49 protein-coding genes (1 of these 49 only partly in view) are annotated in these 57671 nt (G+C 42.8%); 29 read left to right on the forward strand and 20 right to left on the reverse strand.

All coding sequences use genetic code 11. The annotated features are described in order from the left end of the window. Together F6K64_RS11085 and F6K64_RS11090 are read left to right on the forward strand one after the other, a co-directional pair. Nucleotides 1-231, forward strand: the 3' portion of a protein-coding gene (locus F6K64_RS11085) for a roadblock/LC7 domain-containing protein (protein WP_009149020.1). 141 nt of this gene lie to the left of the window's left edge; the window shows 231 of its 372 coding nt (coding positions 142-372); its start codon lies beyond the left edge, outside the window; it ends in the stop codon at nt 229-231. 392 nt (nt 232-623) lie between these two features. Continuing rightward, entirely contained in the window at nt 624-1259 is a 636-nt protein-coding gene (locus tag F6K64_RS11090; protein ID WP_009149018.1) for a GTP-binding protein, read from the forward strand. Between the two features lie 310 nt (nt 1260-1569). Here the strand turns inward: F6K64_RS11090 and F6K64_RS11095 are convergent, their stop codons facing one another. Beyond that, entirely contained in the window at nt 1570-2823 is a 1254-nt protein-coding gene (locus tag F6K64_RS11095; protein WP_287265422.1) for a hypothetical protein, read from the reverse strand. A 33-nt stretch (nt 2824-2856) separates the two neighbouring features. Beyond that, nucleotides 2857-3915: a polysaccharide pyruvyl transferase family protein gene (locus F6K64_RS11100; protein ID WP_287265424.1), complete on the reverse strand. Its 1059-nt coding sequence runs from the start codon at nt 3913-3915 to the stop codon at nt 2857-2859. A gap of 534 nt (nt 3916-4449) precedes the next feature. Between F6K64_RS11100 and F6K64_RS11105 the strand changes: the two genes are divergently transcribed. Beyond that, the gene (locus F6K64_RS11105) at nt 4450-4953 is read left to right on the forward strand and encodes an HAD-IIIA family hydrolase (protein ID WP_287265426.1); all 504 of its coding nucleotides are present in this window, start codon (nt 4450-4452) and stop codon (nt 4951-4953) included. 73 nt (nt 4954-5026) lie between these two features. On the opposite strand, the gene F6K64_RS11110 is transcribed toward F6K64_RS11105, so the two are convergent. Both F6K64_RS11110 and F6K64_RS11115 read right to left on the reverse strand, forming a co-directional pair. After that, on the reverse strand, nt 5027-5452 hold the full coding sequence (locus tag F6K64_RS11110) for a PIN domain-containing protein (RefSeq protein ID WP_287265474.1): 426 nt from the start codon (nt 5450-5452) through the stop codon (nt 5027-5029). Nucleotides 5453-5508: 56 nt separating this feature from the next. After that, on the reverse strand, nt 5509-5754 hold the full coding sequence (locus F6K64_RS11115) for a UPF0175 family protein (RefSeq protein ID WP_287265428.1): 246 nt from the start codon (nt 5752-5754) through the stop codon (nt 5509-5511). A gap of 265 nt (nt 5755-6019) precedes the next feature. On the opposite strand from F6K64_RS11115, the gene F6K64_RS11120 reads away from it, so the two are divergent. Then, on the forward strand, nt 6020-7210 hold the full coding sequence (locus F6K64_RS11120; protein ID WP_287265429.1) for a succinylglutamate desuccinylase/aspartoacylase family protein: 1191 nt from the start codon (nt 6020-6022) through the stop codon (nt 7208-7210). A 271-nt stretch (nt 7211-7481) separates the two neighbouring features. Here the strand turns inward: F6K64_RS11120 and F6K64_RS11125 are convergent, their stop codons facing one another. Beyond that, entirely contained in the window at nt 7482-9086 is a 1605-nt protein-coding gene (locus F6K64_RS11125; protein ID WP_009148984.1) for a helicase C-terminal domain-containing protein, read from the reverse strand. Nucleotides 9087-9566: 480 nt separating this feature from the next. Here F6K64_RS11125 and aroF point away from each other — a divergent pair, with 480 nt between their 5' ends. Further along, nucleotides 9567-10520: a 3-deoxy-7-phosphoheptulonate synthase gene (gene aroF, locus F6K64_RS11130; RefSeq protein WP_071986924.1), complete on the forward strand. Its 954-nt coding sequence runs from the start codon at nt 9567-9569 to the stop codon at nt 10518-10520. Between the two features lie 192 nt (nt 10521-10712). Here the strand turns inward: aroF and F6K64_RS11135 are convergent, their stop codons facing one another. Together F6K64_RS11135 and F6K64_RS11140 are read right to left on the reverse strand one after the other, a co-directional pair. Continuing rightward, nucleotides 10713-12743: an ABC transporter ATP-binding protein gene (locus F6K64_RS11135; protein ID WP_287265431.1), complete on the reverse strand. Its 2031-nt coding sequence runs from the start codon at nt 12741-12743 to the stop codon at nt 10713-10715. A 107-nt stretch (nt 12744-12850) separates the two neighbouring features. Next, nucleotides 12851-13111 (reverse strand): hypothetical protein, encoded by a 261-nt coding sequence (locus F6K64_RS11140; protein ID WP_071105323.1) that lies wholly within the window; start codon nt 13109-13111, stop codon nt 12851-12853. 222 nt (nt 13112-13333) lie between these two features. Between F6K64_RS11140 and F6K64_RS11145 the strand changes: the two genes are divergently transcribed. The 4 genes from F6K64_RS11145 to rffA all read left to right on the forward strand — a co-directional run bounded on the left by F6K64_RS11145 (nt 13334) and on the right by rffA (nt 18900). Then, on the forward strand, nt 13334-14773 hold the full coding sequence (locus F6K64_RS11145; protein WP_287265433.1) for a NupC/NupG family nucleoside CNT transporter: 1440 nt from the start codon (nt 13334-13336) through the stop codon (nt 14771-14773). Between the two features lie 174 nt (nt 14774-14947). Next, nucleotides 14948-15574 (forward strand): hypothetical protein, encoded by a 627-nt coding sequence (locus F6K64_RS11150; protein ID WP_287265434.1) that lies wholly within the window; start codon nt 14948-14950, stop codon nt 15572-15574. A gap of 861 nt (nt 15575-16435) precedes the next feature. Further along, on the forward strand, nt 16436-17611 hold the full coding sequence (locus F6K64_RS11155) for a glycosyltransferase (protein ID WP_009148973.1): 1176 nt from the start codon (nt 16436-16438) through the stop codon (nt 17609-17611). Between the two features lie 146 nt (nt 17612-17757). After that, nucleotides 17758-18900, forward strand: a complete 1143-nt coding sequence (gene rffA, locus F6K64_RS11160; RefSeq protein ID WP_009148972.1) for a dTDP-4-amino-4,6-dideoxygalactose transaminase — start codon at nt 17758-17760, stop codon at nt 18898-18900. 135 nt (nt 18901-19035) lie between these two features. On the opposite strand, the gene F6K64_RS11165 is transcribed toward rffA, so the two are convergent. Then, nucleotides 19036-19224: a hypothetical protein gene (locus F6K64_RS11165; protein WP_131827115.1), complete on the reverse strand. Its 189-nt coding sequence runs from the start codon at nt 19222-19224 to the stop codon at nt 19036-19038. A gap of 150 nt (nt 19225-19374) precedes the next feature. Between F6K64_RS11165 and F6K64_RS11170 the strand changes: the two genes are divergently transcribed. Beyond that, nucleotides 19375-20391 (forward strand): lipid II:glycine glycyltransferase FemX, encoded by a 1017-nt coding sequence (locus tag F6K64_RS11170; RefSeq protein WP_009148971.1) that lies wholly within the window; start codon nt 19375-19377, stop codon nt 20389-20391. Between the two features lie 200 nt (nt 20392-20591). Then, nucleotides 20592-21734: a glycosyltransferase family 4 protein gene (locus tag F6K64_RS11175; protein ID WP_229414650.1), complete on the forward strand. Its 1143-nt coding sequence runs from the start codon at nt 20592-20594 to the stop codon at nt 21732-21734. A 155-nt stretch (nt 21735-21889) separates the two neighbouring features. Here the strand turns inward: F6K64_RS11175 and F6K64_RS11180 are convergent, their stop codons facing one another. Continuing rightward, nucleotides 21890-23557, reverse strand: coding sequence for an alkaline phosphatase family protein (locus F6K64_RS11180; RefSeq protein ID WP_044494346.1), 1668 nt, complete (start codon nt 23555-23557; stop codon nt 21890-21892). A gap of 442 nt (nt 23558-23999) precedes the next feature. Here F6K64_RS11180 and F6K64_RS11185 point away from each other — a divergent pair, with 442 nt between their 5' ends. From F6K64_RS11185 to F6K64_RS11195, 3 genes are all read left to right on the forward strand, one after another. After that, nucleotides 24000-25727 carry a cellulose-binding protein gene (locus tag F6K64_RS11185; RefSeq protein WP_131827116.1) on the forward strand — a complete coding sequence of 576 codons (1728 nt, stop codon included), beginning with the start codon at nt 24000-24002 and terminating at the stop codon, nt 25725-25727. Nucleotides 25728-25900: 173 nt separating this feature from the next. Further along, nucleotides 25901-26944 (forward strand): glycosyltransferase family 2 protein, encoded by a 1044-nt coding sequence (locus F6K64_RS11190; RefSeq protein WP_009148962.1) that lies wholly within the window; start codon nt 25901-25903, stop codon nt 26942-26944. Between the two features lie 430 nt (nt 26945-27374). Next, complete coding sequence (locus F6K64_RS11195) at nt 27375-28598, forward strand: glycosyltransferase family 2 protein (protein WP_009148951.1); 1224 nt, start codon at nt 27375-27377, stop codon at nt 28596-28598. Between the two features lie 84 nt (nt 28599-28682). On the opposite strand, the gene F6K64_RS11200 is transcribed toward F6K64_RS11195, so the two are convergent. Beyond that, on the reverse strand, nt 28683-28907 hold the full coding sequence (locus F6K64_RS11200; RefSeq protein WP_154659878.1) for a hypothetical protein: 225 nt from the start codon (nt 28905-28907) through the stop codon (nt 28683-28685). 852 nt (nt 28908-29759) lie between these two features. Between F6K64_RS11200 and F6K64_RS11205 the strand changes: the two genes are divergently transcribed. From F6K64_RS11205 to F6K64_RS11240, 8 genes are all read left to right on the forward strand, one after another. Further along, nucleotides 29760-31952 (forward strand): GumC family protein, encoded by a 2193-nt coding sequence (locus tag F6K64_RS11205; protein ID WP_063747945.1) that lies wholly within the window; start codon nt 29760-29762, stop codon nt 31950-31952. A gap of 457 nt (nt 31953-32409) precedes the next feature. Next, nucleotides 32410-33675: a glycosyltransferase family 4 protein gene (locus F6K64_RS11210; protein WP_009148942.1), complete on the forward strand. Its 1266-nt coding sequence runs from the start codon at nt 32410-32412 to the stop codon at nt 33673-33675. Between the two features lie 228 nt (nt 33676-33903). Next, entirely contained in the window at nt 33904-34920 is a 1017-nt protein-coding gene (locus F6K64_RS11215) for a glycosyltransferase family protein (protein WP_044494313.1), read from the forward strand. Nucleotides 34921-35055: 135 nt separating this feature from the next. Continuing rightward, nucleotides 35056-36414, forward strand: coding sequence for an oligosaccharide flippase family protein (locus tag F6K64_RS11220; RefSeq protein WP_009148936.1), 1359 nt, complete (start codon nt 35056-35058; stop codon nt 36412-36414). Nucleotides 36415-36511: 97 nt separating this feature from the next. Further along, nucleotides 36512-37321, forward strand: a complete 810-nt coding sequence (locus tag F6K64_RS11225) for a 2OG-Fe(II) oxygenase (RefSeq protein WP_009148933.1) — start codon at nt 36512-36514, stop codon at nt 37319-37321. 367 nt (nt 37322-37688) lie between these two features. After that, entirely contained in the window at nt 37689-39104 is a 1416-nt protein-coding gene (locus tag F6K64_RS11230; RefSeq protein WP_044494311.1) for a hypothetical protein, read from the forward strand. A 166-nt stretch (nt 39105-39270) separates the two neighbouring features. Beyond that, nucleotides 39271-40281 (forward strand): glycosyltransferase family 2 protein, encoded by a 1011-nt coding sequence (locus tag F6K64_RS11235; protein WP_009148925.1) that lies wholly within the window; start codon nt 39271-39273, stop codon nt 40279-40281. A 311-nt stretch (nt 40282-40592) separates the two neighbouring features. Next, complete coding sequence (locus F6K64_RS11240; protein WP_009148922.1) at nt 40593-41180, forward strand: serine O-acetyltransferase; 588 nt, start codon at nt 40593-40595, stop codon at nt 41178-41180. Here the strand turns inward: F6K64_RS11240 and F6K64_RS11245 are convergent. Then, nucleotides 41173-41421, reverse strand: coding sequence for a hypothetical protein (locus tag F6K64_RS11245; protein ID WP_131827117.1), 249 nt, complete (start codon nt 41419-41421; stop codon nt 41173-41175). The genes F6K64_RS11240 and F6K64_RS11245 overlap by 8 nt on opposite strands. Before the next feature lie 15 nt (nt 41422-41436). Here F6K64_RS11245 and F6K64_RS11250 point away from each other — a divergent pair, with 15 nt between their 5' ends. Beyond that, a complete protein-coding gene (locus F6K64_RS11250) occupies nt 41437-41994 on the forward strand; it encodes a Uma2 family endonuclease (RefSeq protein ID WP_009148920.1) in 558 nt (185 codons plus the stop codon). Between the two features lie 156 nt (nt 41995-42150). Here F6K64_RS11250 and F6K64_RS11255 read toward each other — a convergent pair whose 3' ends face one another. Both F6K64_RS11255 and F6K64_RS11260 read right to left on the reverse strand, forming a co-directional pair. Continuing rightward, nucleotides 42151-42363: a type II toxin-antitoxin system HicB family antitoxin gene (locus F6K64_RS11255; RefSeq protein ID WP_009148918.1), complete on the reverse strand. Its 213-nt coding sequence runs from the start codon at nt 42361-42363 to the stop codon at nt 42151-42153. Continuing rightward, nucleotides 42360-42584 carry a type II toxin-antitoxin system HicA family toxin gene (locus tag F6K64_RS11260; RefSeq protein WP_044494309.1) on the reverse strand — a complete coding sequence of 75 codons (225 nt, stop codon included), beginning with the start codon at nt 42582-42584 and terminating at the stop codon, nt 42360-42362. The genes F6K64_RS11255 and F6K64_RS11260 overlap by 4 nt, the downstream gene beginning before the upstream one ends. A gap of 31 nt (nt 42585-42615) precedes the next feature. Between F6K64_RS11260 and F6K64_RS11265 the strand changes: the two genes are divergently transcribed. Next, nucleotides 42616-42741 (forward strand): hypothetical protein, encoded by a 126-nt coding sequence (locus F6K64_RS11265; protein ID WP_009148913.1) that lies wholly within the window; start codon nt 42616-42618, stop codon nt 42739-42741. A gap of 191 nt (nt 42742-42932) precedes the next feature. On the opposite strand, the gene F6K64_RS11270 is transcribed toward F6K64_RS11265, so the two are convergent. From F6K64_RS11270 to F6K64_RS11280, 3 genes are all read right to left on the reverse strand, one after another. Next, a complete protein-coding gene (locus F6K64_RS11270; RefSeq protein WP_009148911.1) occupies nt 42933-43214 on the reverse strand; it encodes a hypothetical protein in 282 nt (93 codons plus the stop codon). Nucleotides 43215-43637: 423 nt separating this feature from the next. Next, nucleotides 43638-47060 (reverse strand): NB-ARC domain-containing protein, encoded by a 3423-nt coding sequence (locus F6K64_RS11275; protein WP_353814121.1) that lies wholly within the window; start codon nt 47058-47060, stop codon nt 43638-43640. Beyond that, nucleotides 47061-47549, reverse strand: coding sequence for a hypothetical protein (locus tag F6K64_RS11280; protein ID WP_287257000.1), 489 nt, complete (start codon nt 47547-47549; stop codon nt 47061-47063). It lies immediately after the preceding gene. Between the two features lie 970 nt (nt 47550-48519). On the opposite strand from F6K64_RS11280, the gene F6K64_RS11285 reads away from it, so the two are divergent. The 3 genes from F6K64_RS11285 (at nt 48520) to F6K64_RS11295 (ending at nt 51647) form a co-directional block, all read left to right on the forward strand. Further along, nucleotides 48520-48762, forward strand: coding sequence for a hypothetical protein (locus F6K64_RS11285; RefSeq protein WP_287265437.1), 243 nt, complete (start codon nt 48520-48522; stop codon nt 48760-48762). Between the two features lie 544 nt (nt 48763-49306). Further along, a complete protein-coding gene (locus F6K64_RS11290) occupies nt 49307-50854 on the forward strand; it encodes an ammonium transporter (RefSeq protein ID WP_287265438.1) in 1548 nt (515 codons plus the stop codon). Between the two features lie 319 nt (nt 50855-51173). After that, on the forward strand, nt 51174-51647 hold the full coding sequence (locus F6K64_RS11295; protein WP_143764228.1) for a hypothetical protein: 474 nt from the start codon (nt 51174-51176) through the stop codon (nt 51645-51647). Between the two features lie 14 nt (nt 51648-51661). Here F6K64_RS11295 and ppk2 read toward each other — a convergent pair whose 3' ends face one another. Continuing rightward, nucleotides 51662-52645 carry a polyphosphate kinase 2 gene (gene ppk2 / locus F6K64_RS11300; protein ID WP_009148897.1) on the reverse strand — a complete coding sequence of 328 codons (984 nt, stop codon included), beginning with the start codon at nt 52643-52645 and terminating at the stop codon, nt 51662-51664. Between the two features lie 39 nt (nt 52646-52684). On the opposite strand from ppk2, the gene F6K64_RS11305 reads away from it, so the two are divergent. After that, nucleotides 52685-52822 carry a hypothetical protein gene (locus tag F6K64_RS11305; RefSeq protein WP_009148895.1) on the forward strand — a complete coding sequence of 46 codons (138 nt, stop codon included), beginning with the start codon at nt 52685-52687 and terminating at the stop codon, nt 52820-52822. Nucleotides 52823-52891: 69 nt separating this feature from the next. Here the strand turns inward: F6K64_RS11305 and F6K64_RS11310 are convergent, their stop codons facing one another. The 3 genes from F6K64_RS11310 to F6K64_RS11320 form a co-directional block, all read right to left on the reverse strand. After that, the gene (locus F6K64_RS11310) at nt 52892-53071 is read right to left on the reverse strand and encodes a hypothetical protein (RefSeq protein ID WP_131827118.1); all 180 of its coding nucleotides are present in this window, start codon (nt 53069-53071) and stop codon (nt 52892-52894) included. A 66-nt stretch (nt 53072-53137) separates the two neighbouring features. Beyond that, a complete protein-coding gene (locus F6K64_RS11315) occupies nt 53138-54346 on the reverse strand; it encodes a glutathione S-transferase family protein (protein WP_287253135.1) in 1209 nt (402 codons plus the stop codon). 99 nt (nt 54347-54445) lie between these two features. Further along, entirely contained in the window at nt 54446-56308 is a 1863-nt protein-coding gene (locus tag F6K64_RS11320) for a glycosyltransferase family 39 protein (RefSeq protein ID WP_287265440.1), read from the reverse strand. Nucleotides 56309-56493: 185 nt separating this feature from the next. On the opposite strand from F6K64_RS11320, the gene cofH reads away from it, so the two are divergent. Further along, nucleotides 56494-57627, forward strand: a complete 1134-nt coding sequence (gene cofH, locus F6K64_RS11325; protein ID WP_287265441.1) for a 7,8-didemethyl-8-hydroxy-5-deazariboflavin synthase subunit CofH — start codon at nt 56494-56496, stop codon at nt 57625-57627. Nucleotides 57628-57671 lie beyond the last annotated feature (44 nt).

Raw genomic sequence — 57671 nt, forward strand, 5'->3', positions numbered from 1 at the left:
GTTTCAGCCATGTCTGCAGCTATGCTTTCCTTGGGTGAGCGAATTGGCTCAGAACTGGCTAGAGGTGACATTGACCGGATCTATGTTGAGGGGAAAGAGGGATTTAGCGTTTTGACCAGTTGTGGTGAAGAAGCGGTATTTCTGGTTCTAGCTAGTAAAGCAGCTAAGCAGGGAGTATTGATGTTAGAAATTAAACGAACTCTTGCTGAATTAAAACCAATGTTGCTATAGTAATTTTCTGGGTATTACTATACTAATAGTATAGTTGATAAAAGGGATAAACTATAGTAATTGATAGTCATTGGTAATGGGTGATAGATAATGGGTAATGGCTAATTTAAAGACTAGGATTAATTACCCATTACCCATTATTAAATGGTAAATTTTTTTAAAAATTGTTGTTCGCGTAGCGTGGCCTACGGCCAAGGCATTCTGGATTATTGGTATAACGTCAGTGGGTGTGTGAAATTCAATGTAAGGTATTTTTTGTTCAAGGTTGACCACTAACAGTCAACCATCAACCGTCAACCATCAACCATCAATCGTCAACAAATTACCTTGATTCACCCCAACCTACTGGCACAGTTGATAACCTGTAGTATTTGCTAGGGAAGCATAATCCAATGGACAGTATACGGATTGTAGTAACGGGAACAATAGGGGCTGGCAAATCTACTTTTGTCAGAACATTCAGCGAAGGTGCGGTTATTGAAACAGAACGAACGGCTACGGATGCCACATCATTGTTTAAGAAAAAAACGACCGTTGCCTTAGACTTTGGTTTGCGTCCCTTAAATCGAAACTTGGATTTGCACCTGTATGGAACTCCTGGTCAAGCTCGCTTTGATTTTATGTGGGATATTTTGATTCGCCGAGCTCACGCCTATATTTTATTAATGGCAGCTAATCGAAGCAGTGATTTTGCTAGTGCTCGTCAGATTTTATCGTTTATGCAGGAGCGGGTCACTATTCCAATGATTATTGGTCTGACTCATACTGATGTTTCAGGGGCATGGACTCCAGAGGAAATTATGATGCGCATGGCATACATCGGCGATCCTAATCAACCCCCAATTGTGGCTGTTAATCCCAATAATAAGACCTCAGTATTTGAAACTGTAATGATTTTGATGGCTCAGATGCTTTGCCAAGGGAGTGTTATTGAAAGTGCTAGGAAAGAAAAGGTAAGTCAGGCAGCTCCGCTACCTGTTAAGAACCAATATCATTGGCCGAAGCCCCAGTTTTTATCAGGGGGTTAGTTAGCGAGTAAGCATTCAGCTATCAGCTATCAGCTATCAGCTATCAGCTATCAGCTAATGCGCTACAGATGGTGCTACTTGAGGTGCTAAAGGCCTTTGGCCACGCTACGCGAACAGCTAATTCGCTACGCGCACGCTACGGGAATGGCTGACGGCTGACGGCTGACGGCTGACGGCTGACTACTGAGTGCTGACGGCTGACTACTGAGTGCTGACGGCTGACTACTGAGTACTGATAGCTGAATGCTGATCAGTTCTACCAGACTTTTCCAAGTTTTTCGCTTAAGCTCGCTCTTAACCAGGGTGTCATTCAGCCCTGGTTTGCGCTATATAGACTTAGGCTATTTAGAATGTCTTTGATTGGTTGTTTGACCAAATCAAATGGCTTCTTAATAAAATAAACATGAAGTATTGAAGCTACTACTCCAGCAATAGTTTTGCCTTGGCAAAATAGATAGGCCTTACCATTTTCTATTTTGCTATCAAGAGCGTTTACTATTTTTGCTTCGGCATTAACGTCTTTCGCTAGCTTCAAAATTGCTACAGCATGACTTAGATCATGAGTATCTTGAATTTGCAATATTCTGTTCCAATTACTGGGTAATTTATCTGGAAAAGTTATAGCTTTGTCTAAATTACCAGAAATCAGTAAAGGCAGCATAGTTCTCACGCATTTAGGGCAGGTTCCACAGTTGGTTTCACCACCTTCATTATTAGTACATACCCTCAAATATTTCATAGCGAAAGGGTCTTTGGCTAAAAAATTAGCAATTTTTTCAACCCTTTGGGTCTCTGAACCGTCATGAACTATATTAGTTTTTTCCGTTGACCATAGGTGGTCGAGTAATGGGCTAGTTCCCCAAGGAAAAACATCTTTATAAGAATCTGTTGAAGGAATTAAAACAGATTCTAAACCTGCTGAAAGAGAAAGGGAGACTGAAGCTAAGCCAGCCCCATGATAATAAGGTCCCCATTGTAAGTTAAAATGATTGCGGATATTTGTTTCACCGACAATACAATCTATACTGGCTGCATGGGCAACTTCCATAATCCTTGAAATTACCTTTTTTTCTTGACCATGTTTATAAATGCGTAAAGGTCGCTCAATGCCTTTCATGTAAATTAAATGAGAAAGGGGAAGTCCAAGGTCGCTACGGGTCTTCGTATGTTTAATAAAGGTATAAAACGAATCCACGCCCAAGGAGAAAAATGCTCCAACTTTGCTAAGGGATTTTTGATCATCGTTTGTTGGGGATTCTGCGGTAACTAAAACTTTTTTCAGCTGGGATGGATACCACTGATGAAAGATATCTTGTATGGTAGGTAAATTGCGAAAAAGTTTGGCAGAAATCAGCGGTTTTATCTCCAGATTTTCACCTTTCTCCATTGCCGGTAAAAGTAAGGCAGGAACAAAAGCATCGGCGCTTTCACTGACAAAATCAGCGAATCGTTGAGGATACTCAAAATAAATCTCTATTTCTTGGTCAAGGCTATCAACCTGCACGAGACCAACAAGTCTCACTGTGTCATTAGCAATGATTTTTTCAACATGCAGTAGTTTCATAAGATTTATTAGTGTAGTTGAATAAAGGAAAAATTATCTATTGGCAAAAACTTTCTCAAGACATTCTTTCGCCGTTTTTGATTCTTGGCAGATAAACTCTTCTGGTCGTTTGTAATTTTTTAAAACTGTTTCTATCCGCTCTAGAGACAAGGGTTCCATAAAATTTACCACTCTTGCTGTCGGTAGCATTTCTGACTTATCAATGTAATGCTTAATTTTTGATTCGGAATTAACAATTCCAATATTGGCAATCCCAAGGAGATCGGCTAGTATAATTGAGTGCAGGCGATTACCTATGTGAAAATCCATGTGCCTCAGGATTGCTAGAAACTCTTCCGGATTTTTCCATGAGTTGATTTGGCAATTAGAAGCAGGTAAATATTTCTTCAGTCGTTCGTGGAAGCGATTATCATTTCTTTCATTTCCTAAATGTCCTGGTAGCAAATGAATCATACAATTATACTTCTCAATGAGTGGCATTAACTGTTTGGCATAAAACTCAGCCCTGCCTTCACCCCACCAAAATTTTCCAGAGAAGGATATGTTGGAAATATCACTAGCTTGCTGGGCTGGTTTGACAAACTTTTCATAAATAGTCAAATCTAAGAAAGCCAAATCACCTCCTAAGTCAGGTGATTTAGCAAGTTGAAGCTGTTGCAATGCCATTTCATAGGAATGGTTATCTCTAAGGTATAGCAGATCGGCTTTTTCAAAGATATCAGCTATCTTTTTTTTCTTCTCAGATTTCACGCTTTCTAATCCAACACCGAGGAAGCAGAAACGCTTACCCATTAATTTTGACAAGGCTTGCATCCTTGATAAATTCCTTGGCCTGTCTTGTAGGTTTAAGGTTCCCCCACCCCAGGCTATGCAGTCACTTTTAAAGAGTAATAAAGTTCTTTTTAGTTTTGATAGTTGTGCATTCCTAAAGAACACAACTTTGTGACTCAAACCTTGGTAATAATTAGTTTGGCAACAGATAAATATTTTTTTGACATTTTTTTTTCTAGCAAAATAATCAGTTAACTGCTTCACAAATAAATCGTCGCCAATATTACCATAGCCGTAATAACCAATCAGGAAAATATTCACACTCTGTCCTTAAGATTCTCTCAATTTTATAGTCATTAATTAACAAGCAAAATGGCCTAAAAAACAAGTGAATTCAGCCAATTAGTTAGACAATAAGGGAGCATCTTAATCAGCGAGTACCATCAAGGTAAACATCCAAGCCAAATGTCGTAAGCATGGACGTAAGTACTCAGGATTTAATGAACTAGTTGAATTGGATGGCTGAATTTTATTTTAAAAGCAATTATAGATATAACTTCAGTAAAATTTTCACAATTCCGCAAAACTTGATGAAAACATTAACTAAACCAGTAACTAGATGAAGCTTTGATGAAAAAGACTTGAATAAAATGCCATTAACACCAAGTTAGAACCAACTGCTTGCTTGGCCTGGGAGTGGATCGACCTTGATGACACTAAACAGCTCATGGATTCGGTGAGCAAGGATGAATCCATGGCTACTGACGATCTAGCGTCTTATGATCTTAATAAGTTACATTTCCATCATCGGCTAATAACTCTATTCCGTTATTAGTGTACCACCCAGCAAGCTTCATGAATTCAAAACTTGAGCTATTTGTAGATTGCGACTGGACCATTCGCCAGCCTAGTGGTCAAGGTAGATTTATTGACTACCCTGACCAGCAAAAAGTTATTGAAGGAGCTGATAAAGCTCTGCAATGTTTTAAAAATAAGGGTTATATCATTCTTGGGGTGACCAATCAGGCTGGAGTTGCAGCCCGACATAAAACCCTGAAGAATTGTATTAAAGAGCAACAGAAAACTATTAAGTTACTTCCCCAGCTCAAAGGAATTATTTTTTGTCCTGACTATGGGGCAACCTGTTATTATTGCGAGCGACACTACTGTTCTGAAGTAACCAGTAAAGCATACGCTGGAGAATACCGAAAACCAAAGCCGGGAATGATTTTGCAGTTTAAAACGAACGGCTCTTCAGCTTTGATGGTTGGCGATCGCAACGAAGATGCTGAGGCAGCCGTTGCAGCTGGAATTCCGTTTATGTGGACTTCGGATTGGCTAGCCAAATATGGAAGCTGACAAAACTCTGTTCAGGAACTCAGCATAGGGAAAGCTTCCGCTAAAAGCGATCGCATCTGTTTCGAGTTGTCAGTTACTCTCCTGCCACTTCTAGAATATCCGTGTAGAGGCGAGGGCTGATTCGGAAACCAGCGATCACGATCAGATCGTCAATAATGGGCTTAACATCGGTGATAAAATTACTATTTTTTGCTTCCAAAAGAACGCCGATAATGCCAATATACTTGAGGCCCATACTGGCTGCTATTTTTCTCCCTCTACGTTCATCTATTATTAGGCGATCTGCATGTAATTCTATCGCTAGCGCAATCGCTTCGGCTTCACCAGGATCCACTTTTTGCCGCAGTGCCTGTACCAAAGCTTGGTTTCTTACCTGCCGCGTTTCTATCCACCCGGATGTCTGGACTTCTGTAGCTCCCGGCACTGCTGGGCCTGCACCAGTCAATTCAAGGGTTACAGCTTGGGGGATTACTATGTGCCGGTACAGTTGTTGCAGAATTTATAACTGTCTTACACCAGCCAGACTGGTAATGGGAGAGGTATTGCTGACAATCTTCACAGGCTCTTTAATTCTTCGAGAGTCTGCAGGTCTTCTCGAAAATCCTCTACATCATAATGCCGACAAATATTGCGACTGGCAAGGAGTTGTTGAAAATTAATTTGATTCATGCCAGCAAGACGACTAGCATTGCCGAGGGTAAGTTTTTCCTTTTGATACAGCATCACGGCTATCTCCAGCTCTAGCTCGGCTTCTGTCATGCCTGTGGATTGGAAGATATCGTTGGGAATCGTAACGCTCATCGTGCCTCCTCCTAACTTTTGCCTCAATGGTAACACCTACCGATTGACTAGATGGATACCAGGGTATGGTACAAAATCTTTAACCCCATTAAAACCATAGGGGTTAAGCTCAACTATACCGTTGATCATACGTATTGATCATACTTATGAGGTAAAGTCAATTTTATTCCCCCTATTCCCTATTCCCTACTCCCTACTCCCTACTCCCTACTCCCTACTCCCTAAAAACTAGGACGTTTTACCTAACCCAATTTAAAACTGCTAGATGAATCCAACTATTTCTACTATTCCAATTCAGCAACTAACCTCAGGCGATCGCATTTCGCTCCAAGTCTATAAATTCGTTGGCTCCCAACCAGGAAAGAAGGCATATTTACAAGGCAATCTCCATGGTTGTGAAATTGTTGGTAATGCGGTCATTCACCAGTTGATTGACTTTTTGAGCACTCTGGATGACACTCAGCTGACTGGGGAAATCTGGCTGGTTCCTGTTTGTAATCCAGCTAGCACTAATCAGCGTAGTCATTTCTTTGCCACAGGAGGATTCAATCCTTACGATGGTCAAGACTGGAATCGGATCTTTTGGGACTATGAAAAAGAGTGTGATGATTTAGAGGATTTCGCCCAATCTCAACTTAATTTGAACCCTGATGAAATCAGAAATAACTATTTAGCACGGATCCAGTCTAGCTTGAAACAACACTTAGAAGACTGCTACTCTCCGAGGGGATTACCGTTTCGTCACATTTATCGCTATCAACTGCAATCTTTATGTGTAGATGCTAACTATGTGATTGATATCCATAGTTCTACTAATCAAGGACTTGATTTCTTGTATGGCTTCTACTCTCGGGAAAAAAGCGCCAAAGACTTTCTTCTCGATTATGGAATTGTGATGCATGAGGATGAGTATGATGGGGATGCTTTCGATGAAGCATTTATTAAGCCTTGGCAAGGGTTAGAGAAAGCCTTGGCTAAGTTAGGCAGAACCCTTCAGTTTGATATTGAATCATGGACCCTAGAATTGGGTTCTGGGATGCAAATGAATCCAGAGTCGGTGAAAAGGGGAGTATACGGTATCAAAAACTATTTGTCGAAAAAAGGAATGTTACAGTTGCCGGATTTTCCGATAACTGATCCAGACTCCTACCAAATGAAATTAGCATCTAAAGATAACATCGAGAGATACTATGCTCCGGCTGGAGGAATGATTCAATCGAGAGTTGAGTTAGGGAGTGTTGTCAAAGTAGGAGATAGACTTTATCAGCTACTGAGCTTTAATAAAGAAGGAAATCTACCGAATGTAATTGATATCAAGGCTGAGACAGATGGTTTAGTGTTTGATGTTTCAACAAATTATAGTGCAAATCAAGGGGAATATGTGCTATCAATACGGCAATTTGATAGTAAGCATTCAGCCGTCAGCCGTCAGCCATCAGGCTTGGCCTATGGCTGAGAGCTGATAGCTGAGAGCTGATAGCTGAATGTTGACATTTGATAATTCTGTAGGGGTGGGAAACAGTTAATTCAAACTTGGATTGTAATTAGGACTTGGGTTACTCAACATTTTGGCTTTAATTTTACTAACCTAAACTGTTGTGAATTTAAACTGTATAAGCCCGTGAAATCAACTAAAAAATATATATTCCAGTCCCCTTTATCATGCAGGCCTTTTGCCTTTTGCCTTGCTAAAACGCATTTTAAATTCGTTTTAGCTTACTGACTTTCTAAAGCCAAGTATCTTGTCCTTCTGGGGAATCTGAATTAAACCAACTAGCATCTAAATAATTAATTCGAGCAAAAGGACTCAAGGCTGATAACACATGGCGTCCATAACTGCGGCGGTTTACACGATTATCCAAGATGGCAACACAGCCTTGAGTAGCTCTAACTGGTGCCACTGCTCGTTGTAATTCTCTCAATGCTGTTGGTAACAAATACAAACGAAACCAATCCTGACGTTGCTGCTTGTAGTAAGCGACTCGACCAGCAACTAATGGATTTTCCAAAGAGGGAATTGGTAAGGTAGCAATCATCAACAGTTGGGGAGAAGGGATTTGAGCTTGATACCTATGCCAAAATTCCCAGCCACAAATCAAAATACTTCTGTGACTGAGACTGGTGGTTTCTACCTGCACTCGGGAACCACATTCTGCTGCTAAGACTGCCCCTAGCTGGGCTTTGAGGGGGACATCTCCGACTAAAATAACTACTGGTCTGGTGATGTCAGTACTTAGGTTTAGTAGGGTGCGAATTTCTTGAGTCAGAGCGTTTTGAAATCGCTCTGTATTGGGCATGGGTAGACGATCGGGCAAATACAGTTGAATCTGTCGGTGAGGGGAAAACTTCAAACAGGTTAACTCGCCTAATCCGATCTGCTGACGGTACACAGAGGCAGTTTTCTCTAAATCTAGAGCCCCACCGATTAGCACTACTGGCTGTCTCGACCAAATGGGATTTAAGGCTGTAGCCACTTCTACTGGTGCGCTATATAAGGAAAACTGACCTTGCGATCGCGCAACGGTTGCCCACATTAGCTGACCTGACTGCTGCCAGAAGTGGCAAAACTTTTCCCAGGGTTTTAGCCGATACAGAGATTGTGCTTCAGTGCTGAGGGAACTTAGTCGATCAAATAGCTGTTCCAAGCCATCTTGCTGATCTGCTTCAATCAGGTAGCACTCATAGGGGTTAGCAGGGCGCTGAAATAAGGCTTTGGTTAGCTTTACCCGCACATCCCGAATCAAATCAGCCTGTTGTGGATGGGCTTGCATCAGTGCGTCCCAGTCTTGGGGCTGGATGCAGCCTTTAAGTTGGTTACTGGTCCAAGATTCTAGGTCATCCACACCATCAATCACAGTAGGGATGTGATTAGGAAACCAGCCCTTGTGCTTCAAGCGGTCTGTTAGCCACGATTCTGGTGAAGTAATCAACAGTCCTTGGAAGGGTTGATCGGGAAACCTATCACTGGTATGAATTACCTTATCGCTACCAAACCACTGTTGTAAAAGGGGAATTTCCTTTTGCAGCAACCATTCTTGTATCCATAAGGGTGCTACTACGATCACAGGTCCAGACCAAACCAGGGCTGGTGCCAGGTAACTCAGGCGATAGGAAGACTGTAGAGAGGTTTCCTGCAAGGGTTCTAAACCGGTCTGAATCAAAGCAGAACGCCCTAACCGCAAGGCTCGTGCCACTAGCCTCGCCATAGTCAATTGGTGAGGCCAATTGGGTTGACCCTGCGATCGCAAAAAATCCCGTAACGAGGAATGAACTTTGACTTCAATCAAACTAGCATTCAACGGCTTTGCCTCGTTAAACTGAGCAATGAGCACTAATACTGTGATCTTAAATCATGTGTTGGGCAAAAATCGTGAAAGACTAGACGACTATAAATGGGATTAGGCTGCATCGAAGCCAGGGGTAGTAGCTCAGAATTTTCCTGATTTCCCAGTAACTATTGACATGAGGCGATTACCCTTGCTAGGGTAGTACCAGTAAAAAGAAATTGCCAAACTTTTATAGCTAACGCCCCAAAAAGACATGTTCAGCCCCAGCTATTACTTTTATTTTTGGTTTAGGAAGGTTCACCGGAGGTGAGGATAGTTCCATATGGAACCCCCCGGTGGACCGCAGCAATATAATCTGCGGTCCTTTGTTTTTTTAGGTAAAGCAGCGACAAGAGCAAGACATGACCACCTACCTTTACAACATTTACGGCTTTTACTTTTTTTGGCCCAGAAATCGTTCCGGGTAGTTAGGTCGTGCCAACCTTTCACAGCAACCCGGTTCCTTGAAGGTTCCGGGTTTTTTTTATGTCCATATCTGTAACTAAATCTGTAACTAAGGAGTCCATAACCATGTTGAACGCTAAATTAGCATTAGCTACTAACCCCAATCACCAAACCATCGTTAGACTCTCAGAACAAGTTGTCTTCGGTGGTTCAGAACTGGTGATTATTGGTGGTCCATGTACCGTAGAAAGTCACGCCCAGATGGAAACAGTGGCTACTAAACTTAAAGCTGCCCCGGTACAAGCATTGCGGGGAGGTGCCTTCAAACCGCGCACCTCCCCGTACTCTTTCCAAGGGCTAGGACTAGCAGGACTAGAAATTTTGTCTGATATCGGCAGGCGTCACCAAATCCCAGTAGTGACGGAGGTGATGTCGATTGGGCAAATTGAATCTATTGCTAACCACGCTGATCTGCTTCAGGTAGGTAGTCGCAATATGCAAAACTTTGACTTACTCAAAGCCTTGGGTAAGCAAGACTTGCCGATACTGCTAAAGCGGGGACTAGCTGCTACTGTTGAGGAATTCGTCATGGCAGCGGAATATATCCTCAGTCACGGTAACTCTCAGGTGGTGTTGTGTGAACGAGGTATTCGCAGTTTCGATAACTATACCCGCAATATCTTAGATTTAGGAGCAGTAGTAGCACTCAAGCAGTTGACTCACTTGCCAGTGATTGTAGACCCTTCCCATGCTGTGGGTAAGCGGGAATTAGTGGCACCTCTGGCAAAAGCTGCAGTGGCCGCTGGTGCAGATGGACTGATTATTGAATGTCATCCGGAACCAGAAAAATCTGTTTCTGATGCTAGACAGGCGCTTTCTATCGAAGCAATGGTGGATTTGGTTCATAGCTTAAAGCCGGTGGCAGCAGCAGTGGGACGACAGATTGTAGAACCTGTCACTCTTCCGGAGTTAGCGATTGACCTTGGCCAAAAGGCCACGCTACGCGAACGGTCACGCTACGCGAACGCATCTTAAGCAGAAACGAGAATTTTTATATATAGTGCTACTTGAGGTGGAATAGGGAACTTCGGACAAGGCAACAAGGAATGATTGAGCGTGGTCTTATAGCGCTCCATCGCTCTTTCCTACTGTTACCTGTTCCCTATTCCCTGTTCCCTATTCCCATCAATCCTAGTTTCACATTAAATGAAAATGCTAGATTAGCCATCAATCTCCTAGCATCTGCAATTTATATAAACTAGCGTATAATCCGTTTTGCTCTAACAATTCCTCATGGCTTCCCGACTCTACTAACTCTCCTCGCTTGAGTACCAGAATCCGGTCTACATTACGAATAGTGGACAGCCGGTGGGCAATAATAATTGCAGTCCGCTGTTCTAACAGCCGTTCCAACGCTTCTTGAATCAGAGCCTCGGTAGCCACATCTAAACTAGCTGTTGCCTCATCCAGCACCAAGATTTGGGGGTTACGAATTGCAGCACGAGCAAAGGCTAACAATTGTTTTTGGCCAGCAGACAGATTAGTTCCTCGCTCTCGCAGCTGGGTATCGTAGCTTTGGGGCAGTTTTTCGATAAAGCTAGCCACATTCGTCACCTCCGCTGAGGTTTTAATTGCCTCAATGGAGTAGGTTTCTCCTAAGGAAATATTACTCTTAACATCACCAGCAAAAAGAAATCCCTCCTGAAGGATGACCCCGATGTGGCGTCGTAGTTCTGCCTGGGGTAAATCCCGAATATCAATCCCATCTACGAGAATTCTCCCTTGGCTTGGTTCATAGAGGCGGCAGAGCAACCGAATAATGGAACTTTTACCCGCACCGGTCGGACCAACTAAAGCAACTTTTTCCCCTGGATGAATGGTAAAGTGCAAGTCTTTGAGAACATATTCATCTTCTTTGTAAGCAAACCAAACGTGTTCAAAGCAAATCTCTCCGTTTAGGGTTGTTCCCGTAGCGTGACCGTTGGTCAAAGGTTGTTCCCGTAGCGTGGCCTTTTGGCCAAGGTTAGACGGTTGTTCGGTATAACCATTGCCCAAGGATAAGTTAGAAGAGTGATGGGCTAGATCACCATTCAAGCTGCTTGGAGGCTTTATCGGTAAATCCCCAGATTGTTTCCGGTCTTGTTTCCCTCCCTCAAACTCTGGAGAACTTGCCACCTGCAACCGTCTGACCTGCAACCCTTCGGGGTCACGAATTTCAATGGTTTCATTCATAATGTCACTGATGCGCTCAATTGCAGTGAAACCAGCTTGGAGCATAGTGAATTTTTCTGAAAACCGACGCAAGGGGTCAAATAGCCGCTGAGCATAGAGGATAAAGGCAGACAAATCACCAAAACTCAGGTGATCTTTGAGGATAAAATGACCACCGCTCCACAACACTGCTGCGATCGCTACCAGGGAAATCCACTCTAGGGTTGCTGAAATCGCTGAATCGTGAAAGATGGTTTTGTCTACTTCAGTGACGTATTTTTGGTTAACCGTGCGAAACATCTCGGCATTGTATTGTTCACGGCGAAACAGTTGCACAATATTAATGCCAGAGATGTTTTCTTGCAGCATAGCGTTTAGGGAGGAAAGTTCTTCCCTAGATTTGTAGTTAGCTTTGCGATATTGTTTCTGGAAGTAAATAATGATAGTAGTCACTGGCAGGAGCATTAGCACTAAGATCGATGCCAGTTGCCATTGCACCAAAAACATGGTACTAGCAATGACTATCATGGATAGTAAATCACCCACGATGCCAATGGCACCGGTGGAAAAGACATCGCCTAGGGCTTCCACATCGCTAGTGAGCCTGGTAATCAATTTCCCTACTGGTGTGCGGTCAAAAAATCGCACCGCTAGGGAGGTGACGTGCTCAAATAGGTCTTCCCGGATAGCAGCAGTGATTCGTTGACCTATCTTCACCACCACGAATCCCTGAATCCCAACGAACACTAACCGGATTAGTATGGTTAATAGTAGTATAGAGATCAGAATATTGATGCTCTGTGAGAGAGAGCGCTCTAATAGGAAAGACCAAGTTCGATCTTCTTGACGAATTAAAGAGATTACCTGCCCAACAATTAAGGGTTGAATGGCACTTGCTACGGACAGGGGTATCAATAAAGTAATTGCAATAAATAGCGGGCCTTTGCTGCGACGGGCGTAGGGGACTAGGCGTAGGAAAAGTCTCCAGTCGTTCTCTTGCGTTCGCATTTTTGGAGCTGCCTGTTTACCTGGTGATCTGCTGGTCATCTAACACTAAGGGTGTTAATTTGGTGAACAATATGGTAGCGCAAATAAAATTGAGAGTGCTTTTACTTAACCACGAAGACGCAAAGAACGGGAAGGACGATCGGGGGTTAAACGATAGGAGGATTCTCTCGATTGCTCAATTCTGAGGGTGGGCGATCGCTACTCCAAGCCCACCATACATAGCCACACTGACATTGATAAAACTCTTGCCACTTCCGGCGGTGGTCTTCACCCATCACTGGTGAGGACCGATTAATCCAAACCTTCTCAGCTTCTAGAACAGATGCTCGACAACTAGGACAGCAGAATTCCAAGGCATGGGTGGCTGATTTGGTCCACTGAGGCGGTAAGGGGGCAAAAGCATCCATATATATAGCAATCCTCTCGGGGTCTCGGGGGGTAATAGTTAGCAATAGTTACGTTAATTTGGGATTCTTGATTTCCCTGAGACTATTTTAGGGGTTGTACCATCTATAAATTCCCCTGAATCGGATATTGTTTTAGTTAGCTTGAGGCAGTACCTCTGCCATAGGATCTGGTCGTGCTAGTTCATGGCTGACGATATTGCCTAATTGAAAACACAAGGGCCCATGTCTCATCCGTTATATCTCAATCTTATTTCCTTCTGTGGTATTTTTGCCCTATGTTTCATTGCTTGGCTCAGTTCTGAGCATCGCCGCCTAATTCCTTGGAAAGTGATCATTTTCGGCATTGGTTTACAACTGGTGATGGGACTGTTAATATTCCTGTTTGCCCCCACCCGCCAATTCATCCTCGGCTTGAATGACGCTCTCAATGCTATCTTGGATGCTTCAGAAGCAGGAGCTAGGTTTATGCTCGGTGGTGGTAATTCTGCCTTTGTTCCTGATCCAGAATTGATGGTTGGTCCTGGTCCAGCGGGACGCTGGATTTACCGAGCAGTGGGAACTCCTTACGTTTCTGTCCCAGGGGATCGCCTCACTCCAGATAATCTGAGTTTCGGCTTTATTTTTGCATTCCGCTCCCTACCCCAGGTGGTTTTCTTTTCCGCCTTAATTGCTCTGTTGTATCGACTGCATCTGATCCAGCCAGTGGTTCAGGTCTTTGCCAAACTATTCCGGGCAACTATGAGTATTAGTGGTGCTGAATCCCTATCAGGAGCAGCAAATATTTTTGTAGGGATTGAATCAGCGATCGCAGTCAAGCCATTCTTAGCCGATATGACCCGCAGCGAACTGTGTGCTATTCTTACATGCTGCTTTGGTTCGATTGCTTCAACAGTATTAGCTCTCTATACCAGTTTCTTGCGACCCACTTTCCCCACAATTACTGGTCACTTGATGTCCGCTTCTGTGCTAACTATCCCCGCCTGCTTCGTGATGGCGAAACTGATTGTGCCAGAAACCGATGTGCCGAAAACCTTAGGGAAGGTACCAACAGAGGAAGAAGACCCGAATCAGAAAAAACCTAGCCTCATCGATAGTTTAATTGTGGGAGCATCGGATGGAGTGAGGATGGCTGTGGGAATTGCCGCTGTAGTCATTGCAATCCTAGGCTTAGTCGCACTCGTCAATACTTTTTTTGCATATTTGGCTAATTTGACTGCTAGTGACAATCCCCTACTACAGCTAATCGGTAATATCTTTAGTGTGATTACCTTGGATAATATCTTTGGGGTACTATTTTTGCCCTTGACCTTTCTCACTGGTATTTCCCTAAATTGGCAAGAACTGTGGCAAGCCTCTGTCTTAATCGGTCAACGGTTATTACAAACCGAAATTCCTTCCTATCTTAAGTTAGCCCAGCTATCAGCCCAGGGATTAATTAGCGATCGCGCTATTTTGATTATCAGCTATGTCCTCTGTGGCTTTGCTCATATTGCCTCCTTTGGCATTTTTGTTGGTGGTTTAGCAAGTCTGGTTCCCGAACGTCGTGCTGACATTAGCGCCATTGGCTGGAAAGCTCTCTGGGCAGCAACTTTAGCTACATACATGACTGGCTGTATTGCTGGTGTGTTTGATTTCGGCAACCCAGCAATTTTGGGAAAATAGTCTCAAGTCAGCAAATGTGAAGTCTAAATTCTAAATTCTAAATTCTAAATTCTAAATTCTAAATTCTAAATTCTAAATTCTAAATTCTAAATTCTAAATTCTAAATTCTAAATTCTAAATTCTGAAATGGTAAAAATTGTAATTGATATTTCATAATTCCTCCTGCATAATTCCATGAAACGTAACCAAGTATGGCTGATTGGTCTAACTCTGCTAACTACCCTATTACTGATAATTGGGGGGCGCACCCCTTGGTTTAAACCTGAGGAATTGACTATACCAATACAATCATTACCAGCTCAAGCTCAATTGTCTGCCCTAGCAGCGTTTCCCACTACTGCTGATACCTCAGCCCATACTTTAAGACTTAATCAAGAACCTTATAAAGATCTCACAAAGCGCTTTCAGGTGGGTATACTGGAAGGGTATAAGGTTAGTACCATGGGTGGTTTCCCATTAATTGAAGCACCCGATGGTAACTTAGCCTACACGGTGCTTGTAGAACAAAGAGCGACAGATCGTCCATTAAGCAACCCTTCCCTAGCACAGATTGCTATTGAACAGTTTAGGCGGGGTGAAGGATTTCAAACTGGTAATTTTCAGCCAGTACCAGGAGGGGTGTCTCTTCCTTGGAGAGGTAGCTTAACCCTAGGTGGTCAGACTCAGCCAGTCAGTGGAGTGATCTTAGCGCGTCAGCTGGGTAAAAATGTGGTGGTGATGTTAATTTGCGCCACAGAATCAGCTCAGGGAGACGTTAAAGATGCCATTGCACTTTTGGCTAATACTCTCAAACCTCTTTAAGGTCAATGGCATGCTCCTTACGCTTCAGGGAAGCTGGTAATTGTCCATCGTCTATGGTGCATTAATTTTTATCCACCAAAGCTGCCTTTACTTACCAAATCTAGGCAGTTTTCTGTGCTGCTCACTTCTAGTAACATCGGATTAATTACCTCCTTGGAGGGTGGTTATTACTTGACTATTTAGTAGTTAGTAAAAAAAATAAACTAACCACTAATTAATAACCACCCTTAACAAAATTTTCTCTATAGACCAGGGCACTCAGTTTGACTTTATTGGTTTTTAAAAATAGGCTCAATAATCCGGATTTATTTGATTGAGCTTGTATTGATAATTAAGCTTTCACGCATGTAAATTATGAATCGGTGCTGATTGGGAGATTGGGAGATTGGAAGATTGGGAGATTGGGAGATGGATTGAAGCCTTTTGCACAACTGGATCGATCTTAAAATTTATAGCAACCGAATTATAGTTTAGGACAGAGTATTTTGGTTTAAAGGGAGCAGGGAGCATAAATATGTCTTAAGCTTTACTTCGACTGCTATAAATGCCTATTAGCTTACACCTGATGCTCTATAGCTTTTTTTTATCTATTTTTTAAATTAAATGGATAGGAAAAATTAGCGTTACCTAGTCTTGATATTATTTACTTAATCTTTAAGGATTTCGATAATAAATCAATGGTAGTGTATGCTAATTTTTTAAAAATCACACATTTATACTAAAAATCACTATCATGACAATTAATCAAATGGAATAGTCTATATTAAGGGTATAGTTTTATTTATTAAAAAAAATAACGGTAATTTATAAAAAAATTAATGTTTTTTAGGAAAATTGAGTTAGAATAACGTAATTAATTTCATGCGTTTATTGATTATTCAGTATGCTGGAGATTACCGTGAAGCCTTTGAACGCTTAGCTAACGGTGGACCTGAGACATACTATGCTCAGAAATATTCTGTAGATGCGGTAGCTGAAATTGGCAAACAAATTGGGGAAGTTGCAACTCTCTGTTGTATGACCGAAAAACCCTACAATCAGCTACTGGAAAAAGGAGTTCGTGCCATTGGTGCAGGGTTTAATGGAGAGATTAAGGTTAAAAATTTAATCAAATTGATTGAAGATTACCATCCCACTCATTTAGTTGTTCGCACACCAATTCGGGAAGTTTTTCGTTGGGCAATTCAGAATAATGTTCCAACCCTAGCCCTATTTGCTGAATCTATTCCAACCAGAAAGGTGCGTAACAAGTTTCGTAATTATTTACTAAGCCAATTATTAAATAATGATCGAATCCAATGGATTGGTAGTTATGGGATTGATTCCTCCCGAGTACTCCAGGACATAGGAGTCCAATCTGACAAGATAATTCCTTGGACTTTTATTGTTACTGAAACCCCAGAATCCTTGTCACCAAAAACTCTCCCAGCACAGGCCAAGTCTTGGCAACTGTTTTACATTGGGTCAATGATTGAAGCTAAAGGGGTTGGGGATATATTAGAATCTATCGCTAAATTAAAAGCTAATAAGTTTCCAATAAAATTGAAGATAGCTGGTAACGATAAAACAGGTTTCTTTGTCAATAAAGCTAAGCAGCTACAAATCGAAGACTGTGTAGAGTTTCTGGGAATAGTACCAAATAATACCGTAGTTCCTCTGATGAGAGAATCTGATCTTGTATTAGTTCCTAGTCGCCACGAATTTCCAGAGGGTTTCCCACTAGCAATTACTCATGCCCTTTGCGCTCGAACTCCAATCATTGCTTCAGATCACCCAATGTTTATTAATAAACTAAAAGATGGCATCAGTGCGAAAATTTTTCCTGCTGGCAACTCTGTTGCTTTAGCAGAATCTATTCAAAAGCTGCTTTCCGATTCAGATCTTTACCATAATCTGTCTATAGCCTCTTACGAAACCTGGAAGAGTTTGCAGCTTCCAGTAAAATTTGCTGACCTAATTAAGCGATGGCTACATGACTCACCAGAAAATGAACAGTGGTTAATTCAGCATCGGTTAAGTTCAGGGCGCTACAACTAAACATCTCCCTAATAAAAATTTACTAATTATTAGGATTACTAGCAATAACCAGCCAGAGCAAGAAGTCAGAATCTATAGGATTTCAGGTGCATTGTAAAAATTAATCGGATTAATACCAAGTAGAAACTAATAATTGCTAACTAAAAATGGAAGTTACTTTGTCAACTATACCTTTTAACCGCCCTGTTACTGTCGGAACGGAATTTGAGTATATCCAACAGACCATCAAGAACATGGATCTTTCCGGTGATGGTGCTATTACCAAACAATGTCATGCTCTACTCGAACAAATATTGTCAATTCCAAAGGTTCTGCTAACCACTTCCTGCACCCATGCTCTGGAAATGGCGGCACTACTATTAAACATCCAACCAGGGGATGAAGTCATTGTTCCCTCCTTCACCTTTGTCTCTACCATTAATGCCTTCATCTTACGAGGTGCTCAACCTGTCTTTATCGACATCCGCCCGGATACCCTCAATTTAAATGAAGAGAAATTAGAATCACTGATTACCCCTCGCACCAAAGCCATTGTCCCTGTACATTACGCCGGTGTAGCATGCGAGATGGATGCTATTTTGGAGATTGCTGGGCGCTACGGTATACCAGTTGTTGAGGACAATGCTCATGGACTATTTGCTAAGTATAAAGGCAAGTATCTAGGTACATTTGGTTGTCTAGCTACCCAGAGTTTTCACGAGACTAAGAACTTTACCTGTGGAGAAGGTGGCGCACTGTTGATCAACGACCCGCAGTATATCGAACGTGCTGAGATTATCCGGGAGAAAGGAACTAATCGCACTCGCTTCTATCGCGGTCAAATTGATAAGTACACCTGGGTAGACATTGGTTCGAGTTATCTCCCCTCAGGCATACTCGCAGCTTTCTTGTATGCTCAGCTAGAAAGTCGCCAACAGATTCAGAGCAAACGACAGCAAATTTGGGAGTACTACTACGAAAATCTCAAGGATTGGGCACCGGAGTACGGTATCCGCTTGCCAATTGTGCCAGAGTACTGTGACCAGGCATACCATATGTTCTACGTACTCTTACCGTCCCTAGAGAAGCGCCAAGCCTTGATTGCTCACTTAAAAGCTCAAGGCATCTACAGCGTTTTTCACTATCTGCCATTGCACTTGTCTGATATGGGACGAGAGTTTGGGGGCAAAGAAGGAGACTGCTTGGTGACTGAGGATGTAAGCGATCGCTTACTTCGTCTGCCCTTTTACAACGATATGACTGAGGCTGACCAAGCAAGGGTTGTGGCATCAATTAAGAAATTTTTCTGAACTTTACCAGAACTTTAAGACATACAGGACTTACGCAAAATTGGGTAACAAACACTAGAAATAGTAGGGTGAGACCCTACAAGTAGAGTTACTGCGTAAGTCGTGAAATAAATAGATAGGTGAAAATCAGCCCAGCTATCTAAATCGATAAATCCAATACTCAAGCGTTCGCGTAGCGTGACCTTTCGGGCAAAGCCCGACGCTGCGCGAACGGTCAATCGCATTTTTCCCTTCTTGATGCAATAGCGAGTGGGGGAAACCACGGCAATAGCGAGTGGGGGAGACCCCCAAGACCGCGCTGCCTCCCCTGTTCCGAAGCTGCATCGCTTTGTTGATGTTTCCAGGTAAGCGATTGACCGTAGGTCACGCTACGCGAACGCTTACTTTGTATTCTCTTTGGTCAAGATTAATCAAGCAATTCACTAGGGCATTTCTAATACTTAGGGTCACAAAAATTAATTATAGGAGTAGTCAATGAGCCTATCAATTACCAAAACCTATCTCGCTAATTCTGAAGAATGGGACAAAATTTGGCAACAATGCAATTATTCAACTTATTTTCATTCAAGAGAATGGGCTGAAATCTGGAATACCTATACTCAAGGAGAATTTCGTCCAAACCCTCTAATTATCCTATTCTCAGATCAAAAAAGAGCTTTGATTGCCCTTTCCTATAAACTTGGAAATCAGAAATTTATCAAGAAATACTCATCCTCACCAGACGGAACCTTTGGAGGATGGATTTCCGCAGACGAACTTACCATTGACCATGCCATTTTACTAGTTAAATTTCTCGATAAAAATTTTTGGGGTAAATTAAGTTGGCGAGTAAATCCTTACAATGAACTAGCTAGTAAAGCTGTAGCCCTAAGTTGTGTCAGTGAACAAGAGGAGGATACCACTCACGCCATTAACTTAGACGTGGGTTTTGAAACAATTTCCAAAACTTGGAAAAAGGGCGGTAGTTCTATGGCTCGAAAAGTCCGAAAAGCTATCAAGGAAGGAGTTTCAGTAACTACAGCATCTACCCTAGACCAATGGTGGGAATATTATCAAGTTTATCAAGATTCATTACGACGATGGGGAGATAATAGTCTTGGTAGCTATAATTGGGAACTTTTTAAAACAATTTTTCAACTTAAGTCACCTAACGTTAAGCTTTGGCTAGCCCACTATCAAGACCAAATTATCAGCGGAGCACTATGCTTCTACGCCAAGAAACATGTGGTGTATTGGCATGGCTCATCCTTAGAAAAATACTTGAATCTAAGACCAGTTAACTTAGTTATGTATGAAATTGTTAAAGATTCTTGTGAACAAGGATATTCTTGGTTTGATTTTAATCCTAGTGGTGGATTGCCAGGAGTTATAGCATTTAAGAAAAGTTTTGGAGCCGAGCCTCTTGACTGTTATATGATCTATGTTGATAATAAGTTGAGGCGTATGGTGAAACCCCTGAAACCTTTAAAGAAAATCCTAATGCCGTGTTAACCTAGAGCTAACTAAGCAATTTTGCTTAGTTTTTTTAAAAAATCCCTAAAAATGATTACATTAAAAAGTAAACTACTGGGGAGCAATAAATTATCAATCAATTTAATAATACTGCTGGTTTAACATCAAATACTTTACTAATAGGGAGCTATAATTGAAGCGGTACATTTTGATGGCAAGATTCAACCTTCGTAAAACCGATGATGCAGCCCTTGAGAGTTGGTTTTTTCTCTTCTCAGAATTATTTAGATAAAAATACTTTTTCTGGCACCCTTTATTATATGCATAGGTCTCTGGCATCAAGAGACCTTCAGTTGATTAATCTCGGCAATCCCAAAAAAGTATCCTATTGGCATAAGCTAGTCAAGCCTATCCAATTAATCCATTCATTTTTAGGTTTCAAGTCTTCTGATCACAATGAACAGCTCAATCGATTCATACTGACAGTTCAAAGACAGTTCAAAGAAACCCCATGTGATTTACTATTTTGCCCCGTTGCATCAGGAGAATTAAGTTTAATTGACACTAGTATTCCTATTATTTTTTTATCCGATGCCACTCCGAAGCTAATCAACAATGAATACTATAAAATTTACCGAAATATAGAAGAATTTGAACTAGGAGAAAAACAGGAATTTACTGTATTATCAAAATCTCATAAACTAGTTTATTCTTCAGACTGGGCTGCCAAATCTGCCATTAGCGACTATCAGGCAGATCCAGAGAAAGTTGAAGTAATTCCCTTTGGAGCAAATTTAGATGATATCCCCTCAGTATATCAACTATTTTCCAAGTGTAATGCTTCCCGTTGCCGTTTATTGTTTATTGGTAAAGATTGGCAGAGAAAAGGTGGAAATATTGCCTTTGAAACTCTGATATCTCTGCTCAACATGGGAATTGACGCTGAGCTAGTTATGCTTGGTTGTGTGCCACCGGATGACATTAAGCATGAGCGGCTCAACGTCATTCCTTTTTTGAATAAAAATAATCCTAAGCAACGAGAGGAACTTAATCAATTATTTTTGCAATCCCATTTTTTGATGTTTCCCACCCGTGCTGATTGTTCACCAATTGTGATTTGTGAGGCTAATGCATTTGGTCTCCCTGTAATCACAACTGATGTCGGAGGAATTCCGACAATTATTAAAAATGGCAAAAATGGTTATATGTTACCGTTATCTGCCTCAAGTGATCAGTATGCTAGTGTGATAGCAAATAACTTTGGTGATCGGGCAGTCTATGAACAGTTAGTAAAGTCTTCTAGAGAAGAATACGATCAGTCTCTAAATTGGGATAAATGGGCAGAACGTATACATCGTGTGATGATAAGCATGTTCAATTGATTCCTGTCGGATTTGTGAGATTTGGAATAAAATGAAGAGGGGAAAGAGGAGTAAAAATATCCTCATCCCCTCTTTACCTTATCCCTCATTTCTAATTTACAAAGACTTAACTATGAGGGCAATGTTTCTGACCACACTCTAAGCCGGTAAGCATATTAACCGTTGACAAGCTCTTTTGCTAGCAATGGTAGTGGCTTACCTTCAAAGTATTCAGGAATTGGTGCACCCATCAATTCCAAAATTGTGGGGGGAAGATCAAGAGCATGACCGCCTCCGAAATCAACACCGGACGCAATATCTGGACCTGCGGCGATGATAAATCCCTCAGGGCGATGGCTGCCAGCACGATAATGGGGTACAGGACCAATACGTCCAACATCAGGACTTTCCACCACATCTGTGGCATACTCATCTTGCCAGACAAGTACCAAGTCGGCATCAGACAGCTTACAATTTCGCTCAGTGGGCGACTTCCGTGTCCTGATGATCTCCTTGACCATGGGTACACCTTTTCGGGCATCTTTAAGAGCGTAAAGCTTTTGGATCAGTTCATCACAGAAAGCATCATACTCCGATTCCGGTACCAATCCTTGGGGTTCTCGTCCCTGAAGATTGATACGGATATACCCTTCTGAAAAGCTTGGTAGGGCAAACGCTTTCATCTTGTGCCAGACCGGTGCATACCAAGCGGCTGGTTGGAAAGGTACTACATCGGTTTCCTTCGCTAGCCTGAATGGGGAGATCAGATCGGGTTCTTGAGAAGAATCTAACCATGGCTCGATTAGTTTGAAAAGCTTGGTGGGAGTTTCTCGTCTCAAAAACCTTTTAATGGGATTAGGATCATACTTGGTACCCCACAGATGTCGCTCCCAATAGTTCCATTTCATTTTGGTAATTATCGGTTCAGGGGGTGTTCCCAACTCAGTACCATTAGCCAGGGCAAATTTCCCAGGGAAACTAAGGCGATATAAAAACTCAGGCAGGAAGGTGGTGCTGGGGGCATCCATGGTGTTAGGACCCATGCCATGAGCGGAGAAAATGACGACATGAGCATCCTTTGGTGCTTTGGCTAAAATCTTGCCGATTGCCCGATCAATGGCTTGAAAGCCTTCGAGCATGGGATCACCTGAAACACGGGAACTAAAATGCTCATAGAGAGGATGTTCCGGTTGACTCAACTGCCAGAAATTGTGACCCAGTGCATGGGCTTCGCCAAACACTGTTAAAAACAAGTCCCAAGACTCTCGTTCCAAGAGATCTTGACAAATAGTAGCGCGACGGGAGATCCCTGTCTCCAGAAGTTTCCGAAGTCGAAGTGTTCCCTTTAAATCAACACACACAGCATAGTCCTTATGGAGTCCTGGATGTTCTCCATGTTTGTCAACCAGTTCTTGGAACAGTGAAGCCGGTAAAGAGCCACTAGCTACTTGAGGAGAATGGGCTCCCCAAGCTAAAACCTGGGGACCATTTACCTCCTCACAGAGCCGAGTTTGAGGCATGTCAAAGACTGCCACTCGATAATCTTCACCCAGGGCATAAAATGGAGGATACTCACTATAGTCATAGGCGGCCTTGGTGTAGCACTCATAGCTACCTTCTCGGAATCCCAAGGGAGACCAGTACCCAGTTGTGTGAGGCGAGCAGCCAGTCAAAAATGTTGTCCAAGGCGTTTCTGCACTAAACGCTTCAAAATTTTTCAGGCGTCCATAGGTTCCCTGGTCGCGCAAACGACGCATAGTCTGGAGATGTCCCTGAGACATCCATTTCTCAAGGACAGAGGGCTGAGCTGCATCTAGTCCAATGACAATAACAGGCTTGTTCATTTCTCTAAAAGTAAATGTTAATACTGGAGATGCAACCTGCAACTTAACCAGGGGCATTTGTGAATCTTGGCAAGTCTTAGAGTGACATTAAACTCGATTTGGTCTATGTTATACAACAGCTAAGTTTACCGTTATACCCCTGCTTTGATCTTTACCTATGGATTTCTAAAAATCCTTCTCGTTATTATAACTTTATAACAAGATTAACTTAAATTAATATATAGCGTAAGCTTTTGATAAAAATCTCTAGAGCAAAAATCCGGATAGCTGTTTTTTATTAAGTATATATTAGTGGTGATAATTACCAGCCATGTAAGCAGTAAGCTAATGGGCGTGCGTCACAGGCTATAAGCCTGTGCCACGAACGCTACTTGAGTGAAGTCAGCTTACCAATAACTTCCAATTATCAAGTCAGTTTTGCTAGCCCTGATAGTTAAAATTAGTGTACAGTATAGTTTTTAATAAATTCCAAATAATTACATTATTTTTTTTGAGTTTTTGTCTAACTTTATTCATTGCGCTTCATCCAACATATCCTGAACAATTTTATCAAAAACTTAATATTATTTTAAGTAAATCAACGGTTCAAAACTCTCCGTTTACAACTCCTAAATTAGGAACTAACCTGAATGGAATTGCTGATTGGTCAACTGAACTTCCTTTCTTAGATGCCTTCAAATCGTCGAGACCATGGATTACTCAATGTGTCTCTGGAGAAACAGGCTGTAGTGGTTCGTGGGATACTGAGGAATACGATAAACTGGATTTAGACGAACAGGGCTGGGTTAAGTCTTTACCTGCTCCAGAAGCTCCTCCTGAATATACTCGTGTGGCTACACTACTTTTTACAGGGATGAAAAATTATCCAGCTGGAAAGTATGTGGTTTTATACGATGGAGAAGGCACTATAGAATATAAGTTTGATGCCACCAAAGATGAGGTAGCGTCAAGGCCAGGAAGAGATGTAATTAATGTAACGCCATCCGGGGCTAGTATCTATTTAATAATTACCGCTACGGATCCTAATAACACGGGTAATTATATTCGCAACATTCGTGTTGTTCAAGCTAAGTATGAAGATACTTACGAGTCTGAACTTTTTAATCCGGAATTCATCAATAAAATTAAAAAATTTAAAGCCATCCGTTTTATGGACTGGATGGAAACCAATCATTCTAAGCAAAGGGAATGGGCAAATATACCAAAAGTAGATGATGCCTCCTACGCTTACGGTAAAGGTGTACCTGTAGAAATCATGGTTAAACTGGCCAATCGAATTGGTGCTGATCCATGGTTTAATATGCCCCATCAAGCTACAGATGACTATATCACTAATTTTGCCCAAATAGTTAAAGATACCTTAGATCCAAATCTAAGGGTTTATGTGGAACTGTCTAATGAAGTGTGGAATTGGCAATTCCAACAAGCTAACTATGCGTTAGCTCAAGGTCAAGCTAGGTGGGGCAAGGATAAAGGAGATGCATACATGCAATGGTATGGAATGCGTACTGCTCAAATGTCTGATATTTGGAAAAATGTATTTGGTAGTGACAGCAATCAAGTGGTGTCTGTTATGGCTACCCATACCGTATGGCTTGGTTTGGAAAATGCTGCTTTGGATTGTCCTCTGTGGGTAGCAGAGGGTAATGCCCCTTGTTATCAACATAGTATTGATGCTTTTGCGATCGCGGGATATTTTAATGGCAGCTTAAACGCGGAAGAAAACGAAAGCACCATAGAATCTTGGTTGAATGAACCCGATGGGGGAGTGTCAAAAGCGTTTAAGCAGATCAAATCCGGGGGGTTACTTCCCAAAGAAGAAGACTATGAGAGTTTAAGTGATATTGATCAAATTTTTAACTATCATCACAAAGTAGCAGATAAGAGAAAACTACAGTTAGTGGTTTACGAAGGTGGTCAACATCTTGTCAAGTCCGATAATCAAAAACTAACTGAGTTTTTCATTGAGCTTAATAGACATCCAAAAATGTATAAAATTTATACACAACTCCTGAATGAATGGAAGAATCAGGGCGGTGGCTTATTTATGCACTTTTCTGATATCAAGAAGCCCAGTAAATGGGGGAGCTGGGGGGCTTTAGAACATGTATACCAAAAGAGTTCACCCAAGTATGATGCCTTAATAGACTTTATCGATCAAAATTCCTGATCCTGTAAACTTCCCTAGAAAGCTATACAAGGGTGAATCTGTTACAGTTTAATCTGGCTAAAATTTTTCACCAACAACGATAGCGTTAGGGAAACAGCGTTTCAGTGCTACCTCTGCGTTTCAATTCCTTGCCTAGTGCAAGAAAAGAGCTAAATTTTCAAGGCAGTTAAACGATGAACACTCTCTCAGCTGTAGAATACAAAGCCCAAGGTTTGAAGCAAATTGGATTAGTTGTGATTGGACGCAATGAAGGTGAACGCCTACGCCAGTGTTTACTGTCTGTGATTAAAAACGTGGCTCGTGTGGTTTATGTCGATTCTGGCTCCACAGATGACAGTGTGGAAATCGCTCATTCTTTAGGGGTAGAGGTGATTGGACTCGACCTATCTAAACCCTTTACTGCAGCTCGTGCTAGAAATGCGGGATATATCTATCTCAAACATTTAGAGCCAAATCTTAAGTTTGTCCAATTCGTGGATGGGGATTGTGAGGTAGTAGGGGGATGGCTCAACTATGCTCAAAAGGAACTGGAAGCCAACCCTAATGTCGCTGTAGTCTGTGGTCGCCGACGAGAGCGCTTCCCTGAAACATCTATATATAACCGATTGTGTGACATGGAGTGGGATACACCAGTGGGTGAAGCTTCCGCTTGTGGTGGTGATGCAATGATGCGCACAGAAGCTTTTGAACAAGTCGGAGGGTTTAATCCTACTCTAATTGCTGGTGAAGAACCGGAATTGTGCTTGCGGCTGCGCCAGAAGGGTTGGAAGATTTTTCGCCTAGATGCTGAAATGACTTTGCATGATGCCCAAATGACACGTTTTAGTCAGTGCTGGAAGCGGTTCTTGAGAGCAGGTCATGGTTACGCTGAGGGAGCCTGGTTACACGGTCACACTCCAGAACGCCATTGGGTCAAAGAAAGCCGGAGCATTTGGTTCTGGGGATTACTCTTACCTATATTAGTATTTGCGATCGCATGGCTCACCCATGGCTTGAGCTTATTGCTGTTGTTGGGTTATCCTCTGATGACTTACCGGATCTATCGTCATAAGTCCCAGACAGGTTTGAGCTCAACAGATGCTTTACTTTATAGTCTGTCTTGCATGATCGGCAAGTTTCCTCAGGTCCAAGGTCAGATTCAATTTCACCTAAATCGATTGCTCGGACAGCGTAGTAACTTGGTTGAGTACAAAACTGTACTTAATACTAACAGTTAGATAGCGTTTGTATTTGAGTTGTAAACAAAGGATTGATAGCAAAAGGTAATAGTAAACAGGTAATAGTAAACAGGTAATAGGTAACCTTAAACATTATCAAATAAATCTGATTTTATTGTTTTTTATTTAAATTTTATTAGATAATATCTGGATATGTATCATTTATCTCTAGGTTTGTTTTAGACTTTAACGATTATTTATTGGCTCTATATAATATATATTTTTTTGTTAATACTTATCAAAAAAGATAAATAAAGTTTTTTTTGTTGACTAAAACCTCTGATCTGTTCCCTAATCACTATTCCCTAATCACTATTCCCTAATCACTATTCCCTAATCACTATTCCCTGTTCCCTGTTCCCTAATCACTATTCCCTGTTCCCTGTTCCCTAAAAAAATAACTTATTTTAAGCTTTAAGGATGTTGAATTGTGTTAGCTAATCAGCCATTCATCTCATTGATTGATATTCCATTCTTGGTAATAGCATTTGCCCTTATCGTTCCAATTACAGTTCTTTTTATTGAATGTAGTGCAGCAATTTTGCCTAATGGCTCTGAGCCATGGTCGGATGCTAGCAAACCCCGACCAACGGTGGCTGTTTTAGTTCCAGCTCACAATGAAGCCTCTGATATCAGTGCCACCCTGGAAACATTACTACCTCAGCTTACGGAGCAAGACCGACTAATAGTCATTGCTGATAATTGCACTGATGACACTGCAGCAGTGGCTCGGAAATCTGGCGCTATTGTAATTGAACGACAAGATCATGAGCGCAGAGGTAAGGGATATGCCTTAGACTTCGGTATGGGGTTTATTGAGCCTAATCCACCGGATGTCGTGGTGGTGGTTGATGCAGACTGTATTGTTGCTCAAGGAACGATTTCACGGATTTCCCGCCTTGCGATCGCTACACAACGACCGGTTCAGTCAACTTACTTAATGACACAACCAGACAACCCGGTACTAAAGGATTTGATCTCTACCCTGGCGGTTAAATTCAAAAATACAGTCCGTCCGAGTGGGTTACATCGACTGGGCTTGCCTTGTTTGTTAACAGGTTCAGGAATGGCTTTCCCCTGGTCAGTGATTCGCAAAATCTCTTTGGCTGGCAGTAAAACAGTTGATGATATGCAGTTGGCTTTGGATTTAGCGATCATCGGACATTCCCCAATATATTGCCAGGAAGCAGGAGTCACAGGTCGTCTGATGAAACAGGGTTCAGCAAAGAGTCAAAGGTCACGCTGGGAGCATGGTCATATCGAGACTTTGCTAAACCAAGTTCCTGAGTTGCTCAAAGAGTCTATTCGTCAAAGACGAATAGACCTATTAGCGATCGCATTAGACTTATGTGTGCCACCATTGTCCCTATTGGTTCTAATTTGGGTGGCTGCTACAGGGGGAGCTTTACTCGGGGGAGCATTGGGAGCATCATGGATAAGTACTATTGTGTTACTCATAGAAGGGGTGCTGCTGTTAATTGCGATTGTTGAAGGTTGGGCTAAGTTTTGCCGAGCAGACTTTCCGCTCCTGATGCTCTTAGCTGTCCCGATTTACATTCTGTGGAAAATTCCCCTCTATCTGGCTTTTCTGGTGGAACCTCAGACCAAGTGGATTCGCACAGAACGGGATGCAGTCGATACCCCATCATCCTAATCAACTGGGGTGCATCTCATATTTGTAAAAAAGAAGGGAAGTGTGGGGAGGGTGGGAAGTGTGGGGCTGACAAGGGTAGGTTTTTTACTTTGGAGATAGGTAATAGGTAATAGGTAATAGGGAATGGGGAATGGGGAATGGGGAATGGGGAATGGGGAATGGGGAATGGGGAATGGGGAATGGGGAATGGGGAATGGGGAATGGGGAATGGGGAATGGCTAATCGGAACCCACCCCTAACCCCGACCAGGAGGGGAAGAGCGGGAGATGGGTCGGTAATCGGTGGAAATTCTGGGAGATTTTCCGACATATTTTGAGAAATTTATTCCCAATGCCAGTACGTACTCGCCCAAATGTAAAAAACCTACCCAAGTGAGGAGATAGGAACCCACCCCTAACCCCGACCAGGAGGGGAATATAGGGAGATGGGGGAGATTTTTATTAAGGGTAATTGTCATAACATGATATTAGCCTTCTATTGCCGAAGAGTGTTTTTGCATGCATTGAGATGCAGCCATCAACTGATTCTACTAGGAGAGATCATTCTCTGGTCCTAGGTATAGAATTGTTATAGCTATAGGATTGCTAATTAATTGTTTCATAATCAGGGTTAATTAAATTTTTAATGCCATAATTTAGCCCACGGAATTATCCTTGGGCTTACCGATTTTGGATCTAACTATTTTAGAGTTTGCCCACAAATCCTATCAAAGATGGTAGCATCATAAGTGTATTATCAAAGAAGTGTATTATCAAAGATAATTAAACCGGCGGCGGATAAGACCAAGTAGTTAAAGTAGGACTACATATCCAGATTAGGAGATGGTAAGATTAAATTTATCTGTAGCCGTAATTTCCAGAATTGGTATAAAATTGATTTACATTTATTAAGATAAATCAAGTTTGACATGACAAAAGTATTGTGAAAAAAATACTATAAATAACCCAAGCCAAAGGAGTTGATAGCACTCCGGAATATTGATAAGTTTTGCTTCTACATCGATCAACTATAGCATCGATGTGAAAAGGGTTATAAACCTGGACAATCCGGATTATTGCCCTGAGAGTTGGTAATTATTAGTGTCTCCCTGCAAAAATTAGCATCCTCTTGGATATACAACAGGGGGCTGAAACCTTATCAACTAGTAAAAGGGGCAGACAATTGCAACAACTAACATTAAACGAGCAAGATGAGTTAAATACTCCTCAAAAAGGATTAAATCTAGGTCCGCTTTTGAGGATTGCCCGACGCCAAGCCATGGTGGTTGCAGGGATTGCAGGTTTAGTGACTGTTGCTGCTACCTTTTTGAGTAGCAAATCTCCCTCTATATATTCAGGTAATTTTCAGCTGTTAGTCGAACCAGTCACATCTGCTGCAGCAATATCCACTGAACCAATGACACTTACTCGGGGTCAGGGAAGAATACCTGGTGAGAGAAATTTTGAACTGGACTATGCAACTCAGATTAAAATCCTAACCAGTCCTGAAGTCTTATCTAAAATCGTCAATAAAATTAAATTCCAGTATCCAGAGTTTAAGCTTGGGCTACTTCAGTATTATTTAACAGTTGAACGTCTCGAAGAAGAAAGTCAAGGTGAAAATACTAAAATCCTATCAGTTACTTATAGTGGGACAGATCCCAAACTAGTAGAGTTGGTCTTAAAGACAACAGCTGAAGAATATGAAAAGTATAGTTTAGAAGACCGAAAAACTCGCATTGGCCAAGGGGTTAAATTTATTAATGAGCAACTTCCTAAATTACAGGATAGAGTTAATATTATCCAAGGAAATTTGCAAAACCTGCAACAGCAGTATCAGCTAATTGAACCTCAATTTGATGGGGGACAATTATCAAACAAAGTTAGTAAAATTGGCGACCAAAAAAGAGATACAACCAGGCAGCTACAAGAGCTAATTAAATTAAAAAACAGCTTACAAAGACAATTAAAACTATCGCCAAATGAAGCTTTAGCTTCTTCTGCCTTGAGTGAAGATCCTAACTATCAGAAGTTACTGGCGGATCTTAAAGAAATAGAAAGTAGAATTGCGATAGAATCCGCCCGCTTTCAGCCAGAGAGCCCTAATATTCAAACCCTACTAGAGCAACGGCAAAACCTAGAAACTCTTCTCAATCGGGAAGTACAACGGATTCTGGGTCAGAACTTAGGAGGTCAACCGATTAACCCCCGAGTGCGAACCCTTCAAAATCCAATTCGTTTACAACTGATTCAACAATTGGTTGATACCACCAACCAAATTGAGGTACTACAGGTTCGTAATCAGGCTCTGATACAAACCAAAAACACTGTTGATCGCGAAGTCCAAGAATTCCCGATTTTTGTCCGTAAGTATAATGATCTACAGCGGCAGTTACAAATTGCTACTCAAACTCTCAACCAACTAGAAACTCAGAAAGAGACCTTGCAGGTGGAGAAAGCTCAACGGGAAGTGCCTTGGGAGATAGTTTCTCAACCTCAGCTTTACCGCGATCCGACCGGTGCACCGATCGGAAAATCTAGTCAGAATAAGTTGATCTTGATGGGAGTTATGGGCGGTTTAGCTTTAGGGATGGGGACAGTTATCCTTTATGATAAGTATCGGAATATCTTCTATGAAATCAAGGATATTGAAGAAGGCCATAATTTACCTGTTTTAGGAGAAATACCATTTAGTAAAAATCCTGAACCATTCAATAATTTTAGTGTAGATTTTGACAACGATGAGGACAGAATTTCTGAGGATAATCGATTTAAAAAAGCATTCGAATCTCTCTACACTAACATGCATTTCCGCTTCTGTAATCCACCCCTTCGCTCCATCGCCATTTGCTCGGCTATGGCTGGGGATGGTAAGTCTAGTGTCGCCTTAAACCTAGCTCACATGGCAGCCTCCAGAGGTCAGCGAGTTCTATTAGTAGATGGTAATCTCCATTCACCTCAACTTCACACCAATTTGAATTTACAGAACTTGCCAGGACTGAGCGACTTGCTATCAAACGACCTAGAGGTTGTGATGGAGCGATCGCCTTTCTCAGATAATCTTTTTGTGTTGACTTCTGGGCAAGCCTTAGTAGAATCTGCTCCAGATCTGGCCTCTCCTCGCATGGAAAAGATTATGGGGCATTTTCAGGAAAAATTTGACTTGGTTATCTATGACACTCCTAATCTACTGAACTATACAGACGCCAATTTCCTAGCTGCCCATACAGATGGAATCTTGATGGTGGTCGGATTCAGAGGAACTAAGAAATCTCAATTCAAGCAAGTCCTCGATCAAATAGACAGGTTTGGCTTAACCTGTCTGGGCGTAGTAGTTAATCGTGTCCAACCATCTTCCCTGACTGTCTCACCCTAGAACATCGGTTCTTAAAGGTTATTCGGTTGTTCGCCATTTTTGAATTAAGAATGTAGAATTAAGAATTTAGAATTCCAAATTCTACATTCTACATTCTACATTCTGCATTCTGACAGACAACCTTGGCCTTTAGGCCACCCTACGCGAATAACCTGCCACCGAAACTTATTCTGCCGGATACGATATTACCTATCCTCCATGGGATCGCAATCCGGATTCTGAGTTCACAGTTAGTAAGAACAATTAATAACATACTGTCACCAAAGTTGCTTTAGTCTAAGGAGGCGGCAAAATTGGTACGGACAATGGAGCCTAATCAGGTGATGTTAATGAAGGCGTTACATCCCTTGAAACATTTGAAGATTTTTCTCGATCTATTCCATCTCTTAGATAAGGTGTCAATCTACGAACTACGAAAAATTCATAGAAACAGACATACCGTTGCCCCGAGTTCACGATGACAATTGCCTATCTAGTTAATCAGTATCCTAAGGTAAGTCACAGCTTTATCCGGCGAGAGATTGCAGGTCTTGAGGCTTGCGATATTCAAGTCAAACGTTTTTCTATCCGTTCCTGCGCCTCTGAACTAGTTGATCAAGCCGATCAACTAGAGCTACAGAAGACTCGATTTGTCTTAGGAGTTGGCATCGTGGGCTTGTGTTTTAGCCTATTACGCACTGCCTTAACCAGACCGATACGTCTTTTGAAGACCTTAGAGCTGACCCTCAAAATCGGCTGGGGTTCAGACCGAGGAGTTTTGAATCATCTAGCGTACTTAGCTGAGGCTTGCCTTCTGCTGGGTTGGTTTTCCGAGTCAGATATTGAGAAGGTTCACGCCCACTTCGGAACAAACTCAACTACAGTAGCGATGTTATGTCATGCTCTCGGTGGACCATCTTACAGCTTCACAGTTCATGGTCCAGAAGAGTTTGATAAATCCCAACTTCTCGCTTTAAGAGAAAAAATCAACCGAGCTGCTTTTGTGGTCGCGGTTAGCTCCTTTGGCAAAAGCCAGCTTTATCGATGGTGCAGCCACAAACAGTGGTCAAAAATCCATGTGATCCACTGTGGTGTGGATGAGATGTTTTTGAGTAAAACCCACACCCCGATACCAGAGGTGCCACGCTTAGTTTGCGTTGGTCGCCTCAGTGAACAAAAAGGACATCTACTCTTGATTGAAGCGGCCCATCAGTTAGCCGCTGAGGGCTTGCAGTTCAAGTTGGTACTAGTGGGTGATGGACCGTTGCGTACGCAAATTGAAGCAACTATTGCCCAGTTGGGTTTGCAAGACCACATTGAGATTACTGGCTGGGCTAGTAATACTGAGGTTCAGCAACAAATTTTAGCAGCACGGGCTCTCGTACTGCCCAGCTTTGCGGAAGGATTACCAGTCGTGCTCATGGAAGCTTTAGCCCTGGGTCGTCCAGTGATTACTACTTATGTTGCTGGGATACCGGAGTTGGTGGGTGATGGCAGCTGTGGTTGGCTGGTGCCACCCGGTTCTGTTGAAGCTTTAACCGCAGCAATGGCTGAAGCCTTAAACTCCCCGGTGGAAACCCTGGAGGAAATGGGTAAAGCTGGGGCGGAGCGGGTGGCTAGGCGGCATGATGTCGCAACAGAAGCCAAGAAATTGTCAGCCCTATTTTTGTCTAATCCTGAACTACCTCCAAAGCAAGCTCCGATTGAGGCACCACCAAGGAGTGCTAAGCTCTCACGTATTTAAATTGTGAATCAAATTGTGAATCGGGGCAACAGATGAGCATTTTCGGCGTTGCTGAATTGAAGTATGAATTTATTTGTCTTGTTTCAGTAACGCCCCCGTGGGTCCCCCAAAATTGGGGGACTTGAAATTATCTTTCTCCCCCAGAATTGGGGGTTGGGGGGCAAAATCATACCTGTAATTAGCAACGCCCCATTTTGAATAATTTCCCTTATTTGTAACAGTTAGCTGATGCGTTTTGTATTTTTGCTTTCAGACTTTTCAACAAGCACCACTTGGCAGGGAATATACCGTGTCCTTCGCCGTCCTAAGCTAAAGCCAATTCAGAGTTGGGTCAGGCGTAGGTGGCTTTATAAATCCGAAGTAAACGGCGGAGACCTGAATATCATGCGTCACTGCTTGGCAGCTCGGGAATCTGGGGCTGATGCAGTAATTGCCACCATGACTGGTCGTAACACCTTTGGTAATACTTGGGGGATTCACGATCTACCCTTTATCCGTTGGGCAGATCGTCGTCCCGATGATGTATGCATTATTCCTGATTGGCTCACACTATTGATCAATGATGTCAAAGGACCAGCGATCGCTTATCTCCAGGTTCCAATTTTGGTTAAAGCGGATTTTGACTATCGAGATAGCCGTGTGGCTCTTTGGACAGACTCTCCCTTCATGAAGGAAATATGCGAAGCCACTTATCCTGGCAAAGACATTGAGATCGTTCCCAATGTAGTTGACAACAAGGCATTTCCATTTATTCCTCAAGCAGAAAGAGAAGCAGGTTTGGTCTTCGCCTTTCCCAGAAAAGGTCCTGAGTTCATCACCGAGACTGAGGAATGGTATCAAAAGTTAGGTGGTACATACTGGAGATTTGAGCGTGTGGATGGACTTCCCTTTCACGAACTAGCAAAGCAGTTTAGACGACCACAAGTCTTCCTGGCATCTGCAGAGGTTGAGGGTTGTGCCCTTCCTCCCCAAGAATCCATGGCAGCAGGAATTGTGGTAGTGGGCAAGACTGCCCGTGGGGCAAATTTCTGCATGGAACACCGTAAGACTGCTATGGCTGCCGAGACTCCTGAGGCGGCAGCACGATGTCTTTTGGAACTAGAGCATGCAGAACTTCGTGACAATATTTCACGCAATGCTCACGACTATATTAGTCGTTATTTCTCATCTCAAGAGCCAGCCCGTTTCTGGCAAAAGACCGTTCGCGAGTATTCATCTGGTGCTCAACAACTATTATCTACCTAGCTGTAACTTAAAACCTACATTACACAACATGCTCAGATATCAGCTGTAGAGCCAATCTTTAAAACTAACTAAATTATCTGATGCCTTTAAGTCTGCAACCCCACCCATCCCGTCTACCTACTCGGAAATCTAACCATGTCCTCATCACTTAAAAAACAACTCCTCCGTGGGGCTATTTGGACAGTAGCTGGTTATGGAACAAGTCAGTTTCTGAGACTGGCAAGTAATCTTGTTCTGACCCGCCTGCTTGCACCAGAGTTTTTCGGCTTAATGGCTCTAGCCAACGTTTTCATCATTGGCTTACGGTTATTCTCCGATGTCGGTATTGGTGCAAGCATCATCCAGAATAAACGTGGGGATGACCCAGTTTTTCTGAATACTATCTGGACTATTCAGGTTTTGCGGGGCCTTTTGCTGTGGGTGGCTTGTCTTATAATTACTTGGCCAGTTGCCCACTTCTATAATAACCCGCAGCTGTTATGGCTGATGCCAGTAATTGGTGTGATTCCACTGATTGAGGGATTCAACTCCACTGCTGTGTGGAGCCTCAACCGCCAGATGGCATTTGGCAAGATCATGATGTTTGAGCTGGTGGGGCAATTGTCCGGCCTGATCTTGATGGTCACTTGGGCTTTTGTCAATCGGACAATCTGGGCTCTTGCTATTGGAAATGTGCTGACGGCATTGGTCAAAATGGTAATGAGTCATTGGTTAATTCCTGGAAAATCAAACCGCTTTACCTGGGAGAAAGAGGCAGCTAACAGCATTTTTTCCTTCGGGAAATGGATATTTATTTCAACGGCCCTTACCTTTCTCGCGACCCAAGCCGACCGACTAATTCTAGGCAAATTGTTTTCATTTGAGCTATTGGGAATTTATGGTGTTGCCTTTAATTTAGCGTACCTACCTTCCCAGGTAATCTCGGCAATTAGTTCCAAGGTGCTTTTGCCAACGTTTTCTCAGCTGGCTGATTTGCCTCGGGAAACCTTTCGGATCAAGATTTGGTACAATCGGCAACTTATCCTAGTGGTTGCAGCATTGATGTTGACAGTCAGTACTGCTTTTGGAGATGTTGCGATTTTTATCTTATATGATGAGAGGTTTTATGAGGCGGCTTGGATGTTACCAATCCTGACCCTAGGCATCTGGCCTGCATTATTAATTGATACCGTTCAGCAAGCCCTGATGGCTCTTGGCAAGCCAAACTATAACGCTTACAGTCAATTGGTCAAGAGTCTTAAGGTTTGTATTGGCATACCCCTAGGATTTTATCTGATGGAAAAGTTGGGAAATGGAGCACTCGGAGCAGTAGTCGTGATTGCTTTCAATGACATTCTCCCTTATCTAGTAATAACTTATGGTCTCTGTCGTGAAGGGCTTTCCTTTATTAAGCAAGACCTCTGGGCTACTGCACTACTGTTGACATTACTGATGTGGGTGATTTGGGCTCGATATATGTTGGGTTTTGGATATCCCATCAGTGGACTTTTTTAAAACAGGGAACAGGGCACAGGGAACAGGTAACAAAAATTATTACAATCTATTTAGGATTGCTATTATTTAATAAAACTAAAATTAATTAAAAAAACTAATGGATGATAAAATGTATTCCAAATTAAACTATTGCCTAGAGCCAGAAAAATTAACTAAATTTGCGAATGATAATTGTGAAATATACGCCCAGTCTGAGCCATTTCCACACATTATCATGGATAACTTTTTTCCAGAAGATGTCCTAGATAAGATTCTGAATGAGTTTCCTAAAGCTGATGCAATTGATTGGCAAAAGTTTGATGCTGCACCAGAAAAAAAACTGGCCTCAAAATCGGAAATACAAATGGGAGAGTACACCCGATTTTTTCTGTATCAGCTCAATTCATCAACTTTCCTTAACTTTTTAGAAACCTTAACTGGCATTGATGGAATAATCCCTGATCCTCATTTTGTTGGTGGTGGCTTACATCAGATCGAAAAAGGTGGTTACTTAAAAATCCATGCTGATTTCAATCGCCATACAAAATTGCGCCTTGACCGCCGCTTAAATCTTCTGATCTATCTCAACAAAGATTGGCAAGAAGACTATGGTGGTTATTTTGAAATGTGGGATAAAGAGATGACAAAGTCTCAGAAAAAAATTCTCCCCGTCTTCAACCGATGTGTCATATTTAATACTACCGATTTTTCCTATCACGGACATCCTGAGCCATTAACTTGTCCAGAAGGACGGACTCGGAAATCCTTGGCACTTTACTACTACAGCAATGGCAGACCAGCTGAAGAGCTTTCTAATAGTGGCGACCATTCTACATTATTTAAGGCTCGACCAGGAGAAAAAATACAACTTAAAAAATCTCCAGTAACCAAAGTCAAGAAATTTATTAAGAAGTTAATTATTGAGTAAGAATTCAGCGGTCAGTGGTCAGCGGTCAGCGGTCAGCGGTCAGCCGTTGGCCTTTGGCACCTCAAGTAGCGTGGAACAGGCTTCTGGGAGCATGTCACCTTTGTAATTAGGTACATAGATCCCCCCTAGCCCCCCTTAAAAAAGGGGGGAATTAGATTTAAAAGTCCCCCTTATTAAGGGAAACGGGGGATCTGAACAGGGATTAACAAAATTGACATGCTCCCCAGGGTTCGACGCTGTGACCTAACCCATAAGCTGATCACTGATAGCTGATAGCTAATACCTGATAGCTGATAGCTGATAGCTGATAGCTGATAGCTGATAATTACTCAAACAACTCTGTTCACGTTCATGCCCAAAAAAGCCAATGAGTTTTTTAGTCCCCATCGTCATGTTCGGCTGGATTCCAGTTGTTCTTTATCTCTTCATGAGAATTCCAGCTCAGCGGGCAGTCATTGTGAGTTTCATCGTAGCATGGCTATTCTTACCTGTGGCAGAATATGCTTTGCCTGGTCTACCTGACTATACTAAGATGTCGGCAACTTGCTACGGTATTTTGTTGGCTACTTTTATATACGATGTTGGGCGTATTAGCTCCTTTAAATTCAGCTGGATTGACTTGCCCATCCTGATTTGGTGCCTATGTCCATTGGCTTCATCTATTACGAATGGCTTGGGGGCTTACGATGGTTTCTCTACTGTTTTGACGCAAACCTTGACCTGGGGAGTACCCTATTTTCTCGGTCGGATCTATCTCAATAACTTGAGTGGATTACGTGACTTGGCAATTGGGATTTTCATGGGGGGGTTGGTATATGTTCCCCTATGTTTGTACGAAATTCGTTTTAGTCCCCAGCTCCATAGGATATTGTACGGCTTCCATGCTCATCCTGACTTTGGCCAAACAATGCGTTACGGGGGATGGAGACCGACAGTATTTATGATCCACGGTTTGCCAGTGGGTATGTGGATGATGGCAGCTAGTTTAGTGGGAATTTGGCTATGGCACACTGGGGTGATCAAACAACTCTGGAATATTCCCATGAAGTGGCTGGTAGCTGCGTTGTTGATCACATTTATATTGTGCAAATCCACTGGTGCCTATTTTTTACTACTCTTGGGAGTTGGCATCTTGTTTGTGGGCAAGCAATTTCGTACTGCTTTGCCAGTCTTTATCCTAATTGGGCTTATTTGTTCTTACTTATACATTAACTCACAGACTGAAACCTACGTTAGTGATCAGATTATCTCAAATGTATCGAGTGTGGTTCCTGCAGACCGTATCCAATCCTTACAGTTTAGATTTGATAATGAAGAGCTACTTGTAGATAAAGCACGGGAACGGATCGTGTTTGGCTGGGGAGGATGGGGAAGAAGTCTGATCTTTAATGACAAGGGTGAGCAAGTTACAGTTCCAGATAGTTTGTGGATTATTGCGTTTGGTGAAACTGGTACCGTTGGACTAGCCAGCCTGACCACATCCTTACTAATGCCGGTGTTGACTATGTTTTGGTTCCGTTGTCCAGCCGAGTTGTGGCCAAAGCGGCAAGCGTCACCAGTGGCGGTGCTGACCGTGGCCGTAGCGTTATACATGGTGGAATTTATGCTCAATGCCCATGGTAATCCAGTCTTTGTATTGGCTTGTGGAGGACTATCAGGATTGGTGATCCAAGAACCTACAACCAATAAGGTTAAAAAAGTCCCGGCATTGGCAGCCCAGCGTTATCGTAATCAAAATCGTAATCAAAATCGTAATCAACGAAGACAAGTTCAACGGAATTAGGGATGATATAGCAGGGAGTAGGGAGTAGGGAGTAGGGAGTAGGGAGTAGGGTAAAAAATCTGTGTAAATTATTACGATCAACAACAGGATTTTGTTACTAAAAAAATATAAATTAACTAACAAATAATAATTATTTAGCTAAGGAAAAAAAACGCCAAATTTAGTTATGTCTAATGAACTAAAAAACAATCCCGTAAATTCTTTACTTATAGTAATTGTTAACTACAAAACCCCTAGTTTAACTATTGATTGCTTACGCTCTCTAGCGGATGAAATCCCAGGTTTATCGAATACTCAGGTGGTAGTGGCAGATAATGCGTCTGGGGATGGATCGGCTGTTGCCATTAAAAATGCGATCGCAAACGAAAACTGGGGTAGTTGGGCATCGGTGATGGCACTAGAGCACAATGGTGGATTTGCCTTTGGCAATAACGCTGTGATCCGCCCAGCCCTGAAGTCTAATCAGCCACCGGATTATGTGTTGTTGCTCAATCCAGACACCATTGTTCGTCCTAGGGCGATCAAAACCCTGGTGGAGTTTATGAGTGACCATCCCCAGGTGGGTATTGCTGGCTCTCGCCTGGAAGAGCCTGACAGTACCCCTCAGTGTTCAGCATTTCGGTTTCATACCGTCCTCAGTGAGCTAGATTCTGGTTTGCGTCTCGGTATCGTATCGACATTATTATCGGAGTGGGTAGTTTGGCCACCGATTCCTGACCAACCCTGTCCAACGGATTGGGTAGCTGGGGCAAGTATGATTATTCGCCGGGAAGTGTTTGAGCAGGTTGGCCTGATCGATGAAGCGTATTTCATGTATTACGAAGAAATGGACTTTTGCCTGCAAGCCCAGAGAGCTGGCTGGGAATGCTGGTATGTCCCTGAAAGTCGCGTAGTCCACTTAGTTGGACAAAGTTCAGGTGTTACCGACACCAAGCGTCCACCCAAACGCCGACCCCAGTATGTGTTTGATTCTCGACGACGGTATTTTCTTAAAAACTATGGTTGGTTTTACGCTGCTCTAGCGGATCACACCTGGGCTTCTAGTTATTTATTGTGGCAATTGCGCCGAATGGTTCAAGGTAAGCCCGATAATGACCCACCCCAGTTACTTACTGATTTTCTGCGCAATAGTGTGTTTTGTAAAGGAGGTGCTTTTAGTAGTCCGAAGATTTCGTGATTAGGTTTCAGCTATCAGCTATCAGCTTTCAGTTATCAGCTTTCAGCTATTAGCTATCAGCTATCAGTTATCAGCTATCAGCTTTCAGCTATTAGCTTTCAGCTATTAGCTATCAGCTATCAGTTATCAGCTTTTAGCTTTTGAATAAAACAGGTAAGCATTGGTTTAATCTGAGTTACGTCAGCTGACCGCTGACCGCTGACCGCTGACCGCTGACCGCTTACAATTCCCGATTCCCGATTCCCGATTCCCGATTCTAAATTCTAAATTCTAAATTCTTCATTCTAAATTCTACATTCTAAAAACAGATTATGGTGATGCCAACAGATTTAACGGCAAATTCTACCCAGCCAAAAACCGATAATTTGGGACTTTGGCAACAAATTAAAGAAGATTGGAAAGCCCATGGTTGTGATTGGACTAAGCCGGGATTTCGGGCTGTAGCGGTGCAGCGGTTTGGAGTTTGGAGAATGAACATAGAGCCGAAGTTACTACGGGCTCCGTTTAGTATTCTCTACCGAGCATTATATCGTAAAGTTCGTAATACCTATGGGATTGAATTACCTTACACCGTAAAGCTTGGTCGCCGAGTAATTATTGAGCATCAAAGTGGGATTGTGATTCATGGGGATTGCACCATTGGTGATGATACTATCCTCCGTCAAGGAGTAACTTTGGGGAATCGTTACTTAGATCGTCCTTTGGATGCCCCCATTTTAGGAAAAAGTGTCAATGTTGGGGCTGGTGCCAAGATTTTTGGCAAGGTTACTATCGGTAATGGGGCAAATATTGGTGCTAATGCTGTAGTTTTATCTGATGTACCTGCTGGCGCAACGGTAGTGGGAATTCCTGCTAAAGTTATTAAGATGCGTTCTTTCGACGAGAATGGCTCTAGTTGAGATGTAAACAAGGGAATCGGGAATCGGGAATCGGGAATCGGGAATCGGGAATCGGGAATCGGGAATCGGGAATCGGGAATCGGGAATCGGGAATCGGGAATCGGGAATCGGGAATCGGGAATCGGGAATCGGCTTGTCTATTGCTAGCATGCCTATTGCTAGCATGCCTATTGCCTCTTGCCTCTTGCCTCTTGCCTGTTACCGACTGCCGACTCCCTTTATTATATACTAATAGAGTCACTGTCTTGAAATTGTCATGATTGCTGATCCAAGCCCCAATTACATTTCAAACGAAGAGTATCTATCCTACGAAGAAGATAGTGCCATCAAACACGAGTATATTGATGGAGAAGTCTATGCCATGGCTGGCGCGAGTGATGCCCATGTTACTATTGCCGGTAACTTATTTGCTCTGTTAAGAAATCATGTCAGGGGCACTGGCTGTCGGGTTTATATGGCAGATATGAAAGCTTATGTCGAAGCATCCAATAGTTATTATTATCCTGATGTTTTCGTGACTTGCGATGCCAGAGACCGAGAATTGAGCAATTATAAAAAATATCCCTGTTTAATTGTAGAAGTTTTATCTCCAAAAACTGAAGCCTTTGACCGGGGTGATAAATTTTATGATTATCGAAAACTAGACACCTTGGTGGAATATGTTTTAATTAGCCAAAACCGTCAACGCTTAGATTGCTTTCGCCGGAATTCCGAGGGAATTTGGACATTGCAATTTTATGATCCGGGCAGTGAGATTCATCTAGAAACTGTGGATTTTAGGACTAGTATTGAAGCTTTGTATGAAGATGTATAGCGCAAGGCAATAGGCATGCTAGCAATAGGCAATAGGCATGCTAGCAATAGGCAATAGCGATGCAGCGCTGCTCCCTGCTCCCTGCTCCCTAAAACCCAGATATTTGTACCTCACAAGTCGTAAAATTGCTATAATAGGTTAATGCTTACTTTTAGGCTAATTTAATGCTACCTCTAGTATCTTTGGAGTTGGTAACTCTTTATTAACTTGGCTATAGGCGTACACCAAATCCTCTAAAACTTCCTTAGCATTCTCAAGAGCTTCCTCATAGGTGTCACCGTGGGTACGAGCATAGTTACCCCATTCGGGTAAACTAGCCACATAAGAGTTATCTTCCTCTGACCATTGAATTAAAATGCTATATTTCATGATTCATCCTCCTGTTCTAATTGTGCCAGTTCTTTGAGTACTTCTATTACTTCTTTTTCTTGATAAGGCTTGGAATCGTTACTATCTTTACCAGACAGAACTACAGGATTTGTGATTAGTGGATGAACCCAATAAGAATGACTACCTTTTCCCCGCTTAGGCAAGAGTTGAAATCCTGCTTTCTGCAACATTTGCTTTAATTGTCTTATTTTTTTCGGCATGCCAATAACTATAACATACTTCCTAAGACTTATGGGTGACCTAGAACAACTGACCAAAGATATTCAAGAACTACCAGAAGACGCTCAAAAAATTATTGCCGATATCATTGAGGTGTTCAAAAAACAGTATGTAACAGAAAAAACCGGCATCTCTTAATCCTCTGGAATTAGAGGATCAACCTTTTATTGGTATGGGTCGTGATCGACAAGATACTCAAAATAGTAGCGAATGGGTGAGAAGAATTCGACAACAGCATTGCCAATGATTTAACGTGATTGAGTGATTTTAGTCATCCGCCAATTCTAAAGCTATCATATAGCTTGTGTCTAAAAACAAGCAATTCATTATTAATAGTTATATAAATACTGATCAATAGATGTAGAAGCATCACTGACTCCACCTACAACTGGATTCTCTCCGAGTCCCCAAATCGGATCATCTACACTATTGTTATTTTCTGGTAGCTGTTGATTGTTTTGCTGTAATTGTTTAAGTTTAACAATTTCATGATGCAATGCTAATACAACTAATTCCTCAAGATTATTGACTAGTCCTGTTTGAATTAGCTGTTCTGTAGTTTTTAGCAAATCTGTGGGTAAATTTAAAGTGATTTGATTGACGTTTTCCATGGATAGTATTGTTTTGAGGAGATGAGAGGCTTACTTATTATTAATTTAGGTTATATATAGTCTAGCTTAGTTAGCAAAACGAAACTTGCCCATGATTAAGCTAACATTAGCTTAGCGCAATTATTCCCCATGGCACAGGCATCAACTGAATCCTAACATTGGTTAACTTCACAGCCAGTAAGAGGTTGTCTGAGAAGTCTCATTGTCTCATTTGCTACATCCAAGCCCCCTAAATCCCCCAATTTTGGGGGACTTTTAGCAACAAATGGATTCTTTTTCCCCCCAGAATTGGGGGGCTAGGGGGGCAAAATTCAGTATAAAAAACTTTTCAGATATCCTCTAAAGCTAATAATAATTCCTCTATCCTTGATTAACTCTTATCTCTTCCCGATTCCCGATTCCCGATTCCCGATTCCCGATTCCCTATTTCCACCATCGACTAACATCATCAACCGCTGCCACCGTTTCTATTAGGGCTTCAATACCCCCAAACTTGATGATTAAAGGAGCTAATTCAGGAAGAGCTTTAAGAAAATTGGGACGGGTTAGACTAGCTAAACCATCAAGAATTTGTTGCCAAAAAGGAAAATCAACTGACGAAGGAGTTAATCTCTTAATTAAGCCCTGTAAGGCACTGGCTCGGTTGGATTCAGACCCAATTGCTCTGGCGCAATCTAAGGCTTCTGGCAACAGATCCGGTAAGTGGGGGGCTAAGGCGACTAAGGCATCGGCTCGGTCTTTTTCATCGGAAATCCCTCTGGCGCAATCTAAGGCTTTGGGTAACAACACATCGGGTAAGTGGGGGGCTAAGGCGACTAAGGCATGAGCTCGTTCTTTTTCAGACTTAATCCCTCTGGCGCAATCTAAGGCTTGAGGTAACACATCCGGTAAATGGGGGGCTAAGGCGACTAAGGCTCTGGCTCGGAAGTATTTATCCCGAATACCTCTGGCGCAATCTAAGGCTTCCGATAACACATCGGGTAACTGGGGGGCTAAGGCGACTAAGGCTTCGGCTCGGTGGTATTGATCCGAAATCCCTCTGGCGCAATCTAAGGCTTCCGGTAACAGATCGGGTAAGTGGGGGACTAAGGCGACTAAGGCATAACCTCGGAAGCATTCATGGGAAATCCCTCTGGCGCAATCTAAGGCTTCCGATAACACATCGGGTAACTGGGGGGCTAAGGCGACTAAGGCTTCGGCTCGGTGGTATTGATCCGAAATCCCTCTGGCGCAATCTAAGGCTTCCGGTAACAGATCGGGTAAGTGGGGGACTAAGGCGACTAAGGCATCGGCTCGGGAGTATTCATGTCCAATCCCTCTGGCGCAGTCTAAAGCTTCTGGTAACACATCGGGTAAGTGGGGGACTAAGGCGACTAAGGCTAATGCTCGGGAGTTTTCATCGGAAATCCGTCTGGCACAATCTAAGGCTTCTGGTAACACATCGGGTAAGTGGGGGACTAAGGCGACTAAGGCATCGGCTCGGGAGTTTTCAAACTCAATCCCTCTGGCGCAATCTAAAGCTTCTGGTAACACATCGGGTAAGTGGGGGGCTAAGGCGATTAAGGCTAATGCTCGGGAGGATTCAAACGAAATCCCTCTGGCGCAATCTAAGGCTTCCGATAACACATCGGGTAAGTGGGGAGCTAAGTGTCCTAAGGCTAATGCTCGGTAGTATTTATCGGAAATCCTTCTGGCGCAATCTAAGGCTTCCGATAACACATCGGGTAAGTGGGAGGCTAAGGCGACTAAGGCATTGGCTCGGTGGTATTGATCCCAAATCCCTCTGGCGCAATCTAAAGCTTCCGGTAACACATCGGGTAAGTAGGGGGCTAAGTCTCCTAAGGCTAATGCTCGGTGGTGTTGATCCGAAATCCTTCTGGCGCAATCTAAGGCTTGGGGTAACACATCCGGTAAGTCGGGGGCTAAGGCCACTAAGGCTCTGGCTCGGGAGTATTCATCGGAAATCCCTCTGGCGCAATCTAAGGCTTGGGGTAACAACACATCGGGTAAGTGAGGGGCTAAGCCGATTAAGGCTAATGCTCGCTGGTATTCATACTTAATCTCTCTAGCGCAATCTAAGACTTGGGGTAACAAACTTTGGGGTAAGTGGGGGGCTAAGCCGATTAAGGCATCGGCTCGGTGATCTTCATCCGAAATCCCTCTGGCGACTTCTAAGGCTTGGTGTAACAACACTTCCGATAAGTGGGGGGCTAAGGCTCTTAAGGTATTGGCTCGATCTTCTTCATGCGAAATGCCTCTGGCGCAATCTAAGGCTTCCGGTAATAAAGAAGAAGGAAGATACTTACTAATTGCCCTCAAACCCTCTGCTTGACGTTTATAATCTTTGCTCTGTCGCACATAAGCTAGTCCCTGAGCTGGCGTCCAGATTTCTTTATCAACTAATGCTGCCATTAACCTTGGAGGAATATTTCCAGCCAAGCTGTTGAGGGATGTGGTAATCAGAGCATACCGACACTGTAGACTAATCGATTCTGTAGGATTTTCTTTAAAATTAGCTGCTGCTATTGCCCAAGCTTTCGATACATCCTTGATAAAATTAGCAGTTTTTCCCTGTCTATCACACTGCCAATACCAACCGTTATCTCCTGCTGGAGTTTCTTCTTTCAGCAGTTGATGAATTTGATCGATTTTTTGGGCTTTCTCTAGGTGCCAGGTTAAGTGGTTATAGATATAACCATCATCGGGTAAGGTATGCCATAATCCCTTTTCGGTCTTAGTTTGATAACGTTCTAATAATTGCTGATGAGCTTCTGTAATTGATAATGTTAGCTCTGGTTGCAGCAGATTACGGGCTAAATCATGTAACAAGTCATGGAGGCGATAGTTAGTTTCTTGGGTACTAGAGACACCAGGTAGTAATAACGCTTTTTGTCGTAAGTATCGTAAAGTCTTTTTGGCTTTAAATGAATTACAGTTCCATAACGTTGTCGCCATGGTTTCAGTAATGGTAACATCCTCCGGCAGTACCCCTAACCAAGCAAATTTTTTCAATCTCTCGGGGGATAATCGCTTTAAACTGAGATTAAACGAAGCCACTAGACTGTAGTTTTTGCGCTTAGCGTCACTTGGTTCTTCTTCTGCTGACCATCGATCTAAAGCTTCTAAATCAGCAATTTCAGCTTGTAACTCATCCAGTAACTCTTCCCAAGAGAATCCATCCCCAATTTGGGCAGCAGCTAATTCTAATCCTAGGGGTAAGTAGCCGACGGTTTTAGCTAAGGTTTTAGCATATTCCAGTTCTTGATTAGTTAGCTTATTGTTGAAACAACCCGTTAATAACTCCAAGGATTGATTTAGAGTCATCACGTCCAAATTATAGGGAATCGCACCCTTAACCGGAGCTTCTCTGGTAGTGACTAAAACCCGACAGCCACCCCCTGCTACTCGAAAGGGTTCAACATGGTCAGGATGCCAAACATCATCCACCACTAGCAAGGCTTTTTGATCAGATAATAACGTTCTTAATTGTAAAGAAGCGCTATCAATATTAATCGGTTTGAAATCATAATCTCCTAATGCCTGTATCCACGTACTTAGAAACGATAAAATATCAGGTTGCTGACCTAAGGTTGCCCAAAAAATCCCATCGGGAAAATCGGATTGAATGTCTGGATCATGGGCTAAGGCTGCAGTAATGGTGGATTTCCCAATTCCTCCTAAGCCATAGATCGCACTAACCACTAAAGTGCCAACTCTAGCGGTTTCTTGGGATAAAAGAATTTGTTTTAGTCGTTGGCTTACTTCCGGGCGTTCGACATAATACCGAGGTAGTGGGGGTGCTTGATTTGGTCGAGTTTGGTTAACCTGACTCCCAGGCGACGGCAGTCAAGTATTATTATAATTAATAGTTTGGTCGCCTTTAATAATATTTTGGCTTCCTCCAATATTAGTATTATCTTTATTAATACTCTTCCCTTGGACGAAGTTACCCTGGTTATCTACTTTCTCAATGTTGTAATTGTCACGCTTAGCTTGGTGGAATTCCAAAGCTTTGGTAATCTTTTCAATAATTTCCTCTAAGTTAGGCAAAGTTTCAGCATCAACCGTAGTCACCAAACGCTCCATACTTTGGGCAACTTCCGGATTTTGCTTTGCTGCTGCTTCTACTTCCAATACCACCTTGGCATAATCAAGTGCTTGCTCTGGAGCTTGCTCGATCGCCATTACTGTATCTGGAGACTGGTTTCTCAGGGATTCCACAAACTGGCTAGTCTGGTCCCAGACAACTTGCCCGACATTTTCCCCAGTTTTTTCTAGGGCTTTCGTGGCGAGCACAGTAGAAATAGCGACAACGGCAGCAGCTAATGGTTCCATTTTTGAAGGAGATTATTCAGAGTCTTGGTTTATTATAGTATTTTTAAATTGGGTGAGTTAGTTAGTAGTTAGTAGGGTGGGCAGTGCCTACTAATGCTATCGCCAGATGCTGTTATCTATCTTTGGCACTGCCCACCCTACATCAATATTCTATTGTGATTAATTCTTTGGTGGGCAGTGCCTACTTATCCTATCTCTAGCTGCTCTTATCTATCTTTGGCACTGCCCACCCTACATCACTATTCTCTATTGTGATTAATTCCCGTGGTGGGCAGTGCCTACTAATGCGATCGCCAGCTGCTGTTATCTATCTTTGGCACTGCCCACCCTACATCAATATTCTATTGTGATTAATTCTTTGGTGGGCAGTGCTTACTAATGCTATCGCCAGCTGCTGTTATCTATCTTTGGCACTGCCCACCCTACATCAATATTCTATTGTGATTAATTCTTTGGTGGGCAGTGCCTAGTCATCCTATCTCTAGCTGCTGTTATCTATCTTTGGCACTGCCCACCCTACATCAATATTCTCTATTGTGATTAATTCGCGCGGTGGGCAGTGCCTACTAATGCGATCGCCAGCTGCTGTTATCTATCTTTGGCACTGCCCACCCTACATTAATATTCTTGATGCTCTATCAGTTAAACAGATTTTTTGATATTTCCTATTCCCTGTTCCCTGCTCGATCAAAATAGAATACCATAAAAAAATCCTGTACAAATTAAACATAATTTAGGAGATCAATTGCTAAAAATACTATTTGTAAATAAATGTAAAAATTTTTAATTAACCCTTGCATTTTTTCGATGAGTTATGTATAGTATAGAAGGTGACGACTGAAACTAATAGCCGCGCTGGCAATACCTGTTAACCACGACCAGCGCGGCTTTCCTCCCTCCTAAATAGGAGTTACTTCCATCATGCAAAAAAAAATCACGATCATCAATCCTGGTTGGGTGCATCTCATTTTTGCGGTTTGACCCGGTAGGTGCCATGGGCATCTTGGTGCCATGGGCATCTTGGTGGAACAGGCATCTTACTGGCATGGGTATCTTGCTGGCATGGGCATCTTGGTGGAACGGGCATCTTGGTGCCATGGGCATCTTGGTGGAACGGGCATCTTGCCCGTTTCCTGCCGCAACTGTAAGCATTCAGCTAATCCGCTACTTGAGGTGCTACTTGAGGTGCCAAAGGCCAACGGCTGACAGCTGACAGCTGACTGCTGACTGCTGAATAATTACATTTTATGAGAGTAAAAAAACAGGAATATATTTCGACGAATAAAAAAAGAAAAAGGGTAATGCTAGCATACAATAGTGAAAATATCGTCTACTCTAAGAGTAAGATAGTGCTTAACTGTTCCTGGAAAAACACTGTCAAGTGCCCGGGGAGTTAATAGTTATAGTTACTCATAGAATCAAGGGAACTAGTGTAAGGATAAGCCAAGTCAATGGTCACTCATGACTTAGGCTGATTTAAGATTAGGGTGTTATCTACGCCAACATTTTATCTACGCCAAAAGAGTTTTCACTAGTAGCCCAAGGCCAAAAAAAATTAATTAATTCAGTTGTCTACTAGGTTATTTGTACTAATTCATAATGATCACAGATAACCGAGATTGTAGGTATCCATCGACAGGATTTGGAATCAATTATTTGACCATGATTCCCATACCACTGTCGATTACCACGTAAGCTGACAGCTGAATGCTTACAAGTATTGATTTTTATTCTAAGCACTAAACCTTTGATTACTAATGTCTAAACAAAAGCGCAAAAGGTTAAGGTGCATCAGCGCTTGGAGGCTGCAAAGCTGGAAAGTTTGCTTGCCCTTAATCCCAATAATTATTCTGTTGTGTGCCGAGGTAGCAGTAGCCCAGAATCCACCTTTTAAGACTACCCTTGAATCGCTCCAAATCACCGTGAATACTATCTGGGTGATATTCACTGGTTGTTTAGTATTCTTCATGAACGCGGGCTTTGGGATGTTGGAGGTTGGTCTTTGCCGCCAAAAGAATGCCGCCAACATTTTGACTAAAAACCTGATTGTGTTTGCCCTGTCTACAGCCGCTTACTGGGCAGTTGGCTTTGCTTTCATGTTTGGTGATGGCAACCCTGTTTTAGGTTTCAATGGCTTTTTCCTTTCGGGATCAGATAATAGTCCAGCCATAGGAGAAGCCTACAACGGTGTCTTCTATTCACTAAAAGATATTGGTATACCCCTCAACGCCAAATTCTTTTTTCAACTGGTTTTTGCTGGAACTGCTGCCACTATTGTCTCTGGAGCAGTGGCGGAGCGCATCAAATTTTCTGCCTTTTGTCTGTTCAGCCTTCTACTGGTGGGCATCATTTACCCAATCACAGGTCACTGGATTTGGGGAGGAGGCTGGCTAGGAGGAGGCTGGCTACAAGGGCTGAAATTTTGGGACTTTGCTGGTTCAACCGTAGTTCACTCCGTAGGCGGTTGCTGTGCCTTAGTAGGTACTTACCTTCTCGGACCACGCAAAGGCAAATATATAGATGGCGTTTCCTATGGGCTGCCCGGACACAATCTCAGCCTGGCGATTCTAGGTTGCTTGATTTTATGGCTGGGCTGGTTTGGTTTTAACCCCGGCTCAACGATTTTTAATCCCGGAACGACGAATTTAGATCCCAACGCAATTAGCCATATTGTCCTCACCACTAATACAGCAGCTTGTGCAGGGGGTATTGCCGCAGCTCTAACTACCTGGCTTGACCCAAGGGATCCTGACAGTAAGCCTGACCCCACTATGATTATTAACGGAGTACTGTCGGGTTTGGTAGCCATTACCGCATCCTGTCGATTCGTTACCATTGGTAGCGCTATCACCATAGGTCTGCTGGCAGGAATAATAGTGGTCTTTTCAGTAGACTTCTGGGACAGGATGAAAATTGATGATCCAGTAGGTGCTATTTCTGTCCATCTTGTCGGTGGAGTCTGGGGAACACTGGCTTTAGGTCTTTTCAGTGAAGGACCTGGTGATTTGTATAGTATTGGTAACGGTCCAGTAGCCGGACTATTCTGTGGTGGCGGGATAGATAGTATCCGGCAGCTTTTTATTCAACTACTCGGCATTGTTGCTGTAGATGTGTCAACGGTTTTCCTGAGCTGGCTAGCTTGGTTATTAGTTAAACGTATACTTTCCTCAAGTCTAAGGGTTACAGAAAAAGCAGAAATTGAAGGTCTAGATTTCCACGAACACCGTATGAATGCCTACAGTGGCTTTTTGTTTAAGGGAGATCTCAAGCAATCACCGCTGAGGGATCAGCAAAGACAAAATTAACACACTGTTCTGTAGATACAAGCAAACCCATTAAATTCTAGGATTCAGCCGGTTATGAAGGTAATCAATAACAGTATTTTCCAGCAAATAAGTTTAATTTGATACAGACAAACTAAGCCAAAGGATTATGATCATAAATGAAATTAGTTTAGGAATAGTGTGATCATAGTTTTATTGGATACCGATCAAGACTATCAATATAGCAATCCGTGTAGCAATTGATATAATTTTGATGCCATATTCCCTACTCCCTGTTCCCTGTTCCCTGTTCCCTGTTCCCTGTTCCCTTTGCTAGAGTAGTTTAATCAAAATTAATCCCATGAACATAATCAATATGTCAAAAAACACACAAGATTACGATAGCATTGTTAGGGATTTAGTAGCTGATAATGATGACATTTTAGGTGCAGTTATCCTCTATAAACAGTTGCCAATTACTCAGTTAATAGGTAAATTAAATAAAACTGAAATTCTAAAAATAGCCGATAAAATAATCGAGTTTCACCAATCGATTAACCGCTTACCTAGTCTGGTAAACAACGAAAAAATATTCATGGAATCTAGAGATACTTTGCTGATTGTTGTTTTTTACCCTAATCAGTGTTTGTTGCTAGTTAAAGCTAAGCAAACTGATATCGTTGGCAGGATTCTACATGCTATTGAAGAAACATCACAAAAGATTCAGTCTTTACTTGACCCTAGAGGAGCTTATCGAAATAGTTATCAGTTATTGTCTCAGGCAAAGGATAATGAAATAAAATACAGGAAGAAACCCCTAAGTCCTGAATTTTAGGACGTTCCCAAATGTCAATACAACTGGGGCACAAAGAATTGCTCATACAGAGGTGGGCGCACATAGTTATTGGGAGCCTTCTTGCGTGGGGGTAATTCTAGAGGTTCCGGTGTCATATCAATGTAGGGAATCTTGCTGAGAATATGACTGATGCAATTAAGACGAGCCCGCTTTTTGTCATCAGCTTCCACCGTGAACCAGGGGGCTTCGGGAATATTGGTGTGAGCCAACATGTTGTCTTTTGCTTGGGAATATTCCACCCAGCGATCGCGAGATTCTAGATCCATCGGGCTGAGCTTCCAGCGACGAGCGGGATCGGTGGTGCGAGATTGGAAGCGTCGCTCTTGTTCTTCATCGCTAACTGAAAACCAATACTTCAGCAAAATTATGCCGGATCTGACCAACATCCGCTCAAATTCTGGGCAGGTTTGCATGAATTCCTGATACTGTGCATCGGTACAAAAACCCATCACATGCTCCACCCCAGCGCGATTGTACCAACTGCGGTCAAAACAGACAATTTCACCGGCTGCGGGCAGATGAGCGACATAGCGCTGGAAATACCATTGGGTCTTTTCCCGATCACTCGGTGTACCCAATGCCACAATTCGGCAGCCACGTGGATTTAGGGGTTCGGTAATCCGTTTAATAGTGCCCCCCTTACCAGCTGCATCACGTCCTTCAAACACAATCACAATGCGGGTACCAGTATGCTTAGTCCAGTATTGCATTTTCACCAGTTCCAATTGTAGACGGGCAAGCTCCTTTTCATAAATTTTCCTGGGAAGTTTAGAGCTGCCTTCTGCCTCAGAAATGTGGTAGAACACTTTTCGTTCTGAATTTGGGAGATTGGCCTTCTTTTGTTTCTTAAGTTTTTTCTTATTTAATTTTTTCTTATTTAATTTTTTCTTATCTTTCTTTTTACTATCTGCTGCTAGTAGATGCTTCTTTTTGCTCGCCCGTTGGGACTGATCCCCATTCATAGATTTATTTTTCATTGCTATACAACCCTGTATTTGTATTGAGCTTGATGTAGGGTGGGCAGTGGATCAGGCAGATTAACCAAGCTGGTCATCAGGTGGCTAGGCACTGCCCACCCTAGGATTAATATGCTGGATAAACTTAGTGCGATCGCAACTCTAGTTGATGTAGATGTAGGGTGGGCAGTGGATTAGGCAGATTCACTAAGCTGGCCATCAGGTGGCTAGGCACTGCCCACCCTAGGATTAATATGCTGGATAAACTTAGTGCGATCGCAACTCTAGTTGATGTAGATGTAAGGTGGGCAGTGGATTAGGCAGATTCACCAAGTTGCCCATCAGGTGGCTAGGCACTGCCCACCTTACTGAGATGTAGTTGGTAAGATGTAGGGTGGGCAGTGGATCAGGCAGATTCACGAAGCTGCCCATAGGGTTGGTAGGCACTGCCCACCCTACGATTAATCACTTTTTTACAAATATAAGATACACCCAATTAGTGCGATCGCAACTCTAGATCGCCTTGGCAAAGTTCGCTGGATCTTGGTCACGTCGGTGACGGATGGGAATAGCAGAACCTTGACCATTTCCTACTAAAGAGGCAGTTTTTTCCAGAGACTCTCTGAGCCTCTTAGCAGCATAGATAGACATATCCCGAGGAACACTAATTCTATCGCGCAAATATCGCAGAGCAGGATCTGAACCCAAGGGTGGCATACAGGTTTCCCCGGTAATCATGTGTGTCAAGGCACAACGCAGGGCTGGATCAAACAAGGTCTCGTCGGCGGGGTTAACTCGAATGATATTGGTGCGGTGTTTAAGCACTCGTTGGAGAGCTTCAGTACGGGAAGTTTCCGGTTCTGGGTAAGTTACATCCGGTAGCCCTTCCCAAGGACCATTGTCCACCCGTGCCTGATTGATTAACGTCTGGGGTTTATCGTTTGGCCAGCAGCCCCCCATCTGGGGAGGCAAATCATGGACATGGGTGTGGAAGTCGCTCTGGGTGCCACGATAGGTAGGTCGGGTTTCCATGGCCTCAAACCAAGCTGCCAATCGAGGATTTTCTTCCCTCAAAGAATAGCCTTTGTAGTAATAAAGACTGGCATTCATGCGTTCGACATAAGGCATGAAAATCACATCAACAGTACCGAACTGATCCAAACAGTAAGGACCCGGAGTGGAGCTTAGGGCATTTTCCACCATCTCCACCACTTTAACAAATTGGTCTTGGTGATTTTGTTCTTCTTTAGATGAACGTGTAGGATAGCACAACCAAGTACACCAAGCTCTAAACAGAAGTCTCTCCAACTGCCGTAGGTTGATGACAGCGGGGTCTTTCATGCTTTGTTCTAAGGGTTTAAAAACCCGTTCTAATCCGATTAAAATGTCATCACTTTCGGTAATCAAGTTACCATCTAGCTCTAGAGCTGGTAGCATCCCCGATGGCACTTTCTGCTTGTACCAACTTTCTTTCTTACCATAACAAAACATGGTAACTTTTTTGATACGATAAGGAATCTGTTTTTCTTCCAACCATAGCCAAGTTTTCTGGCAGTAAGGGCACCAAGCGTGGTTATCGCGGTATAGGGTAACCCGAATATCAGATTCAGTAAAACCAAATAGGCGCAAACAGGATTGAGCGTTAGTAGCTCCATTAACAGTATCTATTTGAAAATCCGTCAGAGCTTCTAGTTCTTGCCAGGTTAGGGGGGCGATACTCATGGGGGTGGGTTTAATTAGAGTTTGTTACAAAAGATACTATCGCATATTTTGCTTAAGCTATCAGCTATTAGCTATCAGCTATCAGATATCAGCTATCAGCTATTGAATAAAATAAGCTGTTCGCGTAGCGTGAGCTTTTAGCTCACGGCTGACGGCTGACGGCTGACGGCTAACGGCTGACGCCTGATAGCTGACAGCTGAATGCTTAGAATCAAGACAGTGATAAACCTGAGCTTGGTAACCATCCACGGATATTAAATTATTAACAGAATTCTCAGCAGAACAATTAGGTAACTCTTCAACTGTTGCGTTAAAATTCACCAACCATACATCTAGGGTACTTGACAAATTAGCAACAGTCTTTTTAAGAGTGATAGCAGCCGGACAATTGGTCTGCTGGCACTGAATTTGGTCTTGATGTGCCAATATAAATTGGGGATTTACTGAAGATAGTTTTTGCTCAGCCTTCTGTTGGAATTCCCAAGCCAGTCCCATCATTTCACCAGTCTGTACCAAGGTGTTGTGAGTAGTAGCAATTAGTATCGGTACTGATGACTTTTGTTCGATTATCGGTACCAATAAATCTGGACGATAGTATTTTTGATAGCCTAGATTGCTGACTACGGTAATACTACTCAAAAACCCCATTAACAAAACTAGCGCTATAGTTTTCGGTTTCCCATGGCTACTATTGTCAGTGGGATTGGCTGTTGAAGGGTGACGCTTACTCACGGCTAGGGCGGTTGCTACTAATACAATCACAGCAGGGAAGTAAACGAAACTATACCGAGCACCACGGGTGAGGTCGGTACCAAGGCAGTAAGTAATACCAAAAAATAATGCGATCGCACTAATCAAGAAACTCCCTAAAACCGTTGTGACCAAAGCAGTCTGAGGGTGATTTAGTTGTATTTTTAGATAGCGATAGAGAATCGGAAGCAACCAGATTAGAAACAGCAACATCACCAAACCCGAAGCAATGACCACTATCAGGGAAGATGACTCTACGGGCAATAGCGATAACATGGTGATCCAAGCAGCGATAGCTTGAAAAATTGGCTTGCACCAAGCCCAACTCCCTTCACTGCTACTGATAATCCATTCAGTCATCTGAGCATCGTAACTCGATAGCCACACTGGTAACCAAACTAATCCTCCCATAGCACTACCTGCCGCAACTGCACCAATGCGCCGGATGGGAGAGGGTCGAGAAGGAGAAATTTTGGCTAATCCCCAAAGTCCTAATAAAACCATGGCCTCAGCACAGAGGGTCAGGATAAAAAAATAGTGGGTTGCTATACCTAAACAATTAACCACTACCCAAGACAGGGATATCCAAATCGGTAGAACAGTATGGCGTTGAAGATGTTGTACAGCAATAACTAAGCAGCACAGGGATGCCATTACCCACAAAATAGCTAAGGTGTAATGACGGGCTTCCTGGGCTAGAAAGACACCGTAGGGAGACACAGCCATAATTGCTGCTGCTAGTTGAGCGACTAACCGGGAACGAAACCCTACCCAGCTCAGTCCATAGATTACGGGAATTGATACTATACCGAACAGGGCGGGAAGCGATCGCATTCCCCAAATTACTAAGTCGCTATCCTGTAAGGATGTTCCATCGAACGCCTGTACACCGAAGGAGAATAGCCTCATCCACCAGTTCGCGAGGACAAAGTATAGAGGAGGGTGGTGATCCTCAGTGAATAAATGATGAATAACTGCTGATGCTCCCGATTCTGGATTAAATGCCAGTGGTTGTAACAGGGTAGAGAGGGAAATGGCTTGGTCTAGGGGTAAGGTTTGATAACTATTGCCCAAGCTGAACACGATTGTGGCAAATTCATCAGTCCAGGGAGACTTCAGGGTTAGGTTAGTGAAGCGTAAAACACTGCCAATAGCAATCCAAAACAATAGCAACAGGGGGTGGAACCAGAGACTTCTCAGGAAAATTTTCAACAATAGTAACCTCAATCAGCAAAGGAGCACACTTGCCAATGGAATGGAAATAGATGACAGACAAAATATATGGAAACAGGGGGTTTTAGCCCCTAAGTTATTTTCACCTTCCGGCTACACCATGGAGGTGTTCAACTGCGATCACTGCGATCATTGTAGATTTACTGAATGTAGGTTTACTGAATATGCCTGTGATTACCACTAGTATTGATACTATTCTCAACCGTGCCTTAGGGGGTGTTGATATATCACCCGATCAAGGGGTTGTGCTGTTGAAGCAAACTGAACCTCAGGCCGTAGCGTCAATTCAAGAAACTGCGGATCGGTTGCGCTATAGACAAGTTGGGGATACGGTTACCTATGTTATCAACCGTAATATCAACTTTACCAATATCTGTACCCAGCACTGTAGTTTCTGTGCTTTTCGCCGGGATGCCTCTGAAGAGGGTGCTTATTGGCTCGATTGGCAGCAAATTCATGAAAAGGCAGCGGATGCGGTGCGGCGGGATGCTACAGAAATTTGCATGCAGGGCGGACTCAACCCCAAGGCAAAGATGAATGGGTCAACCTTGCCCTATTACCTAGGGTTGGTAAAAACCATTAAGCAAGACTTTCCTCAGCTGCATCTCCATGCTTTCTCTCCCCAGGAAGTGCAATTTATTGCTGAGCAAGATGGACTTAGCTATGCCGAGGTAATTGCTCAACTACAAGAGGCTGGTCTTGGTTCAATGCCAGGAACAGCAGCAGAGATTTTAGATGATGATGTCCGACGTATTCTCTGTCCAGAAAAGACCAATACCGCCACTTGGCTAGAGATTGTGTCAACAGCTCATCAATTGGGAATGCCCACAACCAGTACTATGCTCTCGGGTCATATTGAGACACCCCAACAACAAGTGGCACACTTGGAAAAATTGCGATCGCTTCAACAAAAAGCCTGTAACCAGGGATACCCTGGCTTAATCACTGAATTTATCTTACTGCCCTTTGTCGGACAGGAAGCCCCCAAACCATTACGCCATCGGGTTGGACGGGATCAACCGGTATTGAAAGATGCTCTGTTACTCACAGCTGTAGCTCGGATTTTCCTAGGGAACTGGATTAAAAATCACCAACCCAGTTGGGTAAAACTCGGTCTTGCTGGGGCGACAGATGCCCTTAAATGGGGTTGTAATGATATTGGTGGCACATTAATGGAGGAGCATATCACCACCATGGCCGGAGCTATGGGGGGTACCTGTATGGAAGTAGAAACATTACAAGCAGCCATTCAATCCATTGGCCGTCCCTATCAGCAACGAGATACGATTTACAGCTAAGATCAAGTCCAGTTAATCACTTCTAATCTGGTTGATACCATACC

Origin of the sequence: Moorena sp. SIO3A2 (assembly GCF_010672265.1) — a bacterium.
Taxonomy (GTDB): domain Bacteria; phylum Cyanobacteriota; class Cyanobacteriia; order Cyanobacteriales; family Coleofasciculaceae; genus Moorena; species Moorena producens.

Excerpts from the sequence above, each read along its gene's own strand:
- aroF (WP_071986924.1), top strand. The coding sequence starts at position 9,567 with ATGTCCATATCTGTAACTAAATCTGTAACTAAGGAGTCCATAACCATG.
- F6K64_RS11215 (WP_044494313.1), top strand. The coding sequence starts at position 33,904 with ATGCGTTTTGTATTTTTGCTTTCAGACTTTTCAACAAGCACCACTTGG.
- F6K64_RS11090 (WP_009149018.1), top strand. The coding sequence starts at position 624 with ATGGACAGTATACGGATTGTAGTAACGGGAACAATAGGGGCTGGCAAA.
- F6K64_RS11265 (WP_009148913.1), top strand. The coding sequence starts at position 42,616 with ATGGGTGACCTAGAACAACTGACCAAAGATATTCAAGAACTACCAGAA.
- F6K64_RS11250 (WP_009148920.1), top strand. The coding sequence starts at position 41,437 with ATGATTGCTGATCCAAGCCCCAATTACATTTCAAACGAAGAGTATCTA.
- F6K64_RS11270 (WP_009148911.1), bottom strand. The coding sequence starts at position 43,214 with ATGGAAAACGTCAATCAAATCACTTTAAATTTACCCACAGATTTGCTA.
- F6K64_RS11210 (WP_009148942.1), top strand. The coding sequence starts at position 32,410 with ATGACAATTGCCTATCTAGTTAATCAGTATCCTAAGGTAAGTCACAGC.
- F6K64_RS11190 (WP_009148962.1), top strand. The coding sequence starts at position 25,901 with ATGAACACTCTCTCAGCTGTAGAATACAAAGCCCAAGGTTTGAAGCAA.
- ppk2 (WP_009148897.1), bottom strand. The coding sequence starts at position 52,645 with ATGAAAAATAAATCTATGAATGGGGATCAGTCCCAACGGGCGAGCAAA.
- F6K64_RS11145 (WP_287265433.1), top strand. The coding sequence starts at position 13,334 with ATGTCTCATCCGTTATATCTCAATCTTATTTCCTTCTGTGGTATTTTT.
- F6K64_RS11180 (WP_044494346.1), bottom strand. The coding sequence starts at position 23,557 with ATGAACAAGCCTGTTATTGTCATTGGACTAGATGCAGCTCAGCCCTCT.
- F6K64_RS11105 (WP_287265426.1), top strand. The coding sequence starts at position 4,450 with ATGAATTCAAAACTTGAGCTATTTGTAGATTGCGACTGGACCATTCGC.
- F6K64_RS11235 (WP_009148925.1), top strand. The coding sequence starts at position 39,271 with ATGTCTAATGAACTAAAAAACAATCCCGTAAATTCTTTACTTATAGTA.
- F6K64_RS11120 (WP_287265429.1), top strand. The coding sequence starts at position 6,020 with ATGAATCCAACTATTTCTACTATTCCAATTCAGCAACTAACCTCAGGC.
- F6K64_RS11140 (WP_071105323.1), bottom strand. The coding sequence starts at position 13,111 with ATGGATGCTTTTGCCCCCTTACCGCCTCAGTGGACCAAATCAGCCACC.
- F6K64_RS11135 (WP_287265431.1), bottom strand. The coding sequence starts at position 12,743 with ATGACCAGCAGATCACCAGGTAAACAGGCAGCTCCAAAAATGCGAACG.
- F6K64_RS11170 (WP_009148971.1), top strand. The coding sequence starts at position 19,375 with ATGAGCCTATCAATTACCAAAACCTATCTCGCTAATTCTGAAGAATGG.
- cofH (WP_287265441.1), top strand. The coding sequence starts at position 56,494 with ATGCCTGTGATTACCACTAGTATTGATACTATTCTCAACCGTGCCTTA.
- F6K64_RS11255 (WP_009148918.1), bottom strand. The coding sequence starts at position 42,363 with ATGAAATATAGCATTTTAATTCAATGGTCAGAGGAAGATAACTCTTAT.
- F6K64_RS11280 (WP_287257000.1), bottom strand. The coding sequence starts at position 47,549 with ATGGAACCATTAGCTGCTGCCGTTGTCGCTATTTCTACTGTGCTCGCC.
- F6K64_RS11175 (WP_229414650.1), top strand. The coding sequence starts at position 20,592 with ATGATGCAGCCCTTGAGAGTTGGTTTTTTCTCTTCTCAGAATTATTTA.
- F6K64_RS11155 (WP_009148973.1), top strand. The coding sequence starts at position 16,436 with ATGCGTTTATTGATTATTCAGTATGCTGGAGATTACCGTGAAGCCTTT.
- F6K64_RS11290 (WP_287265438.1), top strand. The coding sequence starts at position 49,307 with ATGTCTAAACAAAAGCGCAAAAGGTTAAGGTGCATCAGCGCTTGGAGG.
- F6K64_RS11240 (WP_009148922.1), top strand. The coding sequence starts at position 40,593 with ATGGTGATGCCAACAGATTTAACGGCAAATTCTACCCAGCCAAAAACC.
- F6K64_RS11150 (WP_287265434.1), top strand. The coding sequence starts at position 14,948 with ATGAAACGTAACCAAGTATGGCTGATTGGTCTAACTCTGCTAACTACC.
- F6K64_RS11095 (WP_287265422.1), bottom strand. The coding sequence starts at position 2,823 with ATGAAACTACTGCATGTTGAAAAAATCATTGCTAATGACACAGTGAGA.
- F6K64_RS11225 (WP_009148933.1), top strand. The coding sequence starts at position 36,512 with ATGGATGATAAAATGTATTCCAAATTAAACTATTGCCTAGAGCCAGAA.
- F6K64_RS11220 (WP_009148936.1), top strand. The coding sequence starts at position 35,056 with ATGTCCTCATCACTTAAAAAACAACTCCTCCGTGGGGCTATTTGGACA.
- F6K64_RS11315 (WP_287253135.1), bottom strand. The coding sequence starts at position 54,346 with ATGAGTATCGCCCCCCTAACCTGGCAAGAACTAGAAGCTCTGACGGAT.
- F6K64_RS11165 (WP_131827115.1), bottom strand. The coding sequence starts at position 19,224 with ATGCAGCTTCGGAACAGGGGAGGCAGCGCGGTCTTGGGGGTCTCCCCC.
- F6K64_RS11230 (WP_044494311.1), top strand. The coding sequence starts at position 37,689 with ATGAGTTTTTTAGTCCCCATCGTCATGTTCGGCTGGATTCCAGTTGTT.
- F6K64_RS11295 (WP_143764228.1), top strand. The coding sequence starts at position 51,174 with ATGAACATAATCAATATGTCAAAAAACACACAAGATTACGATAGCATT.
- rffA (WP_009148972.1), top strand. The coding sequence starts at position 17,758 with ATGGAAGTTACTTTGTCAACTATACCTTTTAACCGCCCTGTTACTGTC.
- F6K64_RS11260 (WP_044494309.1), bottom strand. The coding sequence starts at position 42,584 with ATGCCGAAAAAAATAAGACAATTAAAGCAAATGTTGCAGAAAGCAGGA.
- F6K64_RS11200 (WP_154659878.1), bottom strand. The coding sequence starts at position 28,907 with ATGTCGGAAAATCTCCCAGAATTTCCACCGATTACCGACCCATCTCCC.
- F6K64_RS11115 (WP_287265428.1), bottom strand. The coding sequence starts at position 5,754 with ATGAGCGTTACGATTCCCAACGATATCTTCCAATCCACAGGCATGACA.